Annotated in this window: 39 protein-coding genes and 2 pseudogenes (1 of these 41 running past the window's edge); 20 read left to right on the forward strand and 21 right to left on the reverse strand. The window is 71.6% G+C overall.

All coding sequences use genetic code 11. The annotated features are described in order from the left end of the window. Nucleotides 1-299: 299 nt before the first annotated feature. Complete coding sequence (locus ACFW3D_RS18790) at nt 300-3,638, forward strand: AfsR/SARP family transcriptional regulator (RefSeq protein ID WP_500505276.1); 3,339 nt, start codon at nt 300-302, stop codon at nt 3,636-3,638. Nucleotides 3,639-3,643: 5 nt separating this feature from the next. On the opposite strand, the gene ku is transcribed toward ACFW3D_RS18790, so the two are convergent. Continuing rightward, the gene (gene ku, locus ACFW3D_RS18795) at nt 3,644-4,543 is read right to left on the reverse strand and encodes a non-homologous end joining protein Ku (RefSeq protein WP_500505277.1); all 900 of its coding nucleotides are present in this window, start codon (nt 4,541-4,543) and stop codon (nt 3,644-3,646) included. A gap of 41 nt (nt 4,544-4,584) precedes the next feature. Between ku and ligD the strand changes: the two genes are divergently transcribed. The 3 genes from ligD to ACFW3D_RS18810 all read left to right on the forward strand — a co-directional run bounded on the left by ligD (nt 4,585) and on the right by ACFW3D_RS18810 (nt 8,050). Next, nucleotides 4,585-5,484, forward strand: a complete 900-nt coding sequence (ligD, locus tag ACFW3D_RS18800; protein ID WP_500505278.1) for a non-homologous end-joining DNA ligase — start codon at nt 4,585-4,587, stop codon at nt 5,482-5,484. A 13-nt stretch (nt 5,485-5,497) separates the two neighbouring features. Continuing rightward, nucleotides 5,498-6,373, forward strand: coding sequence for an ATP-dependent DNA ligase (locus ACFW3D_RS18805; protein WP_500505279.1), 876 nt, complete (start codon nt 5,498-5,500; stop codon nt 6,371-6,373). 126 nt (nt 6,374-6,499) lie between these two features. Continuing rightward, complete coding sequence (locus tag ACFW3D_RS18810; protein WP_500505280.1) at nt 6,500-8,050, forward strand: M48 family metallopeptidase; 1,551 nt, start codon at nt 6,500-6,502, stop codon at nt 8,048-8,050. On the opposite strand, the gene ACFW3D_RS18815 is transcribed toward ACFW3D_RS18810, so the two are convergent. Genes ACFW3D_RS18815 through ACFW3D_RS18825 form a run of 3 tightly spaced genes read right to left on the reverse strand, consistent with a single transcriptional unit; the run spans nt 8,041 to nt 10,905 of the window. Beyond that, the gene (locus ACFW3D_RS18815) at nt 8,041-9,096 is read right to left on the reverse strand and encodes a PHP domain-containing protein (protein ID WP_500505281.1); all 1,056 of its coding nucleotides are present in this window, start codon (nt 9,094-9,096) and stop codon (nt 8,041-8,043) included. The two genes, ACFW3D_RS18810 and ACFW3D_RS18815, sit on opposite strands and share 10 nt — an antisense overlap. A gap of 10 nt (nt 9,097-9,106) precedes the next feature. Beyond that, nucleotides 9,107-9,928 (reverse strand): ABC transporter permease, encoded by an 822-nt coding sequence (locus ACFW3D_RS18820; RefSeq protein ID WP_500505282.1) that lies wholly within the window; start codon nt 9,926-9,928, stop codon nt 9,107-9,109. Beyond that, nucleotides 9,925-10,905: an ATP-binding cassette domain-containing protein gene (locus ACFW3D_RS18825; protein WP_500505283.1), complete on the reverse strand. Its 981-nt coding sequence runs from the start codon at nt 10,903-10,905 to the stop codon at nt 9,925-9,927. The genes ACFW3D_RS18820 and ACFW3D_RS18825 overlap by 4 nt, the downstream gene beginning before the upstream one ends. A gap of 301 nt (nt 10,906-11,206) precedes the next feature. On the opposite strand from ACFW3D_RS18825, the gene ACFW3D_RS18830 reads away from it, so the two are divergent. The 3 genes from ACFW3D_RS18830 (at nt 11,207) to ACFW3D_RS18840 (ending at nt 23,404) form a co-directional block, all read left to right on the forward strand. Continuing rightward, nucleotides 11,207-15,499, forward strand: coding sequence for a LamG-like jellyroll fold domain-containing protein (locus tag ACFW3D_RS18830; protein WP_500505284.1), 4,293 nt, complete (start codon nt 11,207-11,209; stop codon nt 15,497-15,499). A gap of 374 nt (nt 15,500-15,873) precedes the next feature. Beyond that, the gene (locus tag ACFW3D_RS18835; protein ID WP_500505285.1) at nt 15,874-22,728 is read left to right on the forward strand and encodes an RHS repeat-associated core domain-containing protein; all 6,855 of its coding nucleotides are present in this window, start codon (nt 15,874-15,876) and stop codon (nt 22,726-22,728) included. Continuing rightward, nucleotides 22,721-23,404, forward strand: coding sequence for a hypothetical protein (locus ACFW3D_RS18840; protein WP_500505286.1), 684 nt, complete (start codon nt 22,721-22,723; stop codon nt 23,402-23,404). Before ACFW3D_RS18835 ends, ACFW3D_RS18840 begins: the two co-directional genes overlap by 8 nt. A 107-nt stretch (nt 23,405-23,511) precedes the next feature. On the opposite strand, the gene ACFW3D_RS18845 is transcribed toward ACFW3D_RS18840, so the two are convergent. The 4 genes from ACFW3D_RS18845 to panB all read right to left on the reverse strand — a co-directional run bounded on the left by ACFW3D_RS18845 (nt 23,512) and on the right by panB (nt 26,440). Beyond that, entirely contained in the window at nt 23,512-24,222 is a 711-nt protein-coding gene (locus ACFW3D_RS18845) for an anti-sigma factor family protein (protein WP_500505287.1), read from the reverse strand. Beyond that, a complete protein-coding gene (locus ACFW3D_RS18850) occupies nt 24,219-24,812 on the reverse strand; it encodes a sigma-70 family RNA polymerase sigma factor (RefSeq protein WP_078619716.1) in 594 nt (197 codons plus the stop codon). Before ACFW3D_RS18850 ends, ACFW3D_RS18845 begins: the two co-directional genes overlap by 4 nt. Further along, nucleotides 24,812-25,357, reverse strand: coding sequence for a hypothetical protein (locus ACFW3D_RS18855; protein ID WP_500505288.1), 546 nt, complete (start codon nt 25,355-25,357; stop codon nt 24,812-24,814). Before ACFW3D_RS18855 ends, ACFW3D_RS18850 begins: the two co-directional genes overlap by 1 nt. A 201-nt stretch (nt 25,358-25,558) precedes the next feature. Next, nucleotides 25,559-26,440 (reverse strand): 3-methyl-2-oxobutanoate hydroxymethyltransferase, encoded by an 882-nt coding sequence (gene panB / locus ACFW3D_RS18860; protein WP_018556940.1) that lies wholly within the window; start codon nt 26,438-26,440, stop codon nt 25,559-25,561. Nucleotides 26,441-26,610: 170 nt separating this feature from the next. Here panB and ACFW3D_RS18865 point away from each other — a divergent pair, with 170 nt between their 5' ends. From ACFW3D_RS18865 to ACFW3D_RS18880, 4 genes are all read left to right on the forward strand, one after another. Beyond that, nucleotides 26,611-28,215 (forward strand): DHA2 family efflux MFS transporter permease subunit, encoded by a 1,605-nt coding sequence (locus ACFW3D_RS18865; RefSeq protein WP_500505289.1) that lies wholly within the window; start codon nt 26,611-26,613, stop codon nt 28,213-28,215. Beyond that, the gene (locus ACFW3D_RS18870; protein ID WP_500505290.1) at nt 28,212-28,856 is read left to right on the forward strand and encodes a TetR/AcrR family transcriptional regulator; all 645 of its coding nucleotides are present in this window, start codon (nt 28,212-28,214) and stop codon (nt 28,854-28,856) included. The genes ACFW3D_RS18865 and ACFW3D_RS18870 overlap by 4 nt, the downstream gene beginning before the upstream one ends. Nucleotides 28,857-29,124: 268 nt before the next feature. Continuing rightward, on the forward strand, nt 29,125-30,045 hold the full coding sequence (locus ACFW3D_RS18875; RefSeq protein WP_500505379.1) for an endonuclease/exonuclease/phosphatase family protein: 921 nt from the start codon (nt 29,125-29,127) through the stop codon (nt 30,043-30,045). Between the two features lie 94 nt (nt 30,046-30,139). Then, nucleotides 30,140-31,366: an MFS transporter gene (locus tag ACFW3D_RS18880; RefSeq protein ID WP_500505291.1), complete on the forward strand. Its 1,227-nt coding sequence runs from the start codon at nt 30,140-30,142 to the stop codon at nt 31,364-31,366. A gap of 929 nt (nt 31,367-32,295) precedes the next feature. Here the strand turns inward: ACFW3D_RS18880 and ACFW3D_RS18885 are convergent. Further along, complete coding sequence (locus ACFW3D_RS18885) at nt 32,296-34,053, reverse strand: NAD+ synthase (protein WP_500505292.1); 1,758 nt, start codon at nt 34,051-34,053, stop codon at nt 32,296-32,298. Nucleotides 34,054-34,323: 270 nt separating this feature from the next. Here ACFW3D_RS18885 and glnA2 point away from each other — a divergent pair, with 270 nt between their 5' ends. Beyond that, nucleotides 34,324-35,685, forward strand: a complete 1,362-nt coding sequence (glnA2, locus tag ACFW3D_RS18890) for a gamma-glutamylpolyamine synthetase GlnA2 (RefSeq protein ID WP_500505293.1) — start codon at nt 34,324-34,326, stop codon at nt 35,683-35,685. 235 nt (nt 35,686-35,920) lie between these two features. Here the strand turns inward: glnA2 and ACFW3D_RS18895 are convergent, their stop codons facing one another. Further along, a complete protein-coding gene (locus ACFW3D_RS18895; protein WP_500505294.1) occupies nt 35,921-36,178 on the reverse strand; it encodes a hypothetical protein in 258 nt (85 codons plus the stop codon). Nucleotides 36,179-36,836: 658 nt separating this feature from the next. Here ACFW3D_RS18895 and ACFW3D_RS18900 point away from each other — a divergent pair. Both ACFW3D_RS18900 and ACFW3D_RS18905 read left to right on the forward strand, forming a co-directional pair. Then, a complete protein-coding gene (locus ACFW3D_RS18900; RefSeq protein ID WP_500505295.1) occupies nt 36,837-37,049 on the forward strand; it encodes a hypothetical protein in 213 nt (70 codons plus the stop codon). A gap of 204 nt (nt 37,050-37,253) precedes the next feature. Further along, on the forward strand, nt 37,254-37,832 hold the full coding sequence (locus ACFW3D_RS18905; RefSeq protein ID WP_500505296.1) for a site-specific integrase: 579 nt from the start codon (nt 37,254-37,256) through the stop codon (nt 37,830-37,832). Between the two features lie 238 nt (nt 37,833-38,070). On the opposite strand, the pseudogene ACFW3D_RS18910 reads toward ACFW3D_RS18905, so the two are convergent. Further along, nucleotides 38,071-38,217: pseudogene (locus ACFW3D_RS18910) on the reverse strand (site-specific integrase); the annotation flags it as partial. A gap of 78 nt (nt 38,218-38,295) precedes the next feature. Between ACFW3D_RS18910 and ACFW3D_RS18915 the strand changes: the two are divergent. Beyond that, nucleotides 38,296-39,462 (forward strand): annotated as a pseudogene (locus ACFW3D_RS18915) (IS3 family transposase). A 253-nt stretch (nt 39,463-39,715) separates the two neighbouring features. Here the strand turns inward: ACFW3D_RS18915 and ACFW3D_RS18920 are convergent. Next, entirely contained in the window at nt 39,716-40,000 is a 285-nt protein-coding gene (locus ACFW3D_RS18920) for a hypothetical protein (protein WP_500505297.1), read from the reverse strand. Between the two features lie 687 nt (nt 40,001-40,687). Continuing rightward, complete coding sequence (locus ACFW3D_RS18925) at nt 40,688-41,899, reverse strand: sensor histidine kinase (RefSeq protein ID WP_500505298.1); 1,212 nt, start codon at nt 41,897-41,899, stop codon at nt 40,688-40,690. Between the two features lie 310 nt (nt 41,900-42,209). On the opposite strand from ACFW3D_RS18925, the gene ACFW3D_RS18930 reads away from it, so the two are divergent. Continuing rightward, entirely contained in the window at nt 42,210-42,905 is a 696-nt protein-coding gene (locus ACFW3D_RS18930; RefSeq protein WP_500505299.1) for a hypothetical protein, read from the forward strand. Between the two features lie 101 nt (nt 42,906-43,006). On the opposite strand, the gene ACFW3D_RS18935 is transcribed toward ACFW3D_RS18930, so the two are convergent. Continuing rightward, on the reverse strand, nt 43,007-43,894 hold the full coding sequence (locus ACFW3D_RS18935; RefSeq protein ID WP_500505300.1) for a LysR family transcriptional regulator: 888 nt from the start codon (nt 43,892-43,894) through the stop codon (nt 43,007-43,009). A 99-nt stretch (nt 43,895-43,993) separates the two neighbouring features. On the opposite strand from ACFW3D_RS18935, the gene ACFW3D_RS18940 reads away from it, so the two are divergent. Beyond that, nucleotides 43,994-44,884, forward strand: a complete 891-nt coding sequence (locus ACFW3D_RS18940) for a PhzF family phenazine biosynthesis isomerase (protein WP_500505301.1) — start codon at nt 43,994-43,996, stop codon at nt 44,882-44,884. Here the strand turns inward: ACFW3D_RS18940 and glpK are convergent. Both glpK and ACFW3D_RS18950 read right to left on the reverse strand, forming a co-directional pair. Further along, a complete protein-coding gene (glpK, locus tag ACFW3D_RS18945) occupies nt 44,862-46,376 on the reverse strand; it encodes a glycerol kinase GlpK (RefSeq protein WP_500505302.1) in 1,515 nt (504 codons plus the stop codon). The genes ACFW3D_RS18940 and glpK overlap by 23 nt on opposite strands. A gap of 107 nt (nt 46,377-46,483) precedes the next feature. Continuing rightward, complete coding sequence (locus ACFW3D_RS18950) at nt 46,484-47,251, reverse strand: IclR family transcriptional regulator (protein WP_500505303.1); 768 nt, start codon at nt 47,249-47,251, stop codon at nt 46,484-46,486. Between the two features lie 181 nt (nt 47,252-47,432). On the opposite strand from ACFW3D_RS18950, the gene ACFW3D_RS18955 reads away from it, so the two are divergent. Then, nucleotides 47,433-47,858 (forward strand): ATP-binding protein, encoded by a 426-nt coding sequence (locus ACFW3D_RS18955; protein WP_500505305.1) that lies wholly within the window; start codon nt 47,433-47,435, stop codon nt 47,856-47,858. Between the two features lie 94 nt (nt 47,859-47,952). Further along, nucleotides 47,953-48,375, forward strand: coding sequence for a TOBE domain-containing protein (locus ACFW3D_RS18960; protein ID WP_500505306.1), 423 nt, complete (start codon nt 47,953-47,955; stop codon nt 48,373-48,375). Between the two features lie 22 nt (nt 48,376-48,397). Here ACFW3D_RS18960 and ACFW3D_RS18965 read toward each other — a convergent pair whose 3' ends face one another. The 4 genes from ACFW3D_RS18965 to ACFW3D_RS18980 all read right to left on the reverse strand — a co-directional run bounded on the left by ACFW3D_RS18965 (nt 48,398) and on the right by ACFW3D_RS18980 (nt 54,094). Continuing rightward, on the reverse strand, nt 48,398-49,417 hold the full coding sequence (locus ACFW3D_RS18965) for a TolB family protein (protein ID WP_500505308.1): 1,020 nt from the start codon (nt 49,415-49,417) through the stop codon (nt 48,398-48,400). 20 nt (nt 49,418-49,437) lie between these two features. Continuing rightward, the gene (locus tag ACFW3D_RS18970) at nt 49,438-50,727 is read right to left on the reverse strand and encodes an MFS transporter (RefSeq protein WP_500505309.1); all 1,290 of its coding nucleotides are present in this window, start codon (nt 50,725-50,727) and stop codon (nt 49,438-49,440) included. Nucleotides 50,728-50,734: 7 nt separating this feature from the next. Further along, nucleotides 50,735-51,634 (reverse strand): alkaline phosphatase family protein, encoded by a 900-nt coding sequence (locus ACFW3D_RS18975; RefSeq protein ID WP_500505311.1) that lies wholly within the window; start codon nt 51,632-51,634, stop codon nt 50,735-50,737. A gap of 189 nt (nt 51,635-51,823) precedes the next feature. Then, complete coding sequence (locus ACFW3D_RS18980) at nt 51,824-54,094, reverse strand: peptidoglycan recognition protein family protein (protein ID WP_500505312.1); 2,271 nt, start codon at nt 54,092-54,094, stop codon at nt 51,824-51,826. A 229-nt stretch (nt 54,095-54,323) separates the two neighbouring features. On the opposite strand from ACFW3D_RS18980, the gene ACFW3D_RS18985 reads away from it, so the two are divergent. Beyond that, nucleotides 54,324-57,284 (forward strand): bifunctional [glutamine synthetase] adenylyltransferase/[glutamine synthetase]-adenylyl-L-tyrosine phosphorylase, encoded by a 2,961-nt coding sequence (locus tag ACFW3D_RS18985; protein WP_500505313.1) that lies wholly within the window; start codon nt 54,324-54,326, stop codon nt 57,282-57,284. Between the two features lie 30 nt (nt 57,285-57,314). Here the strand turns inward: ACFW3D_RS18985 and ACFW3D_RS18990 are convergent, their stop codons facing one another. Continuing rightward, on the reverse strand, nt 57,315-57,671 hold the end of the coding sequence (locus tag ACFW3D_RS18990) for a phosphatase PAP2 family protein (RefSeq protein WP_500505314.1). 486 nt of this gene lie beyond the right edge of the window; only the last 357 of its 843 coding nucleotides appear in the window; its start codon lies off the right edge, out of view; the stop codon is at nt 57,315-57,317.

A 57,671-nucleotide genomic window follows, 5' to 3' on the forward strand; every position in this document is an offset into this window, starting at 1 on the left:
CGCTGACGTGTATTTGTTGTGCGGCAGAGCGGTGCCGAACCCGGATTGCCCGCCATGCACATAAATATGCGGTACAGAATGCCCACCCCGGAGGCGCCGCCCCCGGCCCACCAACGAACCCGGCGAGACCCGCACCAACCGCACCGGGATGGGGGTCCCCCCGGCCGAAGGCTGGGGGAGGGCGGGCGGCGGGGAAACAACCGCACCGCAGCCACGACGGCGCCGCGCACGACACCTGGCCCGCACAGGGACACCGCGGTTCGTAACCCGGGGGCGGACGCGTCGGCGGCTCGGACAGAATGGGGGGCGTGCGTTACGGCATTCTCGGAACGACCCAGGCTCACCGCGAAGACGGCACCGTCGTGCCGCTCGCCGGCACCCGGCTGCGGGCGCTGCTCGCCGCGCTGGCGCTGCGCCCCGGCCGGGTGCGGACCACCGACGCGCTGATCGGCGAGGTGTGGGAGGACGAGCCGCCCGCCGACGCGACGGGGGCGCTGCAGGCGCTGGTGGCCCGGTTGCGCCGGGCGATCGGGCACGAGGCCGTCGGTTCGGTGGACGGCGGCTACCGCCTGGTCGCCGTGCCGGACGCCGTGGACCTGTACCGCTTCGAGCGGCTCGTGGAGGACGGCGGCCGGGCGCTCGCCGACGGCGACGCCGCCAAGGCCGCCGAGGCCCTGGACTCCGCGCTGGCGCTGTGGCGCGGCCCGGTGCTGGCGGACCTCCCGGACCGGGTTTCCGCCGCGCCCCGCTACGACGCGCTGCGGCTGGACGCCCGGCGGCTCCGGATCACCGCCGAGTTGGCGCTCGGTCGCGCCGAGCAGGTGCTGCCGGAGGCCGTCGAGCTGGCCGTGGCCCATCCGCTGAACGAGGCGGTGCAGGTTCTGAGGCTGCGTGCGCTGCGCGAGGCGGGCCGGGGCGCGGACGCGCTGGTGGCGTACGAGGAGGTGCGGCGCGAGCTCGCCGGGACGCTGGGCACCGATCCCGGCCCGGAGCTGCGCGCCCTCCACGCCGAGCTGCTGAATCCTTCCGCCCCCGCCCCCGCGGTGCCGTCCGGGAGCCCGGCGCGGCTCGGCAACGCGCGGGCCCGGCTGACCAGCTTCGTCGGCCGCGAGAGCGACCTGTCCGCGATCGCCGCGGACCTGTCGGCCGCGCGGCTGGTCACCGTCACCGGCCCCGGCGGCACCGGTAAGACCCGCCTGTCGCAGGAGGCCGGGGACCTGGTCGCCGGGCGGTGGCCGGACGGCGTGTGGTTCGCGGAGCTGGCGCCCGTGGAGGACCCGCGCACCGTGGCCGTCGCCGTGGTGAACGCGCTGGGCCTGCGCGAGACGCTGCTGCACGCGGCGTCGGCGACCGAGGCGGCGCTGGCCGCGGAGGCGAAGGGGGCCGCGGCCAAGGACCCGCTGCTGCAGCTCACCGAGTACTGCGCCGAGCGCCGGATGCTGCTGGTGCTGGACAACTGCGAGCACGTGATCGGCGCCGCCGCCGAGCTTGCGGAGCGGCTGCTCGCGCACTGCCCGGGTGTGGTGGTGCTGGCCACCAGCCGTGAGCCGCTGGGCGTCCCGGGCGAGCTGATCCGGCCGCTGGACCCGCTGCCGCGGACACCGGCCCTGCGGCTCCTCGCCGACCGGGGGGCGGCGGCCCGCCCCGGCTTCACGCCGGACGAGGACCCGGAGGCCTGCGCGGAGCTGTGCCGGCGGCTCGACGGACTGCCGCTCGCCATCGAGCTGGCCGCGGCCCGGCTCCGGATGATGACGCCCCGCCAGCTCGCGGACCGGCTCGACGACCGCTTCCGCATCCTGACCGCGGGCAGCCGCACCGTGCTGCCGCGCCAGCAGACGCTGCGCGCGGTGGTCGACTGGAGCTGGGGCCTGCTCAGCGAGGCCGAACGGGTCGTGCTGCGCCGCTTCGCCGTGTTCGCCGGCGGCTGGGACCTGGCCGCCGCCGAGGCGGTGTGCGGCGAGGACGGGGGCGCCGTGGACGCCCGCGACGTGGCCTCCGTACTGGCCTCGCTCGTCGACAAGTCGCTGGTCGTCGCCGACCTCGCCGAGGACGGCGCCCGCTACCGCATGCTGGAGACCATCGGCGAGTACGCGGCCGAACGCCTCGACGAGGCCGGCGAGCGCGACATCGTGGGGCGCCGCCACACCGCCTACTTCCGCGAGTACGTCCGCACCGCCGACCCCGAGCTGCGCGGACCGGGCCAACTGCGCTGCCTGGACCGGCTGGAGCGCGAGCACGAGAACCTGCGGGCGGCGATCCGCCGGGCGGTGGACACCGGGGACGAGCAGGAGGCGCTGTGCCTGGTGCTGGCCTGCAGCTGGTTCTGGGAGATGCGCAACTACCGCAGCGAGATGGGCCACTGGCCCGCCGTGGTGGTCGCGATGAGCCCGGTGGACGCCTTCGCCGAGCCGCTGCGGCTGCCGCCGCTGGAGCGGGGGCCGCTGGAGGACCCGCTGCCGATGACGCCGCAGCAGCTCGCCGAGGCGCGGCGCTGGGTGCGTACCGCCGAGGTGTTCGCGTACATGGGCGAGCGCGACGTGTGGAACGACCCGGGGCTGGTCGGGCTGGGCGAGGCGATCATCGAGGCCTACCCGCCGGAGCTGCCGCAGTCCAGCCTCCGGCCCGGGCTCTTCCGCGTGCTCGGTGCCATGCTGACCGGGCGCTTCGACCGCATGTCCGAGCTCATGGACGACGCGGTGGCGAGCTGCCGGCTGCACGGCCGGGTGTGGGAACTGGCGTTCGCGCTGCAGTTCCGCGCGAAGGTGATGAACGACGTGGAGGACCGGCTCGAGGCCTCCATGGACGACATCCGCGAGGCCCGGGAGCTGTTCGCCAGGGTGGGTGACGACTGGGGCATGGCCGAGGCGCTGGCGGCGGAGGCCGAGGCGACCTCCAACGCCGGCGACTGGGCCCGCGCCGCGGAGAGCTGCCGCGAGGCCATCGAACTCGCCCGCAAGCTCGGCGCGTACCAGCACGTGCCGATCATGACGGTCCGCCTCGGCGACGCCCTCGCCAACGCCGGCGACCTCGTGGAGGGGGAGCGGCTGATCCGCGAGGGGGTGGCGGAGGCCGAGACCTTCCGGCCGGTGGGCGACGACGCGGGCTACTACGGCAAGGTGCTCCTCATCGCCCTGCTCTCACGGCGCGGCGAACTCGACGAGGCCTTCGCGCTGCTCGACGCCCTTCAGGCCGCCCCGCCGCGCGGGATGCCCTCGTTCATCGTCGGGCTCCTCGCCGCGGTCCGCGGCTGGCTCACCGGCATGGCCGGCGACCCGTACGGAGGGCTGCCCCATCTCGCCGAGTCCGTCGCCTACATGGAGGGGCACCCGCTCAGCCCGGTCATCGGTCCGCGCCTGGGTGTGCTCCTCTTCCCGCCGGGCGTCGCGCTCTTCACCGGGATCGCCGGTCTGCGGGACGGCGACGACGTCCGCGGTCCGGCGCGCCGCGCGGCGGTGGTGCTGGGCGCGCACGACGCGCTGCGGCAGACCGCCTGCACCCCGTGGGAGCGGACGAGCCTGGACGAGGACGCGGTGCGGCTGCGCGGGTACCTCGGCGAGGAGGGCTTCGCCGCGGCCTACCGCGAGGGCGAGGGGCTCGTCTTCGCCGAGGCGGTCGAGCTGCTGCGCACGCCCCTCTGACCCGCTCAGCCGGCCTTCTTGCGGGGCGCCGCCTTCTTCGCCGTGGTCTTCTTGGCCGCGGCCTTCTTCGCGGGGGCCTTCTTGGCGGCCGTCTTCTTCGCCGGGGCCTTGCCGGACGCGGTCTTCTTCGCGCCGGTCCTCTCCCCACCGCGGGCGTCGATGCTGGCCTGGAGCGCGGCCATCAGGTCCACCACGTTGTCGGGGGCGGCGGTGACCTCGGCCATCTCCGGGACGGGCTCGCCCTCCAGCCGGGCGGCGACCAACTCGTCCAGCGCGTGCTGGTACTCGTCGTGCATCGACTCCAGGTCGAAGTCCTCGGAAAGGGTGTCCATCAGGCTCTGCGCCATCTTCAGCTCCTGCGGCCGCACGGTGACCTTCTCCGGCGGCGCCAGCCCCTCCGCGGCGCGGACCTCGTCGGGCCAGTACATGGTGTGCAGGACCAGCACGTCCTGGTGGACGCGCAGCAGCGCCAGCGACTCGCGGGTGCGCAGCGCGATCTTGGTGACGGCGGCCTTGCCGCTGCTGCTGAGGGCCTCGCGCAGCAGGACGTACGGCTTGGCCGCGGCGGTCTCCGCGCCGACGTAGTAGGCCCGGGACAGGGACAGCGGGTCGATCTCGTCGGCGTCGACGAAGGCGAGCACGTCGATCAGCTTCTTGCTGGGAAGGGGGAGGGCGGTCAGGTCCTCGTCGGTGAGCACCACCGTGCGGCCGGTCTCGTCCTCGTACCCCTTGGCGATCTCCGCGTAGGGGACCTCCTTGCCCTCCTTCTCGCAGAACCGCTTCATGCGGATGCGGCCGCCGTCCTCGGCGTGCACCTGGTGCAGGGAGACGCCGTGCTCCTCGGTGGCCGCGTAGAGCTTGACGGGAATGGAGACCAGCCCGAAGCCGATCGCACCTTTCCACATGGATCGCATACTTTCGTCCCTTTCCGGGGAGTTTCCAGACTATGCCCGCCCCGTCAGCCCCGCCCGGCCGGCAGACGGTCGAGGTGGACGGCCGCCGCGTGGTCCTCACCCACCTGGACAAGGTCGTCTTCCCGGTCTCCGGACACACCAAGGCACAGTTGCTGCAGTACTACGCGGGCATCGCCCCGGTGCTGGTGCCGCACGCGGCCGGGCGCCTCGCCTCCTTCGTCCGCGCCCCCGAGGGCCCGCACGCCCAGCGCTGGTTCGCCAAACGCCCGCCCGCCGGCACGCCCGACTGGGTGACCACCGCCGGGGAGGCCGACGAGCCGCACATCGTCGTCGACTCCACCCCCGCCCTGGTCGCCCTGGCCAACCTCGGCGCCTGGGAGGTCCATGTCCCGCAGTGGACCGCGGCGGGCGGCCGCGACGCCCACGACCGGCTCGTCCTCGACCTCGACCCCGGTGAGGGCGCCGACCTCGTGCTGTGCTGCCGGGTCGCCGAGCGCCTGCGGCAGATGATGGAGGACGACGGGCTCACCGCCTTCCCCGTCACCTCCGGCAGCAAGGGGCTCCACCTGTACGCGCCGCTGAGGCCCGCCACGGAAGCCGCCGCCACCGGTTACGCCAAGGCGCTCGCCGCGCGCATGCGCGACGAGCACCCCGGCCTCGTCGTCCTCTCCATGACCCGGAGCCTGCGCGCCGGGAAGGTCTTCATCGACTGGTCCCAGAACGCTTCCGCGAAGACCACCGCCTGCCCCTACACCCTGCGGCTGCGCGACCGCCCCGGCGTCGCCGCGCCCGTCACCTGGGACGAGGTCGCCTCCTGCCGGAACGCTCAGGACCTCGCCCTCACCCCCGAGGAGGTCCTGCGGCGCGCCGCCGACCACGGCGACCTGCTGGCCGCCCTGGACGCCGCCGCCGGACGCGGCACCCTGCCGTGACGGGCGCCCTCACGTGACCGATCCGATCCCGCTCCCCGTCCGGGTCGCCCTGGCCCGCCGCGTGGACACCGTCCCCGCGGCCGACGCCCTCGCCGGCGGCTGCGCCTACGAGCCCAAGTTCGACGGCCACCGCATGGTCGTGCTCACCGACCCCGTACGCCTGCAGACCCGCTCCGGCCGGCTCGTGACCGCCACCTTCCCCGAGATCGCCGGGGCCGCCGGGGCGCTGCCGGCCGGCACCGTCCTCGACGGCGAGGTCGTCATCTGGCGGGACGGCCGCGTCGACTTCGGTGCCCTCCAGCGCCGCGCCCTGCGCGGCACCCCCCGCGGCCCCGTCCTGCCCGCCAACTACGCGGCCTTCGACGTGCTCGCCGCCGGCGGCACCGACCTGCGCGGCCGGCCCTACGACGAGCGCCGCGCCGCCCTCGTCGCCCTGCTGGAGCCGCTCGGGCCGCCGCTTCAGGCGGTACCCATGACCACCGACCGCGACGAGGCCGTCCAGTGGTACGCCTCGCTCGCCCCGGCCGGCATCGAGGGCCTCGTCGTCAAGGGCCGCGGCCAGCGCTACCGTCCCGACCGCCGCGACTGGCTCAAGCTGCGGCACGCCGTCCCTCAGGACGCCGAAGCCCTCGGCTTCACCGGCACCCCCCGCGCCCCGCGGGCCCTCGTCCTCGACCTCGGCGACGGCCCCTTCGCCTCCGCGCCCCTCGACGCCCCCCTCCGCGCCCAGCTCGCCGCGCTCCTTGCTCCCCCGTCTCCCGCGCCCGCCGCGACCCTCGACGACGGCACCCCCTACCGTCCGCTGTCCGCCCCCCTCCCCGTCGAGATCCTCCAGGGCGAGGGCCGCCACGCCCTCACCACGGTGCTCCGTCTGCGGCCCGGCGCATGACCGGCGAGGCGGCCACCGCCGGGCCCCGGAAAGGCCGTTGAGCAGCGGTCGGCGCCGCAATAGCATGGCGCGTCGCCGCTCGGCCCGTCGCGCGCGACCCCCCGACCCGAGGAGACCCCTTCCGGCATGCGCGCGTTCCTCCAGGCCGTACGGCTGCTCGTACTGCTGCTCGGCTTCTACGTCATGACCCTCGGCCTGCTCGCGGCGATCGTGGCCGCAGACGTCGTCCTCACCGACGTCGCACTGCGGCAGGTCTACGTGACGTTCCTGTTCCTGGGCATCAGCGTCGCCTTCGCCTCACCTTTGGTGTCGGGCCTTTTCGCCTCCGTACGCGGCGTCAACCGCCTGCGGCCCGACGGGATACGGGTGACCGCGGACGAACAGCCCGAGCTGTGGGCGCGCGTGCGCCGGGTGGCCGGCGCCATGGAGACGGCGGCCCCCGCCGAGCTCTGGCTCGTGGCGGAGCCGGTGGCGGCGGTCTGGCAGAGCTCCTGGGTGCTCGGGCTGGTCCCCGGGCGCCGGCGGATGGTGCTGGGCATCCCGTACCTCATGGGGTTGACGGAGCGTCAGATCGATGCGGTCATCGCCCATGAACTCGGCCACTTCGCCCGGCGTGACACGGTCCTGGCGGGGCTGGCCGCCCGCAACCGCGTCGGTCTGATGCGGGTGCTTGAGCGGTACGCCGAGGACGGCAACGGCATCGGCCACGCGATGGGCTCCATGTTCGCCGGGTACGCCCGTTTCTGCCTGCGGACGACGCAGGCCCAGGCACGTCTCGGGGAACTCGCCGCGGACCGCGCCGGCGCGCGGATCGCCGGACGGGACACCACCGCCGCCGCCCTGCGGCGCATCCCTCTGCTCAACGCCGCGCACACCCGCTACCTGCGGGAGTACGCCGGCATCGGCACCGCGCTCGGTCTGCTCCCCCCGGCCGAGGAGGTGCACTCCGGGTTCGGCGCCTTCCTGGACAGCGGCACCTGGCGGGAGGAGGAGGGGCGGCTGATCGCCGACCCGCCCCGCGAGAAGACCTCGCCCTACGACTCCCACCCCCCGACGCGCGAGCGCGTCGCGGCGATCGAGGCACTGCCCGCGGACGCCGCCGGGACGTTCCCGGGCGAGCCGTCGCCGGCGGGGACCGGCCTCGTCAGGGACCCCGCGGGAACCGGTGCCCGCACCGTGCTGGCGCTCCCCGGGGCCGCCGGGCTGCGGCAACTGCCCTGGCGGGAACTGGCCGCCGCGGTGGGGACGGCGGAGCTCGGCGCCGAGGCGGCACCGGTGCTCCGGGCCGGCCGGGCGGTCCTGCGCAGACCCGCGGACCTCGCGATGCTGCTGGACGCCGTCGATGCCGGGCGGTGGGCGGAGGTCGTCGACTGCATGCCGCGCCCCGGCCACGGCGGCCACATGCTCCTCGACGACTCCCTGCGGGCCCGCGCCCGCGCCGACGCCGCGGACGCGCTGTACTCCCTGGCCCTGACGGCCCTGGTCGGGGACGGCCGGGCCCGGTGGGAACTGGACTGGGAACGCGGCAGGCACCTGGAGTTCGACGAGGGCGTCCAGGGCGCCCTGGACCGGGCCGTGGACAGCGCCGTGTCCCCCGAGGACGGAGCCGGACCGGACACCTCGGGCCTCCGCGTCCTCCTCGGGCTCTCCCTGGACCGGGCACCGTCTCAGCCCTGAGCGGCCGCCGCCGGCACCTCGCGGGTGCGGGTCCAGCGCAGCAGGGCGTCGGCGTCCCAGGTGTTGACCACCCGTTCCGGGGGGACGCCGCACTCCTCGGCGCGGGCGCAACCGAAGATCTGCCAGTCCAGCTGGCCGGGGGCGTGGGCGTCGCTGTCGATGCCGAAGAGCACCCCGGCCTCCACGGCCTTGCGCAGCAGCCGGCGCGGCGGGTCGAGGCGGTCCGGGCGGCTGTTGATCTCCACGGCCACCCCGAAGCGCTCGCAGGCGGCGAAGATCAGGTCCGCGTCGAACTCCGACTCCGGGCGCAGCTTGCCGGACACCAGCCGCCCCGTGCAGTGGCCCAGCACGTCGACCAGCGGATTGCTGATCGCGGAGATCATGCGCCGGGTCATCTCGTCCCGGTCCATGCGCAGTTTGGAGTGGACGGAGGCCACGACCACGTCCAGCCGGTCCAGCAGCTCCGCGTTCTGGTCGAGGGCGCCGTCGGCGAGGATGTCGCACTCGATGCCGGTCAGCAGCCGGAAGGGCGGCGGCAGCCGCTCGTTCAGCTCGGCCACCACCTCCAGCTGCGCCCGCAGCCGCTCGGCGGTCAGCCCGCGGGCGACGGTCAGCCGGGGGGAGTGGTCGGTGAGCACCGCCCACTCGTGGCCCAGTTCCACCGCGGTGCGGGCCATCGCCTCGATCGGGCTGCCGCCGTCGGACCAGTCGGAGTGCAGATGGCAGTCACCGCGAAGGGCGGCCCGCATCAGCCGCCCCGCGTCGCCCTCCGGCCGCGGGACCGCGTCCGCGGCGCCCTCCGCCAGCCGGGTGAGGTAGGCGGGCCGCTCGCCCGCCAGCGCCTCCCGGACGACGGCGGCGGTCTTCGGGCCGAGTCCCCTGACCTCCTCCAGGCCGCCCGGCCGTTCCGCGCGCCGCCGGAGTTCCTCCGGCGGCATCGCGGCGACCGCGGCGGACGCACCGCGGAAGGCACGGACCCGGTACGTCGGGGCGCCGTCCCGCTCCAGCAGGAACGCGATCCGGTCCAGCGCCTCGACGGGGTCCATGCCTCCAGGATCAGGTCTTGTTGCGGAACCTCGCCACCGCCAGCGGCGCGCTGATCACCGTGATGCCCACGGCCCACATCACCGTCATCATCGCCGAGTGCGCGACGGCGCCGCCGTTGATGAGGTTGCGGGAGGCGTCGGCGAGGTTGGACAGCGGGTTGTAGCGGGTGAAGGCCTCCAGCCAGCCCGGCATGGTGGTCGGCTTGGCGAAGATCGAGCTCCCGAACTGCAGCGGCAGGACGACGATCATGGCGAGCCCCTGGACGGACTGGGGGGTCCGGGCGACCAGACCCAGGAGGATGAAGACCCACATCAGCGAGGCACCGAAGGCCAGCGACAGCACCACCGCGCCCAGCAGCCCGAACACGCCGTTGTCGACGTGCAGCCCGAGGATGAAGCCCATGACGAGGAGGATCACCGTGGCGACCAGCGCACGGCCGATCTCCACCACGATCTTCGCGATCAGCACGGAGGAGCGGGCGATCGGCATCGTCCGGAAGCGGTCCATCACCCCGGTCTTGAAGTCCGAGTTGACGCCCGTGCCGACGGCCATGGCGATGTTCATGCCCATCATGGCCATCAGGCCGGGCACCATGTAGTTGACGTACTTCTCCTGGCTGCCCTCGAGCGCGCCGCCGAAGACGTACACGAACAGCAGCGTGAAGACGATCGGCATCAGCAGCGCGTCGAACATCGACTCCGGGTCCTGCCGGATCTGCAGGACGTTGCGGCGCACGAGGGCGCCGATGTGACGCAGGTTGGCGCGCAGCCCGATCCGCGGATCGGCGGTCGCGGCCTTGGCGTTCCCCGCGGGGACGGTGACGGCGGTCATGCCGCGAGCTCCTCTCGGTTCCGGGTGCCGCTGCCGCGCGTGACGGCCAGGAACACCTCGTCCAGGCTGGGCAGATGGGTGTCGATGCCGGCGATGGCGAAGCCGTGCGCGCCGAGCGCGGCCACGACGTCCGTCAGCTGCTCGTCGCTGAGGATCGGCACGTTGAGCACCCCGCCCGCGTAGTCCGCCACGGCCTGCGCGCCCGCGCCGAGCGCCGTCGCCATCGCGTCCAGCTGCCCGGGGTCCACCGGCCGTACCTGCAGCGTCCGGCCGCCGACCTTCGCCTTGAGCTCCTCGACCCGGCCCCCGGCGATCACCCGGCCGCGGTCGATGACCGTCAGCTCGTGCGCGAGCTTCTCGGCCTCCTCCATGTACTGCGTGGTCAGCAGCACGGTCGAGCCGTCCGCGACCATGTTCTGCACCTCGTCCCACACCTCGTTGCGGGTGCGGGGGTCGAGGCCGGTGGTCGGCTCGTCCAGGTACAGCACCGCCGGCCGCCCGATCATCGACGCCGCCAGGTCAAGGCGGCGTCGCATGCCGCCGGAGTACTCCTTGGCCGGCTTGCGGGCGGCGTCCGTCAGCGAGAACCGCTCCAGCAGCTCGTCCGCCCTGCTCCGGGCCTCCCGCCGGGACAGGTCCAGCAGCCGGCCGATCATGTAGAGGTTCTCGCGGCCCGACAGCGACTCGTCCACCGACGCGTACTGCCCGGTCAGCCCGATCACCCGGCGCAGTTGCCGGGGTTGCGAGATCACGTCGTACCCGGCCACCGTCGCCGTGCCGGCGTCCGGCCGGATCAGCGTGGACAGGATCCGCACCAGTGTCGTCTTGCCGGCGCCGTTCGGCCCCAGCACGCCGAGCACGGTCCCCTGCCGCACGTCCAGGTCCACCCCGTCGAGGGCCTTCGTCTCCCCGTAGCGCTTCACGAGTCCCCGCACCCTGACGGCGGTCTCCGCGCTCTTGGCATCCCGTTGTGTCATGCCGCCACGGTCGCGCAGCTCACCGACACGGCGCCGACATATCGCTGACAGCCTCACCGACACGGTCCCGACGCGCGGCGGAGGGTGGTGTGGCACTCGGTGCCAGGGCTGCCGGATCCGGACATGGCCTGTACAGGTCAAGTCAGTCGGCCGGTCCGCCGTTGACGGGCCCGACCTCCGGCGGATTGGATCACGGGGCTGTGAAGATCTTGTGACACCCAGGTGGGGCCTGGGACGGGGGAAGGACGGGGGCGTTTTCGTGCGCAGACACGCCGGTGGCAGAGCTCTGGCACTCGGGGTCGTGACAGCGGTCGTCGTGGGGGTGCTGCAGCCGCTCGCCGTCGGCGGGCCGGCGCCGGCGGCGCCCCGGCCGGCCGGGGCGGCAGCCGCGGGCGGCGGTGCCGCGACCACCGCGCCGACCGAGGAGGCGGCGCTGGCGGAGGCCGATTCGACCGGTAGGAAGGTCGAGGTCACCTCGCTGCGCAACGAGTCGGAGGAGGTGTACGCCACCCCGGACGGAAAGCTGGAGTCGGTGCAGCACCTGCGGCCGGTGCGGGCGCGGGTCGACGGCCGGTGGGCCGACATCGACAACACCCTGGTCCGGGGTGACGGCGGCCGGGTCGCCCCGAAGGCCGCGGCGGTGGGTCTGACGTTCTCCGGCGGTGGCCAGGGCCCGCTGGTGAAGCTGGAGCGGGCCGGGCGCACGCTGGCGTTCGAGTGGCCGGAGGCGCTTCCGGTGCCGGTGCTGGACGCGGACACCGCGACCTACCGTGACGTGCTCCCCGACGTGGACCTGCAGGTGCGTTCGGACACCGACGGCTTCTCGGAGCTGCTGGTGGTGCGCACCGCGGAGGCGGCGAAGAACCCGGCCCTGGCCGAGCTGAAGCTGGGGTTCGACACCTCGGGGCTCACCTTGAGGGAATCGGCCGGGGGCGGCCTCGAGGCGCGGGACGCGAGCGCCGGCGGTGTGGTCTTCCAGGCCCCCAAGCCGATCATGTGGGACTCCGGCACGGGCGCCGCCGCCCCGGCCGCGACGAAACTCGCCTCGGCGTCGGAGGATTCCGCGGCACCGGCCCCCGCCGGAACCTCGGACGAGGGACCCGGCGACGCCGCCAAGGTGGCCCCGATCGGTGTGGACGTGGATGCCGCGGGCGGCGAGCTGCGCCTGACCCCGGACCGGAAGCTGCTGTCCGATCCCAGGACCCGCTTCCCGGTCTACATCGACCCGCAGACCTACACCCCCAAGGCGGGGGAGTGGACGATGGTCTCCAAGTACTGGGCGGACTCGCCGCAGTGGCGCTTCAACGACAAGCCCGACTCGGGCGTCGGCTACTGCGAGTGGGACTACTGCGCGCCGTACGACACCAAGCGCCTGTTCTACAAGTTCCCGACGTCGAAGTTCGCGGGCAAGACGATCATCGAGGCCGATTTCGTCGCGAACGAGACCTGGTCGGCCTCGTGCGACGGCCGGTCGATCGAGCTGTGGCGGACCAAGAGCTTCGGCTCCTCCACCACCTGGAACAGCTCCGCGGACAACTGGCTGGACAAGCTGGACACCCGGGACGTCGCCAAGGGCTTCAGCTCCTCCTGCCCCGGCGGGACCGTGGAGTTCGACGCGACGGCCGGCGTCAAGTACGCGTCCGCGCACAGCGATTCGTACACCTCCTTCGGTCTGCGCGCCGGCAGCGAGTCCGACCGGTACGGCTGGAAGCGCTTCAGCGACGACGCCTACCTGCGGGTGAAGTACAACCGCCCGCCGGCCCAGATCGCGATGTCGCAGCTGTCGATGGACCCGGGCGGGTCCTGCAAGGCGCCGGAGAAGAAGGCGTACGTCCGCTCGCTGCCGAAGGTCACCGCGAACAACGTGACCGACCCCGACCCCGGCGACCGGGTGAGCGTGCAGTTCCAGGCGTCCTGGGACACCGGCGACGGCAAGGGCCGGATCGCGCGCTGGACCTCGCCCAAGACCACCCCGAAGGCGTCCGGTTCGGACTTCTCGATCACGCTCCCGTCGAGCATCCCCAAGAACAAGACGGTGGCCTGGTCGGTGCGCTCGCAGGACTACGACCCCGACGACGGCAAGTACTACAGCTACTCGCCCTGGTCCTGGTCCGGGTCGGCGACCTCCTGCTACTTCGTCTACGACACCGGTGTGCCGGTCGGCCCGTCGATCACCTCGGGCGACTACCCGGCCTCGAACCCCGAGAACCCGGCCGACCCCTGGTACGACGGCGTGGGCAAGTACGCCAACTTCACCTTCGACGTGCCCGACACCGACGTCACCAAGTACTGGTTCGGCATCAACTCCGATCCCACCTCCGACAACGAGCTGATCACCAGCGGCGGCGGCGCCCAGACGACGAAGTTCCGGCCGACCCGTTCGGGCCTGAACTGGGTCACCGCCCAGGCCTTCGACAAGGCCGGCAACCCCAGTGAGATCCGCACCTACCAGTTCAGGGTCTCGGCCGGACAGCCCGCCCGTGCCCAGTGGAGGCTGGACGAGCCCGCCGGGGCCACGCAGGCCGAGGGCATCTCCGGGACCCGCACCATGGACCTCAAGGGCAGCCCGGTGCTGGGTGCCGAGGGCACCGCCGGCACCGCCGCGTCCTTCGACGGAACGGACGACTACCTGCAGTCGGACATCCCGACGGTGGACACCTCGGCCGGATTCTCGGTGTCGGCGTGGGTGAAGCTGTCGCGCATGCCGTCCGGGGCGGCGGTCATCGCCGCCCAGCCGGGCAACCACGCGCCGGGCTTCGAGCTGTACTACTCCAAGACCTACGACCGGTGGGCCTTCAACCAGTACACGGCCGACTCAGCGACGGCGACTCCCGTCCGGGCCATGCAGGCCGCCGCCGGGGGAGTCAGGACCAACGAATGGGTGCACCTCGCGGGCACCTACACCACGGCGGGCGATGAACTCACCCTCTACGTCAACGGAGCGGTCGCGGGCACCATGGCCTACTCCACCCCGTGGGACGCCCGCCGCGGTCTGCAGATCGGCGCGGGATCGTACGACGGGTCACCGGGGTCCTTCTTCCCCGGCACCGTCGACGACGTGCGTCTCTTCGACAAGCCGCTGAGTGTCACGGAGGTCGGCCGGCTGTACAACAAGCAGCCGCTCGGCGCCGGACGCCCGGCCCTGGCGGCGTTCCCGCTGGACGAGCCGGCGCTCCAGGACGACGGCACCGCGACCACGCAGGTGCACGGCCGGGGCGATGTCAAGCCGGCCGTGTTCAAGGGCGGCCTCACCGCCGGCGACATCGGAGCCGACGGCAAGGCCCTGACCCTCGACGGTGCCGACGACTACGCCACCACCGGCGGTCCGATGCTGAACAACCAGCGCAGCTTCTCCGTCGCCGCCTGGGCGAAACTGTCGACGACCAAGCCCACCAAGGCGGCGGTCATCGCCACCCAGGCCGGCACGGTGAGACCGGGCTTCGAGCTGTACTACTCGCCCACGTACGGCTGGACGTTCAACAACTACTCCGCCGACACCGCCGACGGCACCCCGGTGCGCGCCGCGCAGGGTGATCCGGACATGGCACCGGCCGGCGTGTGGACGCAGGTCGTGGGCTCCTACGACGCCGTCACCGACGACCTGCGCCTGTACGTACAGGGCAAGTGGGTGGCCACGACCAAGTGGTCCACGCCCTTCTACGCGGGGGGCCCCGTACAGATCGGTGCCAGCTGGAACAACGGGACGCCGGTCAGCTTCTTTCCCGGCCAGATCGACGACGTCCAGCTGTACGACCGGGCGCTGTCCGCCCCCGAGATCGCCGAGCTGTACAAGGCCCGCCCGCTGGTGAAGGGCCGTTGGAAGCTGGACGCGGCGTCCGGCACCCCCGCGGTGTCCGCCGACGACATGCCGCTGGCTGCCGACCGTCACGCGCTGACCCTCGGCGGCAACGCCAAGGTCGACATCTCCGGCAGCAGCAACTACGTCGGTACCGGTGGCCTGCTGCTCGACGGCGACGGCGACTACGCGGCGACGTCCGTCTCCCCGGTGCACACCAACACCGGCTTCACCATGGGCGCGTGGGTGACCACCGCGGCCCGGCCACAGGAACCGGTCACGGTGATGAGCCAGGCCGGGGCCAACAACAGCGGTTTCGTGGTCCGTTACGTGCCCGACGCTCCCCCCTCGGGCGAGACGGAGTCGGTCGGCGGACGCTGGCAGCTGACGATGGCCGGTGCGGACACCACCACGTCCGCGACCGTCTCCGCCGAGCACAACAACTTCCAGAACAACACCTCCTGGAACCACATCGCCGTCGTCTACGACGCCTTCACCGACCAGATGCGCCTGTACGTGGACGGTGAGCGCAGGCAGACGCTGTGCGCGGACGACGATGACGACGGCACCCCGAACGACCCCTCCTGCACCGAACAGGTCTCCTGGAACTCCCACGTGACCTCCTTCGACGCCACCAAGGGCCTGCAGCTCGGCCGTGTGAAGACCGGCAGCACTACCTGGGGCGAGTACTGGCCCGGCGCGATCGACGACGTCTGGGCCATGGAGGGCGTCGCGACGGACACCCAGATCGCCGCTCTGGCCAACGGGACGGACCTGGCGACCAACCCCGGTCCGTGAGGCACCGCCGTACCGACGCCGTGCGCGGCCGGCCCTCGGACCGCTCCCCTGCGCTGCACAGCGATAGCGGAGCGGTCCGCGCCCGTTCGGGACGAACTCCACGCCCGCGCGACCCGCGGGCGGGAAACCCACGAGAGGAAACAGAACCCGCACGCGGGCCGCGTCGACGACCCGCGCACCCGATACCTCCGTTCGCCCGGTGCGGCCATCCCCACCCGGGCGACGCGCGGATCGCAGCCCTGATCGAGCACATGAGAGGAACCACAGTGAAAACGGGGGCACGGGCCCGCCACAGAATTGCCGTGATCATAGCGGCGACCCTGGTAGGGACCCTGTTGCAAGGGGCGGGGACGCCTCCTGCCCAGGCGGACGACATGCCGGGCGTCCCGGCTTCGGAGAGGGCGCTCACCGGCCACGGCGTGAAGCCGCTGCCGCGTGGGACGGAGAGCGAGCCGAGGGTGCCGGCGAAGGCCCCTCGGCACGCCTGGCCGCGGAGCGGCACGGCGAAGGTCACCCTGGAACCGGAGGCCGAGGCGGTGACCCGGCGCGCCGGCGAGCTGCCGGTCTCGCTCACCACGCCGGCAGCCGAGAACGCCAAGATCGCCAAGATCGCCAAGAACGGCAAGAACGGCAAGAACGCCAAGAAGCCGCCCGCACCGCTGAGCGGTTCCGCGACCGTCAAGGTGCTGGACCGGAAGACCGCGCAGCGGGCCGGCGTCGACGGGATGCTGTTCTCGGTGGGGCGCGATCCGGCGGCCACCGGCGGCACGGTCGGCGTCAGCGTCGACACCTCGGCCTTCGCGCAGAGCTACGGCGGCGCGTACGCCTCGCGCCTGAAGCTGGTGCGGCTGCCCGGGTGCGCCGCGACGACCCCGGAGCTGGCCAGGTGCCGCACCGCCCGGACGATCGACACGCGCACCAGCGGTACCACCCTCACCGCCACGACCACGCTGGGCGCCGAGCCGTCCCTGCTCGCGGCGACGACGGCCGCCGAGGGCGGCACCTCCGGTGAGCACGGCGACTACTCCGCCAGCCAGCTGTCCGCCTCGGCGACCTGGTCGGCGGATCTGAACTCCGGCAGTTTCTCCTGGTCCTACGACATGCCGGTGCCGGGTGTGCCGGGCACGCTCGCGCCGAAGGTGGGCCTGTCGTACTCCTCCTCCGGCATCGACGGCCGGACGTCGGCGACCAACAACCAGTCGTCGTGGGCCGGGGACGGCTTCGCGCTGTGGCCCGGGTCGGTGGAGCGCAGCTACAAGCCGTGTGCCGACGACGACGTGACGAACGCCGACGGCAAGAAGCCCGGCGACCTGTGCTGGGCGTACGACAACGCCACGATCTCCTTCAACGGCCACGCCGGTGAGCTGATCCCGGACGGCACCGACAAGTTCAAGATCAAGGGCGACGACGGCACCAAGGTCGAGCGGGTCTACGGCTCGACCGGCGACGTCCGCTCCAACGGCGCCCGCAACGACGAGTACTGGAAGGTGACCACCACCGACGGCACCCAGTACTTCTTCGGCTACAACCGCCTGCCGGGCTGGGCGTCCGGCAAGGACGCCACCGACTCGACGTGGACCGTCCCGGTCTACGGCGACGACGCCGGCGAGCCCTGCCACCAGTCCGCCTTCGCGGACTCCTGGTGCAACCAGGCGTGGCGCTGGAACCTCGACTACGTCGTCGACGTCCACGGCAACGCGATGGCGTACTACTACAAGAAGGAAACCAACTACTACGCCCGCAACTTCAAGGCCGCCGACGAGACGGCCTACGACCGCGGCGGCTACGTCGACCACATCGACTACGGGCTGCGCAAGGACACCGTCTACACGGCGAAGGCCCTCGCCCGGGTGGACTTCTCCAACAGCGAGCGCTGTCTGCCCGAGGCCGGCGTGACCTGCGACCCGTCGACGATCGACGACAAGAAGTTCTACTGGTACGACACCCCGTGGGACCTGAACTGCAAGTCCGGCGAGGACTGCAACAAGTCGGCGTCGCCGAGCTTCTGGACCCGCAAGAAGCTCGCGTCGGTCACCACGAACGTACTGAAGTCGGACGGCACCTACACACCGGTCGACACCTGGGCGCTGGGCTACCGCTGGGGCATGGCGGACATCGACTACCAGCTGCTGCTGGACTCGATCCAGCACACGGGCAGGTCGGCGACCCCCGAGATCACCCTGCCGAAGGTCACCTTCGGCTACGACCAGCGGGCCAACCGGCTGGACATCGACGGTGACGACACCGCCCCCTTCATCAAGGAGCGGCTGGCGACGGTCGCCGACGAGTCCGGAGGGCAGGTCGACGTCACCTACTCGGCCCCGGCCTGCGACGCCGGCGACCTGCCGACGCCGCAGACCAACACCACCCGCTGCTACCCGGTGTACTTCACCAAGTCCGGTGACGCCGACCCGTCGCTGCAGTGGTTCAACAAGTACGTGGTGGAGGCGGTCACCGAGACCGACCGCACCAACTCCTCCCCCGACCAGGTCACCCGCTACGACTACCTGGACGGGGCGGCCTGGCACTACGCGGACGACGACGGCCTGACCAAGGAGAAGTACAAGACCTGGTCGCAGTGGCGCGGATACGCCCACGTCCGGGTCCGCACCGGCGGCCAGGACCCGGTCGGCATGAAGTCGCAGACCGACCACTGGTTCCTGCGCGGCATAGACGGCGACCGCAAGGGCACCTCCACCAGCGACGGCACCAAGTCCGTGACGGTCTCCGACGACAACGGCGGCACCATCACCGACCACGACTCCGCGGCCGGTTTCGAGTACCGGACGGAGGAGTACAGCGGCCCGGGCGGCAGGGTGCTGGAGAAGACGGTCAGTACTCCCTGGCACCACGAGACGGCCAAGCGGGTGAGGTCCTGGGGCACCACCACCGCCAACCTGACCGGCACCGACTCGACCCGCACCTGGACCTCGCTCGACGACGGGGTCGGCGAGAAGTGGCGGACGACGCTCCAGTCCAACACCTTCGAGAACACCGCCGGCCGGGTCACCCGCAGCGAGGACCTCGGCGACACCTCCACCGCGGACGACGACCAGTGCACCCGCACCACCTACGTCGACAACACCACCGCCTGGATCCTGACCAAGCCGTCGCGGGTGGAGACCGTCGCCGTCAAGTGCGACGCCACGCCCGACCGCAAGACCGACGTCATCTCCGACGCGCGCACCGCGTACGACGGCCAGGGCTACAACGCGGCACCCGCCAAGGGCGATCCCACCAGGGTGGCGGCCCTGAAGTCGCACAACGGCACCACGGCCACGTACCTGGAGTCCGGCACCTCCTACGACACCACCTACGGCCGTCAGCTGACGAGCACGGACATCACCGGCACGGTCTCGGCCACCGAGACCACCGCCCCGGTGCGCACGGACCGGACGGACGGCCGCACCACCACCACGGTCTACACGCCGACGACCGGCTTCGCGACCACGGTGAAGGTCACCACCCCGCCCGCCACGCCGGGCAGCAGCGCGACGGCGCAGACCACGACCACCACCTACGACACCCTGCGCGGCCTGGCCGTCACGGTCCTCGACACCAACAGCAAGCGCACCGACACCGCCTACGACGCGCTGGGACGCAAGCTCAAGATCTGGCTGCCCAACCGCTCCAAGACCAACAACGAGACCCCGAACTACCAGTTCGCCTACACCATCACCGACGGCAAGCCCGTCGCCGTCTCGACCAGGGCCCTGAAGAACGACGGTACCCAGCGGCCCGCCTCGTACGTGTTGTACGACGGCTTCCTGAGGGAGCGCCAGGCGCAGTCGCCCGGCCCCGACGGCGGACGTCTGGTCAACGACACCTTCTACGACGAGCGTGGCCTGGTCGCCAAGGCGTTCGCGCCGTACTACAACACCGCGGCTCCCTCCACCGAACTGCTCAAGCTCGACGACGCGCTGGCGGTGGAGTCCCAGACCTGGAACACCTACGACGGCATGGGCCGGGTCGTGAAGACGCAGCAGGTCGCGGGCAACGGCGACGGCGGCAAGGTGCTGGCCACCACCGGCACCAGCTACGGCGGCGACCGCACCAGTGTCACCCCGCCGGCCGGCGGTACGGCCACCACCACCGTCACCGACGCCAGGGGCCGCACCACCGACCTGCTGCAGTACAAGGCCGCCACGCCCACCGGCGCGGCGGACAGGACCCACTACGACTACGACCCGGCGGACCGGCTCACCGCGGTGACCGACCCGGCCGGCAACCAGTGGACCTACACCTACGACCAGCGTGGCAACACGATCGGCACGCACGACCCCGACAAGGGCGACACCGGCTTCGCCTACGACGACCGCAACCTTCTGATCTCCAGCACCGACGACCGCACGCCCCGGCAGACGATCACCCACGTCTACGACGGTCTCGGCCGTGAGCTGGAGGCCCACGACGGCGACGCGAGCGGCCCGCTGCTGGTCAAGCGCGCCTGGGACCCGTCCGGTGCCGAGGGGCAGCCTGCCTCGGTGACCCGCTACATCGGCGGGGCGAGCGGCGCCGCCTACACCACGACCTACAACATCTACGACACCCTCTACCGGATCAACCGGAGCACCATCACCATCCCGGCGACGACGGAGAACGGCGCTCTGGCCGGTTCCTACCAGTCGAACGTCAAGTACAACCTCGACGGCACCGTCCAGTCGTCGAGCTACCCGGCGGCAGGGTCCCTCGCCGCCGATGTCATGACCCCCACGTACGACGACATGCTGCGGCCGGTCACCCTCTCCGGCACCGGCGGCGTCACCTACATCACCGACACCGCCTACAGCTTCACGGGCAAGCCGCTGCAGTACACCTACCAGAGCGGCGGCAAGAAGACCCAGGTCACCAACACCTACCAGTGGGGCACCCAGCGCCTGGACAACTCGCGGGTCGACCGCGAGGGCGTGCCGGGCGTCGACAAGTCCTCCACCTACGGGTACGACGAAGCCGGCAACATCACCGCGATCAGCGACGTCTCCCGCGACGGCACCGACAACCAGTGCTTCCGGTACGACCACCTCGACCGCCTCACCGAGGCCTGGGCGCAGGGCACCACGGGTTGTGCCGCGACTCCCGGTTCCCTGCTCGGCGGGCCGGCTCCCTACTGGCTGTCGTACACCTACGACGTCACCGGCAACCGTCGCACCGAGACCCTGCACGACCCGACCGGCGACGCGGCCAAGGACACCAGGCGGACCTACTCCTATCCCGACCCCAAGGCGCCGCAGCCGCACACCCTCACCCAGGTCAGCACCGAGGGTCCCAGCGGGCAGGCGGTCGACTCGTACACCTACGACGGGACCGGCAACACCCACACCCGCACCGTCGGAGGTGACCAGCAGACCCTGGACTGGGACGCCGAAGCCCACCTGGCGAAGGTCACCGAGGGCACCAAGACCACCTCGTACGTCTACGACCCCGACGGCAACCGCCTGATCCGGCGCACCGACAGCGAGACCACCCTCTACCTCGGCGCGACGGAGATCAGCCTCGCCAAGGGCTCCGGCACCCCCAAGGCCACCCGCTACTACGACCTCGGCGGCGGCAACCAGGCCATCCGCACCGACGACGGCAAGCTCTCCTTCCTCCTCGGCGACCACCACGGCACCTCCGAACTCGACGTCAGCGCCGCCGACCTGTCCATGCAGCAGCGACGCTCCACCCCGTTCGGCGCCGCACGGGGCAAGGCACCGTCCTCCTGGCCCGGCCAGAAGGGCTTCGTCGGCGGCACCGAGGACGCCACGACGGGCCTCACCCACCTCGGCGCACGTGAGTACGATCCGGACACCGGCCGCTTCGTGAGCCTCGACCCGGTCGTGAACTCGGCCGACCCGCAGCAGATGAACGGGTACAGCTACACCGAGAACAACCCGGTCACGTTCAGCGACCCGACCGGCCGCACCAAGTGCGACGCCAACCCCGAACTCTGCGGGAAGAAGGACAACTCCTGCGACGCGGCCTGCGTCAAGAAGAACATCAAGAGGGTCAACGAGGCCAACAGGAAGACCGAGGAGTACTTCCGCAAGAAGCGGCAGAAGGAGCAGAAGGAGGCGTACGACTACTTCTTCACGCCCAACCAGTGCCAGATGAATCCCTACACGCCCATCTACACCCCGCTCGCCATGAGTTGCTTCACGCAGGCGGAGATCGACGCGAGCAGGGAGCTCGACAAGCAGTTCCTCTCCGCGCTTGGTGACATGACCATCATCGAACCCGCGTTCCAGTGCATGGTCAACAACAACCGGGACAAGTGCGACGTCCTCGGTGAGGCCATGTCCCAGCCGTACGGCTTGGGGGAGATCGGTGTCATCGCCCGGGGATCGTCACGGATGGCCCGCATGCTGCTCCGGCTCGAGCGGGCGGTGTGCAGCTTCACCCCGACGACCAAGGTGCTGATGAAGAACGGGCGCACCAAGGAGATCGCCAAGATCGAGCCGGGTGACGAGGTCGAGGCCGCCGACGCCGGGACCGGGCGGCACAAGGGGTCCCGCAAGGTCACCGCGCGGCTCGTCCACCGCGATCGCGATCTCGTCGACCTGAGCGTTCGCGACGCCAAGGGGCGGACGGCGGTCATCCACGCCACGGCCAACCATCCCTTCTGGGACGACACCGTGCGTGCCTGGGTCGAGGCCGGCGCCCTGGTGCCGGGCCATGCCCTGACCACCGACGGAAACGGCCGGGTCGCCCTCACCGGGGTGACGGCGGTGCTCGGTGCGGCCGACATGTACAACCTCACCGTCGAGGAGCTGCACTCGTTCTACGTGCTCGCCGGTGCCACGCCGGTGCTGGTGCACAACTGCAACCTCGCCCTCGGCTGGCGCACCCAGGGAACCGCGGAGTGGGCGGAGGGCAAGGGCTTCCTCCACATGATGGCGAACCCCAACGACGGGTGGAAGGCACCCGTGCAGCGCATGATCGGCGACCCCAACGTCACCGGTATCCATGTCAACATGACGGGATGGAAGACCGATTTCGACGGAGCGGTGAAGAAGGGCCTCGCGGAGGACGGGGCGACGAATCTGGAGATGAGCTGGATCGCCAGAGCGGTGGCCAACGGCCAGCGTTCCTGGGACTCCGTGCACTTCTACAAGATGAACGGCAACGGGGACATCGTCGAGATCTCCCGGCCACCGGAGCCCGACTGGTCCAGGTTCGGCGATCTCGCACCGGTCAGGAGTCCGATGACCACGTGCAATTGCCCGGGATCGGTTCCCTGGGATGAGTAGCGGCAGGCCCTCGAAGGGCTCGTGGGTCCCGGCGGTGCACTACCCCGACCTCGACACGTCCGACGGCCTCGCCGAAGCGCTCAAGCGCGGCGCCTCCGGTCTCGGCCTGGGGCTGGAGGGGTTCGTCGAGGGATTCGGCCGGGCCGTGCTGGCCACCGACCGCGGAACGGTGTCGGTGTACGTCGGAGCCGAGCAGAGGTTCTTCGGCATCGACATCCACGAGGCCGACATCGAATGGGCGTCGGGAGCGACCGACGACCTCGGCCGTGCCCTCCGGGCGGTCGCCGCCTGGCAGGGCGGCGCGGCTCTCGACGACTACGTGGCGGAATTCCCGTTCATGAAGGCGGGGACGCTGGCCCACGCGTTCATGGAGGGGAGGGTGGCCGAGGCCTGCTGGGAGGAGCTGCTGGCCTCGGAGTACCCCACGGGAGGCCAGCGGCTGCTGGTCCGGCTCGCGCCCTTCGGTGAGCTGCGCAGGTTCTATCCGGAGATCAGCTACGGCGAGCTCCGCTTCACCGAGCCGCCGCCTCACCAGGGCGACCGGGTGATCCGCGTCGAGGGCGACGGGAAGGAGTTCCGGGTGCGGGAGTCCGGTCCGGAGGGATCCCGGGAGTACGTCCTGGACGCCCTCGGCGAGGTGGCCCGCCACGTCGCCGGTTTCTTCGACGCCGGCTGAGCGAAAGGGCCCCACCGGACGCAGTTCCGGTGGGGCCCCGGCACGAGAACGGCTGAGGGGGACGCGTATCGCGCGTCCCCCTCAGCCGTTTCGGTGCCCCGCGGGGCTCAGGTGGTGACCGACACCAGCCGCTGTCCCTGCGACGTGACGACGTCGAAGCGGGAGATGTCGTCCGGCTGCATGCCCGCCGACCCGTCCAGCGTGAGCGGGTTGGGCTGGTCGGAGGTGCCGTAGCCGGCCGTCGGGACGCTCCAGGTGCCGACCGTCTGCTGGGAGCCGTCCTTGCCGACGACGACCAGGCGGCAGGTCAGCGGGCCCTGGACGCCGGCCAGGGTGAGGCCGACCTCGCTGCCCCACTTCTTCTCGTTGACACCGACCGTCGCCTTGACGCCGGTGGAGTTGTCGGTGCCCTTGAACTGCTCCGCGTAGACCCTGGCCTGGGTGCCCTCCGAGCCGCCGGTGGCGAGCACCGCGACGGTGGGGGCCGCCACGATCAGCGCCACCGAGGCGGCGAGCGCGAACATCCTGCGCCGGGCGCGGGTCTTGCGCTCGTCGGAGACCTTGCCGAGGAGCCGTCCGAGCACCTTGTCGCCGCTGGGCGGGACGGGCGCGCCGGCGCCCGCGGGGGCGAGTTCGGCGAGCACCGGCACCAGGCCGCTCAGCTCGTCGAGCTGCTGCCCGCACTGGTGGCAGATGGCGAGGTGCTCCTCGAAGCGCGCCATGTCGGCGTCGTCGAGCACACCGAGGACATAGGCCCCGACGTCGACGTGCGGGTCGTGGGGAGTACCTGCCCCGGAGCCGTAACCGTAGACCGTCACGAGGTGGTCACACCCCTTTCCTCAAGAGCGATTTTCAGGGAGCGGAGGGCGTAGAAGACGCGGGAGCGCACGGTGCCGGGCGGTACCCCCAGCGCCGCCGCGGCCTCGTTGACCGTCCGGCCCTTGAAGTACGTTTCGATCAGCACCTGGCGGTGGGCCTCGGTGAGATCATCCAGTGCGTCGGAGATCGTCATCAGCCTCAGGGAGCGTTCGAGTTCGTCCTCGGCCGGGAGCTGGTCGAGGGCGGCCGGGGAGGCCTCCGGGGGCCGTGCCTGACGGCTGCGGTGGCCGTCGATCACGATCCGCCGTGCGACCGTCACCAACCACGGCCGCAGGGAACGGGCCCCGGGGTCGAGCCGGGACGCACTCTTCCACGCGCGCAGGAGGGTCTCCTGCACGACGTCCTCGGCCAGGTAGCGGTCACCGCCGACCAGCCGAAGAACGTATGCGAAGAGCGCGCCCGCGTGTTCGCGGTAGAGCGCCCGCATGAGGTCCTCTTCGGGGACCCCACCTGAGCGATGGTCGGCCACGAGCGCATCCTGCCCTACTGATCGCCGGGGGTCGAGTCCTCTCAATGCCTGCTGTCCCATCAGTACCCGTCTGACCCGTTCTCGGTGGAGGCGCTCTTCGGCTGCGCGGGCGCTCCGGCCTTCGCACCGTCCGGGGTGGCCGCATACCAGGAGCTGTCGGCGCCCTGGCCCTTGGTGTCGCCCGGGTTCTCGTCGCCCGTGAAGTGGTAGAGCGGCATTCCGTTGAGCGTGAGCTGCAGGGTGCCGTCGGGACGCTTGACGCTGCCGACCAGGTTCTGGTCGACGCCCTGCACCTGCGTGTCCGAGACCGCGGCGGCCGGCTGCCACCGGGTCACGCACTCGCCGGTGCAGTTCGAGGTCGGCGGGTTGGGCCTGTCCTTCTCGAAGCGGTACAGCACCCAGCCCTTCTCGTCGGTGACGAGCTTGCCGAGCTGGGCGTTGTCGACGGTCCGGAGGCCGGGCGCCGGTGCGGGCTGCGAGGCCTGGATCGCACCCACCGGGGGGCTGGCATTGTCGACGCCCGCGTTGCAGGCGGTGGCGACGATCAGCGCGGCGGAGGCGAATGCCCCCGCCCCCACTGATCGGCGCAACTTCGGAACGTTCATGCCAAGGCCCCCGGCATTGTCTCGTCGGTGCTCCGCCCCTGGTGGGCGGTTGCCAACTCATACGGGGCCGGGGGCCGGTGTGCTCAACGTCCTCAGAAAAAACTTCCGCCCCGGGGAGGGGGTTCCCGGGGCGGAAGCCGGCGGTGGGTCTCACCGCCTCGGGGGGAAGTCGCGCGTACCGCCGCGACGGGTCCTCAGGGGTCAGTGGAAGCTGTGCTCCGGGGCCGGGTAGGCGCCGCCCACGACGTCCTCGGCGAAGGCCTTCGCCGCACCGCCGAGGGTCTCGCGCAGGGCCGCGTACTGCTTGACGAAGCGCGGCACCCGGCCGCCGGTCATCCCGGCGAAGTCCGTCCAGACCAGCACCTGGGCGTCGCACTCCACGCCCGCGCCGATGCCGACCGTCGGGATGTGCAGGATGCGGGTGACCTCCGCGGCCAGCTCGGCGGGGACCAGCTCCAGCACGACGGCGAAGGCGCCGGCGTTCTGCACGGCCTTCGCGTCGCGCAGCAGCTGCTGGGCGGCCTCCTCGCCGCGGCCCTGGACGGGGTAGCCGCCGAAGGCGTTGACCGACTGCGGGGTGAGGCCGATGTGGGCCATCACGGGGATGCCGGCCTGGACCAGCAGCTCGATCTGCTGGGCGGAGCGCTCGCCGCCCTCCAGCTTCACGGCGCCCACCCCGGCCTCCTTGACCAGCCGGGTCGCGCTGCGCAGCGCCTGCGTCGGGCCCTCCTGGTACGAGCCGAACGGCAGGTCGCCGATGACCATCGCGCGCTTGGTGCCGCGCACGACGGCGGCGGACAGCATCGTCATCTCGTCCAGCGTGACCGGGACGGTGCTCTCGTAGCCGAGGTGACAGTTGCCCATCGAGTCGCCGACCAGCAGCACGGGGATGCCGGCCTCGTCGAAGACCGAGGCGGTCATGGCGTCGTAGGCGGTGAGCATGGGCCACTTCTCGCCGCGCTCCTTGGCGGCGGCGATGTCCCGGACGGTGATCCGCCGTGTCCCCTTGCCGCCGTACAGCGCCTTGCTGCTGTCGGGAGCGGGCTGGGCGGGCGTCTGGGCAGCCGGAACGGCATGCGTCATTGCAACGGCTCCTTGTGTCATCTCGAGGCGCCCTGACGGCGTCCCCGGACTGCTTCCATGCTGACACGCACCGCCGTCCGCGCAAAGGGGGGCGTGCGCCACTCCCCCTTTTGCCGAGGTTTTACAATACGAGACGGTCCCGTATCGGAAATCGGGTCTACGTTGGCCCCATGCCCGCCGACACAGTGCAGCCGCCGAGCCTCAGCGTCCCGGAGGCGGTCTACCGCCGCCGCTGGGGGATCCTGACCGTCCTGCTGTTCAGCCTCCTCGTGGTGGTCCTGGACAACTCCATCCTCAACGTCGCGATGAAGACGATCGCCGAACCCGCCCCGACCGGCCTGGGCGCCACCCAGAGCCAGCTGGAGTGGGCGATCAACTCCTACACGCTGGTCTTCGCCGGCCTGCTGTTCACCGCGGGCCTGCTCGGCGACCGCCTCGGCCGCAAGAAGGTGCTGCTCTTCGGCATGGCCGTCTTCGGTATCGGATCGGTGCTCTCCGCCTTCGCGGGCTCCTCGGGCGAGCTGATCGCCTTCCGCGCGGTCATGGGCTTCGGCGGCGCCTTCGTGATGCCCGCCACGCTCGCCATCATCATCAACGTCTTCGAGCGCGAGGAGCAGCCCAAGGCGATCGGCATCTGGACCGGTGCGGTGGGCCTGGCGATAGCCATCGGCCCGGTCACCGGCGGACTCCTGCTCGACCACTTCTGGTGGGGCTCGGTCTTCCTGGTGAACGTGCCGATCATCGCCGTCGCCCTGGTCGCGATGGTGCTCATCGTCCCGGACTCCCGCGACCCGCGGCCGGGCCGCCTCGACCCCTTCGGGGTACTGCTCTCCATCGTCGGCCTGGTGCTGCTGGTGTACGGCATCATCAAGGGCGGCCAGCTCGCGGACTTCACCGCCCCCACGCCCCTGGCGACGATCATCGGCGGCCTCGTGGTCCTCGGCGCCTTCGTCTGGCACGAGGCCCGCAGCAGCCACCCGGCCTTCGACGTCTCCTACTTCCGCAACCCGACCTTCTCGGCCTCGGTCTCCGCGATCGGCCTGGTCTTCTTCGCGCTCATGGGCGTGACCTTCTTCATGGTCTTCTACACCCAGAGCGTGCGCGGCTACAGCGCCCTGGACTCCGGTCTGCTGCTGCTCCCGCTCGCCGTCGCCCAGCTCGTCTTCGCGCCGCGCGCCCGGCTGGTCGTCGACCGCATCGGCGCCCGCGCCACCTGCGCCGCCGGGCTCGCGCTGATAGCGCTCAGCTTCCTCGGCTTCCAGCTGCTCGACGCCGACACCCCGATCTGGCAGCTGGAGGTGCTGTTCTTCCTCATGGGCACGGCCATGGCCCACGTGATGCCGCCCGCGACCGTCGCCATCATGTCCTCCCTGCCGCGCGAGAAGGCCGGCTCCGGCTCCGCCGTCAACAACACCTTCCGGCAGGTCGGCGGCGCGCTCGGCGTTGCGGTCCTGGGCTCGCTGATGTCGACGGTCTACCGTGACGGCATCGCGGACCACCTGACCGGCCTCCCCGCCGGGGTGCAGCACCAGGCCGGCGAGTCCATCGAGGCCACGCGCGCCGTGGCCGAGGGAATGGGCCCGGCGGGCAAGGCGCTGATCGCCCCCGCCACGGACGCCTTCCTCGACGCCATGCACGTCACCGCCTACGTCGCGAGCGGTGTCGCGCTGCTCGGCATGCTCGTCGTCCTCTTCTTCCTGCCCGGCAGGACCGCCGGGGCCCGCCCCGCCGGCGGCGAGGAACGCGAGGCCAGCCCGGTGGGGGCGGAGCGGTGACCGGCATCCGCGCGGCGGCGGAACCGGACGCCGGCACGGCACCCGGGCCCTCCCTGCGCGTCCCGCGCGGCCGTCCGCGCAACGCCGCCGCCGACACCGCGATCATCGAGGCCGTCCTCAGCCTGCTGGAGGAGGGCGCCACGATCGGGGAACTGTCGATGGAGCGCATCGCCCGCGCCGCCGGGGTCGGCAAGGCCACCGTCTACCGGCGCTGGGCGGGCAAGAACGCGCTGATGCTCGACGTCATGAAGTCCGTCGACGAGCAGACCCCGCGGCTCGCCGGACGGTCGGTCCGCGACGACCTGGTGACCTGCGTCGAGTTCATACGGCGCAGGGCCCTGGTCAAGCGCTCCTCCGCCCTGCTGCGCAACGTCATCGCCCAGGCCCAGACCGAGCCGGAACTGTGGGCCGCCTACCACGACACCGTCATCGCGGCCCGGCGCGCGCAGGTCCAGGAGGTCCTCCTGCGCGGCGTCCGCACCGGCGAACTCCGCGACGACATCGACCCGGAGCTCCTCGGCGACCTCTTCATCGGCCCGATGCTGTCCCGTTCGATGCTGCGCCCCGACGCGACGCTGCCGGAGGGGCTGTCCGAGCTGATCGTCGACTCGGTGCTGCAGGGTGTCCGCGCCGGGCGCTGAACCGGCGTGGGGGCGGGAGGGAATGTCCGGGTTCTGTCACAGGGCCCCCTTTCCGCCGGGCGGCCGGGAACCTGTCGCCCGGCGAGTCCCGTCCTCCCGGCGTCGATCCCCTATGGTCGACTGAGCACCTGGCAAGACAGTGAGGACTCCTCCCATGGCGCAGGCGTATGACGCGGACGTGACCACCGACAGCGGTGACAAGCCGCAGGTTTCGGGTGCGAACGGACGTTTCGGACGCTTCCGGCGGTACTGGGTGTTCGGCCACGGCATGTGGCGGCGCGGGATCATCACGGCCGTACTGGCCCTCGCCGTCACGGTGGTGATGGCCTTTCACGGAGCGGTGCCCAACCGGGTCGGGAACCTGGGCAGTCTGCTGGAGACCTTCCTGCCGTGGCTCGGACTCGTCGTGCCGGTGCTGCTGGTGGTCGGCCTGCTGCGGCGCTCCGCGACCGCGTTGATCGCCCTCCTGCTGCCGGTCGTGGTGTGGCTGCACTTCTTCGGCGGGCTCCTCACGGACAAGCACACCGGCGGCGGCGACCTCACCGTGGTGACCCACAACGTCAACGCCGACAACCCCGACCCCGCGCGCACCGCCCAGGCCCTCGTCGGCTCCGGGGCCGACCTCGTCGCGCTGGAGGAGATCCCCGCCGGGAAGGTCTCCGTCTACGAGTCGGGACTCAAGACCCGCTACCCGTACCACGCCAGGCTGGGCACCGTCGGGCTGTGGAGCAGGTACCCGCTCAGCCAGGTGCGGCCGGTGGACATCCGGCTCGGCTGGGTCCGCGCGCTGCGCGCCACCGCCGCCACGCCGCACGGGAAGGTCGCGGTCTACGTCGCCCATCTGCCCTCGGTGCGGGTCAAGTTCAACGCGGGCTTCACCGCCGGCGAGCGCGACCGCAGCGCCGACGCGCTCGGCGAGGCCGTCGCGGACGAGAAGGTGCCCGACGTGATCCTCATGGGCGACCTCAACGGCACGATGAACGACCGCGCGCTCGCCAACATCACCTCCCAGATGCGCTCCACGCAGGGTGCCGCCGGCGACGGCTTCGGCTTCAGCTGGCCCGCCGGCTTCCCGACCGCCCGCATCGACCAGATCCTCGTCAGGGGCGCGGAGCCGACCGACTCCTGGGTGCTGCCCGCCACGGGCAGTGACCACCGGCCGGTGGCGGCGAAGGTAGCACTCCCGTAACGAGTTCTTCGCCCACGGGAAGAACGGGCCGGGCAGACTTTGTTCCGCAGTTAAACTTATAGCTGCTCCCGACCCTGCCCCGGAAAGGTCTGACATGCCTCTCGCCCTGCTCGCACTGGCGATCAGCGCATTCGGCATCGGTACGACGGAGTTCGTGATGATGGGCCTGCTGCCCGACGTCGCGGACGACCTGCACACCTCCATCCCGACCGCCGGTTACCTCGTCTCCGGCTACGCCCTCGGCGTCGTCATCGGCGCCCCCCTCCTCGCCGCGGTCACCACACGGATGCCGCGCAAGGCCCTGCTCCTCTCCCTCATGGGCCTGTTCACCGTCGGCAACACCCTCTCCGCCCTCGCCCCCGGCTTCGGCTGGCTGCTCGCCGGCCGTGTGCTGTCCGGGCTCCCGCACGGCGCCTTCTTCGGCGTCGGCGCGGTCGTCGCCGCGGGCATGGTCGACCCCGCGCGCAAGGCCCGCGCCGTCTCCCTGATGATCGCCGGGCTCACCGTCGCGAACATCGTGGGCGTCCCCGCCGCCACCCTCCTCGGCCAGCACCTCGGCTGGCGCGCCACCTTCCTCACCGTCGGCGTCATCGGCCTCGCCGCCATCGCCGGCATCGCCCTGCTCGTCCCGCGTATCCCCCTCGCCCCGGGCGGCGGCCTGCGCCGGGAACTGTCGGCCTTCCGCAGCGGGCAGGTCTGGCTGGCGCTGGGCACCACGATCTTCGGCTTCGCCGCGGTCTTCGCGGTCTACAGCTACGTCACGCCCATGCTCACGGAGGTCGCCGGGTTCGGGGAGGGCAGCGTCACGCTCGTCCTCGCCCTCTTCGGCGTCGGCGCGACGATCGGCAACCTCCTCGGCGGACGCCTCGCCGACCGCGCCCTGCGGCCCGCCCTGCTCGGCGGGCTCGGCGCGCTCGCGGTCGTCCTGCTGCTGTTCACGGTCAGCGCGCACGCCCGCTGGAGCGCGGCCCTCACGGTCGTCCTGCTCGGGATCGCGGCGTTCGCGACGGGGTCGCCCATGATGATGCTCGTCATGGACAAGGCCCGGCACGCGCCCGCGCTGGCCTCCGCGGCGAACCAGGCCGCGTTCAACCTGGCCAACGCGGGGGGTGCCTGGCTCGGCGGGGTCGTGCTGGCCCGCGGTCTCGGGTACGGGGCCCCGGCGGTGGCGGGTGCGGGGCTGGCGGTCGTGGGACTCGGGATCGCGGCCCTCGCGGCGCTCTTCGAACGGCGCGCGACGGGGAGCGCGGGGGCGGCGTCCTCGTCCCGGGTCGTCGTGGCGTCCGACCCCGTGGTGCGGTCCGCGGAGCGGGTGGGCTGACGGGGGCCGCCGTCGTCGGTCCTGGAGGAGACGGTGGCGGTACCGGCCCTGCGGGCCCTACCGGCTGGTTCCGCTGTCGTCGGCTGTCCCGCCGTCTCGCTCCCTGCGGTCGCAAGGATGCGGGCTGCAGAGGGGAGGGTGGGGGCGGCCCACGTCGCCGCTGTGCGGGTTGGTGCTTGGCGGGGTTCCGGCTCCGGAGCGGTTCGCGTGTCCAGCGGTGCGGGTCTCATCGCCGTCCGCAGGTGCAGATGGCCGCTTCCGCGCCTTCGGTGCGTGGTGGGCGCGCCCGCCGTGACCGGCGTCTGCGGGTGATCCGGGGTGCTGTCGAGCGGGCCATGGGGCATCGGGCTCTGTTCCGCCGAGAATGTTCGGTGGAAGCGGGCCCGGTCTTTGAGCCGGGGGAGATCGGGCTCTGTTTCGCCGAGTATGTCGGTGGAAGCGAGCCCGATCTCGGGAGACCACTCTTCGGGCCCCTTGCCTGTCGGGAAACCACCCGCAGACGCCGGTTACGGCGGGCGCGCCACCCGCGAACCGTGGGCGTCGCAACCACCCGTCTGCACCCGCGGACGGCGACGAGACCGGAACCCACGGACAACGGGCTCCGCTCCGGAGCCTGAACCCCGGCAACGCACCTACCCGCACACCGCCGAGAAAGCGCCCCCCACCTTTCCCTCCCGCAGCCCGCCGCTTTGCGCCCGAAGGGCGCGAGACGAACCCGCACCCGACCACGGGTGTCATCGCCCCCGGCGCCGCCCCGAACCAGGGCTCGACCCCCGGTCGGGCAGGCCCGCACCGAGGGCGCCGGATGGGGGTCCCCGGCCGGAGGCTGGGGGTGGGCGGGGGAGAAACTCCAGCGGCGCGCACACAGCGACGGGCGGCAAGGGGTACCCGGACGCCCCCGCACGACACCCCGGACCGCTAGCGCAGCGTCACGCGTGCTCGCGCCAGCGGTTCGTGATGGGAAGCCTGCGGTCCTTGCCGAACCCCTTCGCGGAGATCTTCGTCCCCGGCGGGTACTGCCTGCGCTTGTACTCCGCCGTGTCCACCATCCGCAGCACCTTCGCCACCAGCTCCCCCTCGAACCCGGCGGCGATGATCGCGTCGCGCCCCTTGTCCTGGTCGACGTACATCGCCAGCACCCGGTCCAGGACGTCGTAGTCCGGCAGGGAGTCCGTGTCGACCTGGCCGGGCCGCAGCTCCGCGCTCGGCGGCTTGGAGATGGAGTTCTCGGGGATCGGCGGGGTCTGGCCCCGCTCCGCCGCGGCCTCGTTGCGCCACTTCGCGAGGCGGAAGACGGTCGTCTTGTAGACGTCCTTGATGGGCCCGTACGCGCCGACCGAGTCGCCGTACAGCGTGGAGTAGCCGACCGCGAGCTCGCTCTTGTTGCCCGGGGCCAGGACGATGTGCCCCTCCTGGTTGGAGATGGCCATCAGCGTCGTGCCGCGCAGGCGGGACTGGAGGTTCTCCTCCGCCAGCCCGGTCAGCTCCAGGGAGGCCATGTAGGAGTCGAACATCGGGCCGATCGGCACGGTGCGGAAGTTCAGCCCGGTACGCCGGGCCAGCTCGGCGGCGTCGTCCTTGGAGTGGTCGGAGGAGTACCGCGAGGGCATGGAGACGCCGTACACGTTGGCGGCCCCGACGGCGTCGCAGGCGATGGCCGCGACGAGGGCGGAGTCGATGCCGCCGGAGAGGCCGATCAGCACGGAGCGGAAGCCGTTCTTGGCGACGTACGCCCGCAGGCCGACGACGAGCGCCGTGTAGACCTCCTCGTCGTCGCCCAGCCGCGGGGCCTCGCCGCCGCGCACCTCGGGCTCGTACGCGGGAAGCGGCTCGGCGGAGAGGGTGACGTGCTCGATCTCCAGGCCGTCGTCGGCGATGCCGCCCGGCACCTTCGTGGTGTCCGCGGCCGGGAGGTCGAGGTCGACCAGGACGCAGCCCTCCTCGAACTGCGGGGCCCGCGCGATCACCTCGCCGTCCTCGGAGACGACGATGGAGTCGCCGTCGAAGACGAGCTCGTCCTGCCCGCCGATCATGGCGAGGTAGGCGAGGGTGCAGCCCGCCTCCTGGGCGCGCTTGCGCACCAGGTCGAGGCGGGTGTCGTCCTTGGCGACCTCGTAAGGGGAGGCGTTGACGGAGAGCAGCAGGCCGGCGCCGGCGGTGCGGGCGGCGGGCACGCGGCCGCCGTCCTGCCACAGGTCCTCGCAGATGGCGAGGGCGACGTCGACCCCGTGCACCCGGATCACCGGGAGGGTGTCGCCGGGCACGAAGTAGCGGAACTCGTCGAAGACGCCGTAGTTCGGCAGGTGGTGCTTGGCGAACTTGAGCACGACCTTCCCGCCGTGCAGCACGGCCGCGGCGTTGCGCGGCGAGCCGGCGGGCTGGCCGTAGCGGGGCTGGGCCTTCTCGCTGCGGTCGAGGTAGCCGACGACCACCGGCAGCTCCCCGAAGCCCTCGGCCGCCAGGCGCTCGGCGAGCGCCTCCAGGGCGGCACGGCTGGCTTCGACGAAGGAGGAGCGCAGGGCGAGGTCCTCCACGGGGTACCCGGTCAGCGCCATCTCCGGGAAGGCCACGAGATGGGCTCCCTGTTCGGCCGCGTGCCGGGTCCAGCGCACTACCGACTCCGCGTTTCCGGCGAGGTCGCCGACGGTGGAGTCGATCTGATTCAGGGCGAGGCGAAGTTGAGGCACGCCGCCCAGTGTAATCGTCAAATCGACGCGATGTCGTGGGTGACGCCTGTGGGGTCGCGCACTCGGACCCGGAAGCCGTGACGGACGGGCCTTTCCGGGGTCGTCCCCCTGTGTCAAGATCGCAAGGGTGCATCACAATGGTGGCGAGGGGTGTCCGGCGGTCCCGGCCGCCGCCGAAACAGGCCGGTAACCCCGCGGCGTGATACTGGTCTGGCCCTCGCTCGAGCCGGCACGGACAACAGGCCCCATGACCTGTGAGGTTGGATAGCTATGGATAAGCAGCAGGAGTTCGTGCTCCGCACCCTCGAAGAGCGCGACATCCGATTCGTGCGGCTGTGGTTCACCGACGTGCTGGGTTACCTCAAGTCGGTCGCCGTGGCGCCGGCCGAGCTGGAGCAGGCCTTCGACGAGGGCATCGGCTTCGACGGGTCCGCGATCGAGGGCTTCGCCCGGGTGTACGAGTCGGACATGATCGCCAAGCCCGACCCCGGCACCTTCCAGATCCTGCCGTGGCGCGCCGAGGCCCCCGGCACGGCCCGGATGTTCTGCGACATCCTCATGCCGGACGGCTCCCCGTCGTACGCCGACCCCCGCTTCGTCCTCAAGCGGTCCCTGGCCAAGGCCTCCGACCTCGGGTTCACCTTCTACACGCACCCGGAGATCGAGTTCTTCCTGCTGAAGAACCTGCCGCTGGACGGCACCGTGCCGGTGCCCGCCGACAACTCCGGCTACTTCGACCACACCCCGCAGAACGTGGGCCAGGACTTCCGCCGCCAGGCCATCACGATGCTGGAGTCGATGGGCATCTCGGTGGAGTTCTCCCACCACGAGGGCGCGCCCGGCCAGCAGGAGATCGACCTGCGGTACGCGGACGCGTTGTCCACCGCCGACAACATCATGACGTTCCGGCTGGTCATGAAGCAGGTCGCGCTGGAGCAGGGCGTGAACGCCACGTTCATGCCCAAGCCGTTCAGCCAGCACCCCGGCTCCGGCATGCACACGCACCTCTCCCTCTTCGAGGGCGACCGCAACGCCTTCCACGAGTCCGGGGCCGAGTACCAGCTGTCGAAGGTCGGCCGCTCCTTCATCGCGGGCCTGCTCCGGCACGCGGACGAGATCTCCGCGGTCACCAACCAGTGGGTCAACTCGTACAAGCGCATCTGGGGCGGCGCCAACCGCACCGCGGGCGCCGGCGGCGAGGCCCCCTCGTACATCTGCTGGGGCCACAACAACCGGTCCGCGCTCATCCGCGTCCCGATGTACAAGCCCGGCAAGACCGGCTCCACCCGGGTCGAGGTCCGCTCCATCGACTCCGGGGCCAACCCGTACCTCACCTACGCCGTCCTCCTGGCCGCGGGCCTCAAGGGCATCGAGGAGGGCTACGAGCTCCCGCCCGGCGCCGACGACGACGTCTGGGCCCTCTCCGACGGCGAGCGCCGCGCGCTCGGCATCCAGCCCCTCCCGCAGAACCTGGGCGAGGCCATCTCCCTCATGGAGCGCAGCGAGCTGGTTGCCGAGACGCTGGGGGAGCACGTCTTCGACTTCTTCCTGCGCAACAAGAAGCAGGAGTGGGAGGAGTACCGGAGCGAGGTCACGGCGTTCGAGCTCCGCAAGAACCTCCCGAACCTGTAGGCGCAGGTCAACGGGGTTCCCCCGCGTGACGACGATCCGGGCCGGCGGCGCGATGCTGTCGGCCCGGGGTCGTTTCAACTCACCTGGGCCGTCTGTCGGCCGTCCGAGGATGAAGGCGGCGACTGGCGCGTGTGCCGGTGGGCCGGTGTCGGAGACTGCGGCATCGGGGCCACCGGGACGACCAGCCGCTCGTCCGAGGCCGGAGGATCCAGAACGTGGAGCCCGGATCCTTGAGTCACCACAGCCGGATCATCTCCTGATCACTGGAGTCGAGAACGACGTAGTCGGACTCTCCGGGATAGGGAAGCCAGACCGAGATCCCATTCGACCAGTGATAGATCTCGACCAAGGATGCCAGGGCGGAGTCGAACCTCACGGTGATGAAATCGCCCGTGGTGATCTCGAAAACTACGCCAATAGGCTCAAAGGTGACTCGTGCGGGTTCATCGGCCGCAGCGAGTTTGATGTCCATCATCGATTGCACAGCAGTCATCGCAGCTCCAACCCAAAGCCTCTCCACGCCGACCTCATAGTCATGGATGGCCGCGCTCGCAGGTACCCTCAGCCCTGGTTGCCGGCGGGGTGAGGCAGAAGGGCGGGGCTGGCGTGCTGGGGCGGGCTGTTGCTTCCATTTCCTGGGGCGTCATCGCCCTCATTTTCCTGGGCGTCACGGCCTATACGGTTGCGCTCGGCGCACTGGGATTGGGCTTGGCTGGGAAGCCAGAGAGCATCCGCATCGTGGCATGCGACGAGAAATTTGAATGGCGAGCCGGTAGCCACGTCGAGTGCACTGGGGACCTGGTGCAGCCGGAAACTGCTGCCCGGTCGCCCCAGGTGAGGGTGCGCTTGAGGGGCCGACCCGGGCAGGTGGTCGAGGTGGTCAAAGACCCAGTGGGTACATGGATTCCAGTCGAAGCCGGTCCCACCGCATGGGCCAAAAGGTTGCTCGTGAGCTTGCTTCCGCTGGCACCCACAGCACTCTGCTGCTGGTTGGCTGTGCGTGCAGCGAGAACATCAGAGAGCTACGGCAACCGGCCCGCGCGCACGGGCGGCCGCTCGAAAGGGAACGCATGACCAAGTGTGGAAGCGGCGAGATCTGGCGAGACGGGCAGTGTGAGCTGACAGGAGCTACAGCGGCTTACACATACGTCGTGATGCTGCTGCTCGGGGCGGGCGCGATCGCCGCGGGAATCTACCTTCGACGACGAGTCGAGCAGGCTCCAACGGCTCCTGTCGTACGAGGGCCAGACAGACATGGCCGCCGGAAGACTGACAAGATCATCGCTAATGTTGCCCCCTACTTTTTGATCTTCTGGGGGAGCGCCTTCGTGCTGGGTGCCGCCGTCACTCTGATCGACCGGTGATCCTTGCAGCGCGCGGAGCCCGTGCCACTCTCGTGCCAGAACGGGCGGGGAGTCAGGGGGAATCGCGGTACGCAGGGGGAAGCGCCGTCGACTCCGCCCCAGGCTGGGAACCTACAGGTCAGACTGTGATCGCCCCACCTCGCTCCTAAAGCGGTGGTCGGCCCCAATGACACAGGTCATGATGACGTCACCCGCATCTGACCCATGCTGAGCGGCGATCGTGATCCGTTAGGAGATGTCGTGATTGGGCCTGACCTCACCGCGACTGCTGCCCTCTCCGATGCCCTGCGTGTTGTACTGGCGGCGATCTCGCCGACGATCCCCGGCTATCGCGGTGCCGCCCTGCTCTTGCTCGGCCACACCTGTGATGCCACGGTGCGCGAACTCGTCTCACTCGACATCGCCGACGTGACCGCGACACGCGAAGGCCTGGCGCTGAAGATCCGCCGCCAGGATGGGGAGCGAGAGGACCTGATTTCACTGTCGCGGCAGCGCGTTGACCCCACGAACTGCGCGGTAGCAGCAACTCGCAGACTGCTCGACAGCTTGCACGCAGCAGGCCGCACCGACGGACCGCTGTTCGTGCGGACCGACGGGTACGCATGGGTGCCAAGGAGCGCGACACAAGGCAAGCGCGCGGCCTACGACCCGACCGGTCGACTCTCGGCTGGTGCCGCCGCGAACATCGTCATCCGTAGTAGCCGGGCAGCCGGCATCGAGTTCAACTGTGACTGGACCAAGGACAGTCTGCGCCTGTGCTTCTCCACCGCCACTGGTCCGTAAGTTCTACTGAGTGTCCAACTGCGCTACAACGGCCCCGCTCGTGGGCACACAACCACGGACACTCGCGGACGGTCCGCCCAGGTCACAAGCGGTTCGGCCGCAGGTCACAAGGTCGCTCCCATTGCTTTGGGACGAAGAGGCCGCGGGTTCAAATCCCGCCACCCCGACTCCGAAAAATGCAGTCAGGGCCGGGTTCCCAGTGGGGAGACCGGCCCTGCGTGCTGTTGAGTGTCCACGGCTTCGGATCGCGCTTGAAGATGCCGTCCATCGCGACCGCCCCTGTCTGGATCACGGGGCGGATCGGCTTCCGGCAGACCTCCTCAGTGACCGCCGTCCCCGAGTGGCCGACCGATCGCGAGATCTCCTCCAACGGAACCCCGCGGTCCGGAGGAGCGGGTCTGCTGCACGATCGGGTGACATCTGAACTGGCTTGCCTTGTGGGGCGGGTGGGAAGGATGTCGCTGTGCCCAAGCCCTATCCGGAAGAGTTCCGCCAAGACGTCGTGCGAGTCGCGAGGAACCGCGGCCCGGGGGTGACAGTCGAGCAGGTGGCCACCGACTTCGGGGTCCACCCGATGACGTTGTGGAAATGGATGCGCCGGGCGGACATCGACGACGGGGCCAAGCCCGGGGTGACCAGCCAGGAGAGCGCGGAACTACGGGAAGCGCGTCGGCGGATCAAGCTGCTGGAGCAGGAGAACGAGGTCCTGCGCCGGGCCGCGGCCTACCTGTCGCAGGCTCATCTGCCGGGAAAAGGATCTACCCGCTCGTGAAAGAGCTGGCCGCGGACGGGATGCCCGTCACGGTGACGTGCCGGGTGCTCAAGCTCGCCAGACAGCCCTACTACCGCTGGCTCGACAAGCCGGTGACCGACACCGTGCTGGAGGAGGCTCATCGCGCGAACGCGCTGTTCGACGCCCACCGCGAGGATCCCGAGTTCGGCTACCGCTTCCTGGCCGACCAAGCCCGCAGCTCGGGGGCCGCGATGGCCGACCGGACCGCATGGCGGATCTGCCGGGACAACCACTGGTGGAGCGTGTTCGGCAAGAAGCGCGGAAGGATCAAGAAGGCCGGCCCGCCGGTGCACGACGACCTCGCTCGTCCGCCGCAACTTCACCGCTGACGCTCCGAACCGCCTGTGGCTCGCCGACATCACCGAACACGCCACCGGCGACGGCAAGCTGTACCTCTGCGCGATCAAGGACGCCTTCAGCAACAGGATCGTGGGCTACTCCATCGACGTGCGGATGAAGTCCCGCCTGGCCGTGACCGCCCTGGACAACGCCGTGGCCCGGCGCGAACACGTCGACGGATGCATCCTGCACAGCGATCGCGGATCGCAGTTCCGGTCCCGGAAATTCGTCCGGGCACTCGACCGTCACCGGATTGCCGGATCGATAGGCAGAGTCGGGGCAGCCGGCGACAACGCGGCCATGGAGTCCTTCTTCAGCCTGCTGCAGAAGAACGTCCTCGACCGCCGGACCTGGGCCACCCGTGAAGAACTGCGGATCGCGATCGTGACCTGGATCGAGCGGACCTACCACCGCCGCCGCAGACAAGCAGCACTCGGCCGGCTGACCCCCGTCGAATTCGAAACCGTCATGACCCCACCGGCCCTCCAGGCCGCGTGACCGAACCTGTCACCCGAACCTGCATCAGACCCGCCGCCGTTCGCAGGGATGGGGATCAGCCCGGCAGCGGCGAGTGCAGGCCATGGGTGAGCCTCGAAGACCGGGGCCCACATCGGTCTACTGCGGGCAGGCCAGGAGCCAGCCCGATTCGCGGCCAGCGTACGGGCCCTGATCTCTCGCCCCATGGCAGGCCTCTCCGGCCAGCCTCGTCGATAGTCCTGGCCTCGAATGGCTGCTGGGCGTATCAAGCCACTTAACCGAGGGTGAGCAGTGCGATGCAGGCCAGAGCGATGACCGAGCCAGTAACTACCCAAACGATCGCGAGAAGCCGAGTGAGCCGCACTTCGTAGCCGCGCACCCGAGCCAGCGAGTCGGACCTCGTCCCGAGTTGGCGTTCGTGCTGCTTCTCGACCCGGTTGCGAGCCCAGACAGAACCCCGCTCGGAGAGAAAGAAGACGCCGAGGCAGAGGAACACCAGGCTGACGACGAGCATGAAAGTGGGCACAAAGGACGCTGGACCGGCCGCAGTTGTGATCACACAGTGATCGTGGCGTGCGAGGGTGCCCGGGTCAATCCTTGAGGTTCAGCACTTCTGAGTGGCCGGCCACGAACGGTGGCTCGCTGTAGAGCAGCCACGTGATCGGATGTGCAGACCTCAGCGACCGTCGTGCCGACAGTTCCCATCGAGGGGAGCAGGCGTGCCAGAGTCGTGCCACGTGAGGCGGTGCCGAACGGGGAGCCACGGGGAACAGCAGTGACGGAACGGCGTTGCCGCAGGTCAGCGTCCGCCCAGGTGAAGCACGGTCCGCAGCCTCAGTCTTCCAAACTGGGGTAATTGAGCGCTGTGAGGCGAGCAAGAACCTCCCGAACCTGTAGTCGCAGGTCAGCGGGGTTCCCCGAGGGCGATGCGATCCGGGCCGGCGGCTCGATGCTTGCGGCCCGGCAATCGACGGCTTCACCGTAGGTGATGCCGTCGGCCTGATGCCCTGCTTCCGGGCCACCGACCACCCCATCCACAGCGAGCCGGCCATAGCGCCCGCCCGCCGTCCCGGTGGTCCTGCGGCGCCCTCATCGACGCCGCGGGCCTGAAGGCCGGTGGCACGGTGCTCATCCCGGCCCCCTCCAGCGGCGTCGGGCCGGACGCGGTCCAGCTCGCCCGATCGTCGGTGTGCGGGGTGGGCGCCGACGCTTCACGCAAGGCTGAGTTCCCCGGCCGGCCGGCGCGTCACGCCGGCAGCGTGACACGCATGACGAGGCCACCTCCCGCGCGGGGTTCCGCGACGATGCGGCCTCTGTGGGCGCGTGCGACGGAGCGTGCGATCGAGAGGCCGAGGCCGACGCCCTTGTCGCTCCCCGTGCGCTCCTGGCGGAGGCGCCGGAACGGCTCGAAGAGGTTGTCGATCTCGTACTCCGGGACTACGGGGCCGGTGTTGGAGACCACCAGGACCGCCTGCCCGTTCCGGGTCCCGGTGGTGACCTCCACCCAGCCGTCCTCGCGGACGTTGTGCCGGACGGCGTTCTGAACGAGGTTCAGCGCGATGCGCTCCAGCAGGACCCCGCTGCCCTGGACCACGGCCGTGCCCAGTGTGCTGCGCAGCGCCACGCCCTTGGCGGCGGCCTCGCTGCGGGTCTGTTCCAGCGCCTGGGCGGCCGCCTCCGCGAGGTCGACCGGCTTGCGGTCGACGATCTCGTTGTCGCTGCGGGCGAGCAGCAGCAGGCCTTCCACCAGTTGTTCGCTGCGCTCGTTGGTGGCCAGCAGGGTTTTGCCCATCTGCTGCAGATCCAGGGAGGCGTCGGGATCGGCGAGCTGGACCTCCAGCATCGTGCGCGTGATCGCCAGGGGAGTTCTCAGTTCGTGCGAGGCGTTGGAGACGAAGCGGCGCTGGGCGTCGAAGGACCGCTCCAGGCGTTCCAGCATCTCGTCGAAAGTGTCGGCCAGCTCCTTCAGTTCGTCGTCCGGCCCGTCCATCTTGATCCGCCGCGAGAGATCGGATCCGGCCACCACATGGCGGGCGGCCCGGGTGATCTGGCCCAGCGGCGAGAGCACGCGTCCCGCCGTTGCGTAACCGAAGGCCAGGGCGATGATGCTCAGGCCGAGCAGGGCGAAGAGGGAGCGGCGCAGCAAGTCGTCCAGGGCCAGCTCACGCTGCCGGTGCATGCATTCGCCCAGTACGGCGTTCGCCTGCGCGGCCGACTGCCCCGATTCGAGGCCGGGGCACATGTTGCTGGTGAGCTGAACGGTGCTGCCCGGCAGAAGCGTGAAGAGAGGTTCGCCGCCGCGCTGAAGTGCTTGGACGCTGAGCGCGTACATGATCGACAGCAGGAGGACGCCGGCGATCGTGAACATCCCGCCGTACAGCAGCGCTAGCCGTATTCGGATCGTCGGGCGCAGCGGCAGGGAGAGGGTTCCCCCGTCCCCCGGGGCTCGGTTGGTCATGGGGTTCCCTGTCTTCCCCGGGAGGAGGGGAGGGGGTGCGTGGGCGCGGGCCGGACGCAGCGAGGCACGTTGCTCCTTGACGGCTGTTGATCCAACGTCGACATGGTGCACGTGACGGCATGTGTCCTCCGTAAGGCCGGGCGGCCGGGGCCTCCGTGACGTATCTGCGCGTCGGGCCCCCGGACCGACCGCGTACGTTGTCTTCCGAACCGGCCGCGCGGGTCCGGTCGCCGCGCCCCGAACCGACCCGGGCGGGCAGAGTGGTGCCGCCTGCCCGGAGCGACGCGGACACATCGGATTGGGGCGGGTCATGAGGAACTGGGACTTCCGGGCGTGGCAGGCGGCACTGGGCGCCCTGGACTCTCGGGCGGCGGCCTTGGTGGGCCTGGCGGCCGCCGAGCGCATATCGGGGTGCCTTGCCGATGGGCGCTTCCAGCGCCACGGCGGCTCGACCGCCGCGGTGGTGAGGGACCTGCTCGACGAATGCTGGGCCGGCATCCTGGGCGGTGACGGGGCGGCATCGACGCGGACAAGCCTGCCGGCGGAGCAACTGGCCCGGGAAACCGAGCGCTACACGGACCTCTCGCTCCGCGAACTGTTCCACTCCTACGAACCGTTCGGCGTCGACGAGGACGAGACCCCCGATGACGAAGCCGTGGACGGCGTCGACGAGTTCCTGGAGGAGGCGGAGCCCGAGGGGGCGGTGGCGATGCATCTCGACGCGCTCATGGCGGTCGAGGAGGCGGTCGTCGCCTGCGACGGCGGGCCCTGGGACGGAGCCCTGCGCTGCCTGCAGATCACCGCCATGGCCGCGGACCGGTATGAGCCCGGGCTGCCGGGACCGGGTCTGGAGACGCAGCGCCAGGCGGAAGACCTCGCGCTGGTCCGGGCGGCTGGGAGCGCCGGACTGCGGCATCTGGCCACGGAACTGCGGACCCGCGCCCGGGCGGACGCGTCGGGATGGCAGCGGGCGACGGAACGACTCGACCTCCTGCACGACGACTGAGGCCCCGGGTCAGGGTGGCCCGTCCGGCCCGTGGGCACAGCGCTCCGGGTGACGGCGCCCCCGGGCGGGAGGTACACCGTTCTTCGGGGTCCGTCCCTCCGCTACCGCGAGAAGTGCTCGGCCAGCGCGTCGAGGACGGCCCGGATCGCCGGGGAGGTCCATCGTCCGCGGCGGCGGACGAGGTGGACGGGCACGTCGGGGAGGTGGGGCCCGGGGACGGCGGTGAGGACGCCGTCGCGCAGGGCGGTGCGGACGGTGGCGCGGGGGAGGACGCCGAGGCCGAGGCCCGCGGCGACGCAATTGCGGGCGGCCTCGCTGCTGCCGAGCCGGGTCAGCCGCGGCCGGGCGCCGGGGACGCCGAGGAGTTCGCGGGCGACGCGGTCGCTGTACGAGCAGCCCTCCTCGTGGAGGAAGAAGGTCTCCCGGGCGAGTTCCTCCCAGGTGACCGGCCGGCCCGGTGCGGCCAGCGGGTGGTCGGGGGCGGCGATGAGGACCAGCGGTTCGACGGCGAGCCGGCGGGCCGTCATGTCGGGCAGGGCGACCTGGTCCTCCAGCAGCAGGGCGGCGTCGAGCCGGCCGGCCCGCAGCCCCTCCACCGCCGAGTCGGTGCCCGCCGGGTGGAGGTGGACGTCGATGCCGGGGTGCGTACGGCGCAGGGCGGCGACGATCCGGGGCACATGGGTCGAGCAGAGCGTGTCACCGGCGCCCAGGACGACGGTCCCGCCGGAGCGGGCGTCCCCGGCCGCCGTGCCGCGCAGGCGCGTCTCCGCTTCGAGGACGTCCTCGGCCTCCGTCATCAGCCGCCGCCCGGCGCCGGTGAGCCGCGCGCCGCGCGGCATGCGGTCGAAGAGCCGTACGCCCAGCTCCTTCTCCAGGGACTTGATCTGCGCCGTCACGGTGGACTGCGACAGGTGCAGCTCGGCGGCCGCGCCGGTGAAGTTCCCCGTCCTCGCCAGGGTGAGGAAGGTGGTGAGCAGTCGGGTGTCCACGGCTCGACCGTAGTCCCCGCCGCGCGATCGGACACATCAATCGTTGTGATGGAGAACCATCGTTTCCGTCGATGAATCAGGTGTGACAGCGTGGACGGCATGACAACCGGAACCGGTACCGACGTGCTGCGCTACACCGCCTTCAGCTCCGACCCCGCGGGCGGCAATCCGGCCGGCGTCGTCCTCGACGCCTCGGACCTCGACGAGCCGCGCATGCTCGCCCTCGCCGCCGAGGTCGGCTACTCCGAGACGGCGTTCGTCACGGCCGCGGACCCCGCCCGCCGGCGGTTCACCCTGCGCTACTTCAGCCCCCTCGCGGAGGTCGACTTCTGCGGGCACGCGACCGTCGCGACGGCCGTCGCGCTGGCGGAGCGCATCGGCCCCGGCGAGCTGGTCTTCGACACCCCTGCGGGGGAGATCCCGGTGCTCACGGCCGCGGACGGCGAGGGGGCGCTGCACGCCACGCTCACCAGCGTGCCGACGCGGTCCCGTCCGGCCGCGGACGCCGAACTGGACGCGGCGCTCGCCGCGCTGGGCTGGGAGCGGGGCGAGCTGGACCCGGCGCTGCCGCCGCACGTGGCCTTCGGAGGGGTCCACCACCTGGTGCTCGCCGCCGCCGACCGGGCCCGGCTGGCGGACCTGGCGTACGACTTCGACGCTCTCGCCGCGGTGATGCGCCGCCACGGGTGGACCACGGTGCACCTGGTCTGGCGCGAGGCCCTGCACCGCTTCCACGCCCGCGACCCCTTCCCGGTGGGCGGGGTCGTCGAGGACCCGGCGACCGGCGCGGCCGCGGCGGCCTTCGGCGGCTACCTGCGGGAGCTCGGCCTGGTGCCGGAGGCGGCCCGGGTGGTGGTGCGGCAGGGCGAGGACATGGGCCGCCCGAGCGAGCTGCTGGTGGCCGTCGATCCGCGGGACCCCAGGGTGCGGGTGACCGGCCGGGCGGTGCCGCTGCCCGCGCCGCCGGTCACGGGGCCCCGGGCTGTCTGATCCAGCCGATGGAACGCTCGACGGCGCGCTGCCAGTTCTCGTACTCGGCCTCGCGGCGCCCGGGGTCCATGTCGGGCAGCCACTGCCCGGCGCGGTGCCAGTTGTTCCGCAGCACCTTCAGGTCCGGCCAGTAGCCGGAGGCGAGGCCGGCGGCGTAGGCGGCGCCCAGGGACACCGTCTCGGCGACCATGGGGCGGACCACGGGGACGTCGAGGACGTCGGCGATGAACTGCATGAGCAGGTTGTCCGCGGTCATGCCGCCGTCGACCTTGAGCTCCTTCAGCCCGAGCTGGGAGTCGGCGTTCATGGCGTCGACGACCTCGCGGGTCTGCCAGCCGGTGGCCTCCAGGACGGCCCGGGCGAGGTGCCCCTTGGTGATGTACGAGGTGAGGCCGACGATGACCCCGCGGGCGTCGCTGCGCCAGTGCGGGGCGAAGAGACCGGAGAAGGCGGGCACGATGTAGCAGCCGCCGTTGTCCTCGACGGTGCGGGCGAGGGTCTCGATCTCCGGAGCGCTGTTGATCAGCCCGAGGCGGTCGCGGAACCACTGCACCAGCGAGCCGGTCACGGCGATCGAGCCCTCCAGGGCGTAGACCGCCGGCTGGTCGTCGATCTTGTACGCGACCGTGGAGAGCAGCCCGTGCCGCGACCTGATCATCTTGGAACCGGTGTTGAGCAGCAGGAAGCTGCCGGTCCCGTAGGTGCACTTCGCCTCGCCGGGGGAGAAGCAGGTCTGGCCGAAGAGCGCCGCCTGCTGGTCGCCCAGGGCGGCGGTGATGCGGACCCCGGGCAGGACGGTCCGGGCCGCGCCGTAGTTCTCGGCGGAGGCGTGGATCTCCGGCAGCATCGCACGGGGGACGCCGAAGAAGTCCAGCAGCTCCTGGTCCCAGGTCAGCGAGCGGATGTTCATCAGCATGGTGCGGCTGGCGTTGGTGGCGTCGGTGATGTGCAGGCCGCCCTCGGCCCCGCCCGTCAGGTTCCAGATCAGCCAGGTCTCCATCGTCCCGAAGAGCAGTTCGCCGTCGCGGGCGCGCTGCTCGAGCCCGGGCACCTCGTCGAAGAGCCAGCGGATCCGCGGCGCGGAGAAGTAGGTGGAGGGCGGCAGGCAGCAGCGTTCGAGGAAGAAGCCGTCGCCGGGGTCCTTGCGCAGCCGCTCGACGAGGGGCGCGGTACGGGTGTCCTGCCAGACGATGGCCCGGCCCAGCGGTACGCCCGTTCGCGGGTCCCACAGCACGGTCGTCTCCCGCTGGTTGGCGATGCCGATCGCGGCGACCTCTTCCGGCGCTATCTCGGCGGAGGAGAGCGCCTGCGGCACGATGCGCTCGAGGTTGCGCCAGATCTCCAGGGCGTCGTGCTCGACCCAGCCGGGCCTGGGGAAGTGCTGCTGGTGCTCGCGCTGGGCGACCGACACCAGGCGGCCCCGGTGGTCGAAGAGGATGCATCGGGTGGAGGTGGTGCCCTGGTCGATGGACAACACATACCGTTCAACCATGATCGGGGCCTGCTTTCCGATGCTTTCCGATGCTCTCCGGTGCTTCAGCCGTGTTCACCGTGTTCGTGGTGTGCGCCGATTCCTTCGTGCCGGTGCGCGGGCGGGCCTCACCAGCGGGCGGCGCCGAGGTCTCTGGAGATCGCCCTTGCCGCCTCGCGGAGCAGCGTGACCAGCGACGCCAGGGGGCGGCCCTTGGTGTCGCAGATCCTCTCGACCGGGCCGGACAGGCCGATCGCGCCGACGACGAGGCCGCCCGAGCCGCGGATCGGGGCCGAGACCCCGGCCTCGCCCATCGACATCTCCTGCACCTCCGCCGCCCAGCCCTGCTCGCGGACCTCGGCGAGGGCCCGGGTCAGGTCCTCCGGGACCACCAGGGTGTGCCGGGTGTACGCCTCCAGTTCCTCCTTCAGCAGCGGCTCCAGCGGTGCCGCCCCGTACGCCAGCAGGATCTTGCCGAGCGACGAGGCGTGCAGCGGCAGCAGCGCGCCGACGTCCAGGGTCTGCAGGCTGTCGTCCGGCCGGAAGACGTGGTGGACGACGAGTACCTGGCCCTCCAGCGGGGTGCCGAGGCGTACCGCCTCGCCGCTGCGGGCGGCCAGCGCGTCGGCCCAGTTGATCGACCGGGACCGCAGTTCGTTGACGTCCAGGTAGCTGGTGCCCAGGTGCAGCAGGGCCGCCCCGAGCTGGTACTTCCCGGTCGCCGGGTCCTGCTCGACGAAGTCCACGTGCTGGAGGGTGCGCAGGATGCCGTGGGCCGTGCCCTTCGCCAGGCCGAGCGAGGCGGCCACTTCGCCCAGCCCGAGCCGGCGGGGACCGCCGGCCAGGAGCCTGAGGATCGCCGCCGCCCGTTCGATGGACTGGAGCGGGCCGGCCATACGTCGATGCTATCCCCGGCGACGACGATGGGCATCAGCGCATTTCCGCAGGTCGTTCGGCCTGCGAGGGCGGCGTTCGATAATGACGACCCCGATTCATTGACCGGCGATGTCCCGTCTCGGAAGCTTTCGTCCAGGTCCGGGAGTCCACCCGGCGGGACTCCCCTGGGAGGAGGACACCATGGCGGCAGAGCCCGAGACGATGCCGCAGCGCGAGGACGTGCACGTCTGCGCGCTGTCGCACATCCCCGGTGCCCTGTCCGTGGTGCGCCGGCGGGTACGGGGCGTGCTGGCGGAGTGGGAACTGTGCCCGGAGCTCGCCGAGGACGCGCTGCTGGTGATATCGGAGCTGACCACGAACGCGATCGTGCACGCCGACGGCCCCGCCTCCCTGCGCATCTGCTGGACGGAGGTCGACGGGCGCAGCGCCCTGCGCATCGAGGTGACCGACTCCGGCCCGTCGGTCCGACCGTGCATGCCGGGGGGATCGACCGACCCCGACGAGCACGGCCGGGGCCTCGGCATCGTCAACGCCCTTTCGACCCGCCACGGCATCCGTGCCGACTGCGCCGGATTCACCCGCTGGGCGGACCTGGTCACCGCCTGAGGCGCCGCCGGCGGGGCAGGACCGCCGCCCGTGCCCGGGGCGGGCGGCGGGTCGTTCCGCGCGGCGCGCCGGAGCCGGGCTTACGGTGCCGCTCATGGCACTGACCATTCGCAACCAGATCGACGGCAAGGTCGCCTCGGTGGTCCCGGGCGAGGTGATGGCCGTGGTCACCGTCCGCCTCGACGGCGGGGGACCGGACTTCACGGCGGCCGTGACGGCCGAGGCCGTGCGGGAACTCGGCATCATCCCCGGCGGCGGGGTGACCGTGCTGATCAAGGCGACGGAGGTCTCCCTCGCCACGGCCCCGGTGCATGGCATCAGCATCCGCAACCGGATCCCCGGGACCGTCACCGCCGTGACGCCCGGCGAGGCCATGGCGACCGTGCGGATCGCCTTCGGGGGCGGCCGCGAGCTGACCGCCGTGATCACCCGGGAGGCCCTCGACGAGCTCGGCGTCGCCGAGGGCGCCGAGGTCGTCGCGCTGGTCAAGGCGACCGACGTGTCGCTGGCGACCTGAGCGCACGAGGGACCTCCACGCCCTACCCGAGGTACGCCGGGGCCAGGGCCGCCGTCATCATGCGGCGGGCCGAGCCGGTGCCGTCGGCGGGCACCGTCCACAGGTCCGCGCCGAAGTCCCCGGCGAGGGCGTAGACGAGCGTGTGGTCGTCGCGCCAGACGACCTGGTCGTCGACACTGCGCCGCTCGGCGAGCGGGGTCTCGCGCATGGTGGCCAGGTCCAGGACGTACAGCCGCCACGGCGCGTCGGGGGAGAGGCCCGCGACGCGCTTCTTGAAGACGAGCCGGGTGCCGTCGGGCGAGAGCGAGGGGCACTCGACGTTGCTGCGCAGCGTCCGGACGGAGCGGGCCGTGATGTCGCCGCGGACGAGGTAGGTACGGCCGGCGGTGCCGAGGGTGGCGTAGAAGTGGGTGTCGTCGGAGAAGGTCACGCCCCAGAAGTTGACGTCGGCGGCGTGGTAGGGCCGGCCGTCCTTGGTGATCCGGAAGTCCTCGAGGTTCTTCACCAGGGCCCAGGTACGGGTGTCCAGGACGGATGTGCGGGTGGAGAAGTTCGTGCCCGCGTAGGAGTCGCCCCCGACGAACACCGTCCAGGCGACCATGCGCCCGCTGGGCGAGACCCGGGCCCGGGTCGGGATGCCCGCGAGGGGGAAGCTGCGCAGCTCGCGCAGCCGGGCGTCCAGCACGACGGCGCGGTAGCTGTCCTGGACGGCGCCCTTGACCGACTGCAGGCAGATCCCGGTGCCCGCGGCGGCGTAGAAGCGCAGGCACTTGACGTCGGATGCGGTGCGCGCGGCCCCGGGGCTGCCGGCCGGGACGGTGGCCAGTTCGTCCCGGTGCGGGCCCCACGCCATGTTGCGGAACACCATGCGGGGCGCGTCCGGGGCCAGCGTCACCGTTCCGGCCGTGACTGCGGGTCCGCCGGCCTGCGGGCGGTCCTTCTCCGCCGCGCGGTCGGCGGCGCGCAGTACGGACACGGCGGCGACGGCGGCCAGCGCCGCCACGGCGGCGAGCAGCACGAACAGACGGCTGCGGGTGTTCATGGGGGGCCTTTCCTCGGTGGTCACGTGCTCTGCGCCGGACGCAGGTACGCGGCGCAGGCCGCGCACGCCGTCAGCGCCAGCACGGCGGTGGTGAGGGCCGTGCGGTCGCCCCAGGCCGTCCAGGCCGCGCCGAAGGCGAGGGAGGCGGCGAAGCGGGCCGTGGCCTGCCCGGTCTGGACGAGGGCGAGTCCGGCACCGCGCAGCTCGTCGGGTACGGCGGTGGACGCGGCGGCCATCAGCACCCCGTCGGTGGCGGCGTAGAAGGCGCCGTGCAGCAGCAGGACGGCGTACACCGGGCCGTGCGCGAGCAGCAGCCCGTACGCGGCGAGCAGGGCGACGTGCCCCGCCAGGAACATCCGCCAGCGGCCCATGCGGTCGGCCAGCCGCCCCAGCGGCATCGCGAGCAGCAGGAAGGACGCAGCGGTGCCCAGGGGGAGCAGCGCGAACCAGCGGTCGGGCACGCCGAGACGGTGCTGGAGCAGCAGGTAGACGAAGGAGTCGCTGACCGTCGACAGGCCCAGCAGCGTCGCGCAGACCGTCAGCCGCCGCACGTCCCGGCGGCGCAGCAGCGCCAGGGAGGCCCGCAGCGTGGGCCTGGGGGAGTCCGCGGACGCGGGAACGTCTGACGCGGACGCGGACGCGGAGGCGGAGGCGGACGCGGGAGCCGCGCCGCGGCCGCCCGGCACGAAGAGCAGCAGCACCAGCACGCCCACGGCGGCCACGCAGGAGCTCACCGTGAAGACGGCGTCGTACCCCTCGGCGGCCTGCCGCAGGATGAGGAACGCCACCAGCGGCCCCAGCAGCGCCCCGGCGGTGTCCATGGCGCGGTGCACGCCGAAGGCCCGCCCGCGCGTCTCCGGCGCGGACGACAGCGAGATCAGCGCGTCCCGCGGTGCGGTGCGCAGCCCCTTGCCGGTGCGGTCGACCGCGAGGACGGCACCGATCAGGGGCAGGCTGTGGACCAGGAGCAGCGCGGGCTTGCACAGGGCCGACAGGCCGTAACCGACGGCCGCGACGGCCTTGTGCCGGCCACCGCCCCGGTCGGCGAGGTGGCCGCCGACCAGCCGCACCAGCGCGCTGAAGCCGTTGTAGACGCCGTCGAGCAGGCCGAAGCCGAGCGGGGAGAGTCCGAGCCCGGCGACCAGGTAGAGGGGGAGCACGGCGGTGACCATCTCCGACGAGACGTCGGTGATCAGGCTGACGGTGCCCAGGACGAGGACGGTGGGGGCGACGGCGGTGGCCCGGGGCCCGGGACGCGACGCGTCCCGGACCCCGGTGCCGGCTCCGCCGCGGCTGTCCGCGACGTACACGCCGGCCTCAGCTCGCCCAGATGCCGGTGATGTCCGAGGCGGAGGCGGCGTTGCCCGCGTGCGTGCTCAGACCCGCCAGGTCCTCCAGCGTGCGGAGCATGTTGTAGTGGTTGTAGGTCGTCGCGGACGACGAACCGGCCTTGACCGGCTGGCCGTACAGCACGGTCGGGATCTTGTTGCCGCTCAGCCGGTTGTCCTCGTCGAAGGTGACGACGAGCAGGCTGTTGTGGGTCTTCGCCCAGGTCGCGTACGCGCCCAGCTTGTTCTTCAGCCAGGTGTCACCGGTGGAGACCGAGCAGTCGTGCATGTCGCTGCACAGGTTCGGCACCACGAAGGAGACCTTCGGCAGGGTGGTGAAGTCCGTCGGGAACTGCGCGAAGGTCTTCGCCGTCGACGTCGGGACGTTCTTGAAGGCGAACCACGGGTTGTGCTTGCGCGCGTAGTCGCCGCTGCTGCAGGTGGTGGAACCCTGGCTGGGCAGCGTCTCGTTGTAGCTTGCCCAGCTCTTGCCCGCGGCGATCAGCTCCGAGGCGAGGTTGGCGGCCGAGCTGAAGCCCGGGGTGTAGCAGCCGTCGTCGGTGACGCCCTGGTTGCCGCCCGAGAAGATCTGCAGGTAGTTGGGCTGGCTCGGGTGCGTGACGCCGTACGACTGCGTCAGGTTGGCGCCGCCGGCCTTCAGCGTGTTGTTGATGTAGGGGGCGCTGGAGTTTCCGATGACCTGGTTGTAGGCGTGGTTCTCGAGCATCACCACGACCACGTGGTCGGGGCTCGGCACGTTGCCGGCCGCGTGGGCGGTCTCGGACCCGCCGAGCCCGGCCCACAGGCCGAGGGAGGCGGCGGCGACGCCGAGGACGGAAGTGAGGGCGGTGACGGTGCGACGGGGACGGGGCAGGGACCAGCCGGACACGGCGGACCTCCGTAAAGGGGGGACGGGGAATGGCGCCGCGCCAGGTTAGGAGGGGGCCGGGGACGCCCGAAGCACCGCCGAAGTGAAGGTCCGGGGAACGGTCCGTACGTTCTGGATCTTGAGGTCAAGTGCAGGTAAAAGGGCCCGGGGAGCGCAACTCGCGCTCCCCGGGCCCTTGCTGTCAGGACGTCACTTGACGTACGTGATGCCGTCCGTGGTGATCGCCGGGCGGCCGGAGGTGCCGACGACGACGATCTTCAGCGTGTGCTTGGCGCTGGTGCTCCAGGACTTGGACCAGATCGTCTGCCGGTAGGCGGTGGTGGAGGACTTGAGGTCCACCGTGGCCGTCTTGACCCCGTCGACGTAGACGTACACCTGGCCGGAGGTCGAGGCCCGGGACACCACCCAGCCGACCGAGCGGCCGGTGAACGTCCAGGTCAGGCTGGCGTTCTTCGAGGACGAGGTGTAGGACTTCCCGCCGAGGTAGCTGGTGGAGCTCTTCGTCGACCACGTACCGCTCTTGGTCGCCGAGGTCTCCTGCAGGATCGCCGCCGTGCGGCTCACCGAGGCGGTGGTGTAGTTGCCGGCCGCGTCGGTGGCCTTCAGGCCGTACGTGACCGCGGTGTTCGCCTTGCCCGTGGTGCTCCACGACGTGGTGGTCGGACCGAAGGTGGCCGTGCTGGGGGCGGTCGCCGCGACGCTCTTGAGCGCGCCGCTGTCGGAGGCCTTCCAGCTCACGGAGACCGGCACGGAGGTGCTGGACACCGTGGCGTTGCGGATCTTCACCTCGGGCGCGGTGGTGAACGACGGCTTGGTCGTGTCGCCGACCACGGTGTACGAGCTCGCCGACGTCGCCGTCTTGTTGCTCATGTGCACCGCCCGCACGGTCACGGTGTGCTTGCCCGCGGCGACCGTGATCGGCGCGGAGGTGGCGGTGGCCTTGGCGGTGGCCGCGACCTTGCCGTCCACGAGCACCTCGAACCGCTTCAGGACGGCCGTCGGGGTGCTCTCCTTCCAGGCCACCGTCGCCGTGCCCTTGGTGTAGTACGAGGTCCCGGAGAGCGTGGCGCCGGTGACGCCGTTCAGCGTCGGCGCGGCCACGCCGGAGGAGTAGGAGCGGATCGTGGGCACCTTGGCGTACAGGTCGGTGCCGGGGCACTCGGTGGCGAACCCGTCGCGGTGGCCGGAGATCGGGTAGAACGCCTTGCCGTTGACGGTCTGGGTCTTCGTGCCGGGGTTGGGGGCGATGTTCTTCAGGCCCAGCTTCCAGGTGGCGAGGGCGGTGACCGAGCCCAGCATCTGGGAGGTCATCGGCGTGGCCTTGGAGACGTACTTGTCGGTCTGGAAGTAGCCGATGACCGCGATGCCCGCCGTGCCGGTGTTGTAGCCCTCGGTCTGGGCGCCCACCACGGGACGGTCCACACCGCCGTAGCGGCCCTCGTAGATCGTGCCGCACTTGTCGACGAGGAAGTTGTAGCCGATGTCCCGCCAGGTCTGGCTGACGTGGTACGCGTAGATCTGCCGGATGATGCTCGGCGAGTCGGTGCAGCTGTAGTCACCGCTGTGCGTCGTGGCGTTGTACGTCGCGGTGTGGTGCACGAAGACCACCTGCACCCCGTTGGGCGCGTAGTCCGGCTCCGTCTGCTCGCGGAGCTTCTCGTCGGCGCCCCAGCCCGCGCGCGTGACGATGGGCGGCTTGGGCACGGTCGAGGTGGGCGGCGCGGACGTCGTCGGGGAGCTCGTCGCGGGCGGGCTGCTGCTCGCCGGGGCGGAACTGGCCGGCGCGGAGGTGACCGGGGTGCTCGGCGCGGTGGTCGACGGCTCCGTCGTGGCCGGCGTGGTCGGCGTGGTCGTCTCGGACGGCGACGACGTCTCCGTGGGGTCCGCGCTCGGCGACGCGGTGTCCTCGGCGTCGGCGGCGAACGCGGCGGGCGCCATCGCCACGTCGACGGTGCTCTTCTTGTCGCTCTCGCCGACGAGGGCGAGCTTCATCCCCTTCGGGATGCCGGCCGCGCCCTTGCCGGACCGCACGCGGACCTGCACGCCGTCCGACCAGCCCACCCACAGCGGAGGCGTGCCGCCACGCCCCGCGGACTCGGTGCCGGCGTCCGGCGCGTCGTCGTTGTGCGTCTCGATCCCGAACCAGTCGGACCACGTACCGGTCTTCTGCGTCCGGACCCGCAACTGCACCGTGCCGTCCAGCTCCGCCTTGGGGTCGTCCCACGTCACGCCGACCGTGCCGAAGGCGTCCGTGCGCTGCTGGGGCAGCTCCCGCTCGCCCCCGGTGCCCTTCAGCGCCAGCGAGTCCACCTTGGTGCGCACCGGCCCCTTGGAGGCGGCCGACGAGGCGGTCCCCTCCGGGCCGCTCGCCACGGAGGCGGCGGTCACGACACCGGCCCCTCCGAGTACGACCGCCCCGACCGCGAGCCACGCACGCCCGCGCAGACGTATTCGTCGCATGTTCTCTTCCCCCGCCCCGTCCCACCCCTGGGTAGCCGTGGGTACCGTTGGTTGACTTTTTAAACCTCAGAAACAGCAAGCGCTTTATACCAGAGGCGCCGGACCGCCCTCACCTCGCCGGACAATCAGCGCCAAAGCGGCATACCGCCAGGTAACAGAGCCGGGGCCGGGCGGATACTCTCTCTAGGGCGGATCGGGCCGGCCGGGAGCACCGGGAAAGGCAGGCGGCGTGCTGGAAGGGCGACGGGACACCAGGTTCGGGCGGCTGCTGCGGCACGGCTTCAGCGACGCCGTGGCCGCCGAGGCGCTGCTGGGCGGCGAGCAGCTCGCCCCGGTCCGCAGCGATCCGGTCCTGCTTGACGCGCTGGGCGCCACCGCGGACCCCGACCAGGCGCTCGCCTCCCTCGTACGGCTCGTCGAGGCCCTCGACCCGGGGGAACGGCGCACCCTCCTCGACACGCTCACCACGGCCAAGCCGCTGCGCGACCGGCTGCTCGGGGTGCTGGGCGCCTCCGCGGCCCTGGCCGACCACCTGGCCCGGCATCCGCGCGACTGGCACGCCCTGGTCACCTACGAGCATGCCGACCTGCACCCGGGGACCACGGAGTTCGAACGGGGGCTGGCCGGGGCCGACGACCCCGAGTCGCTGCGCGTCGCCTACCGGCGCTGCATGCTGGGCATCGCAGCCCGGGACGTGTGCGGCACCAGCGACCTGGTGCAGACCGCCGCGGAGCTCGCCGACCTGGCCACCGCGACGTTGCGCGCGGCCCTGGCCATGGCCGAGGCGGAGGCGCCGGGCGACACCGCGCTGTGCCGGCTCGCGGTGATCGGCATGGGCAAGTGCGGCGGCCACGAGCTCAACTACATCTCCGACGTCGACGTCATCTTCGTGGCCGAGGCCCGTCCCGACGCCGAGGAGGCCAAGGCCCTGCAGGCCGCCACCCGGCTGGCCTCGCGCATGATGCGGATCTGCTCCGACACCACCGTCGAGGGCAGCATCTGGCAGGTCGACGCCAACCTGCGCCCCGAGGGCCGGCGCGGCCCGCTGGTGCGCACCCTCTCCAGCCATCTGGCCTACTACAAGCGCTGGGCCAAGACCTGGGAGTTCCAGGCGCTGCTCAAGGCCCGCCCGGTCGCGGGCGATCCGGCGCTCGGCCAGGAGTACGTCGAGGCGCTGTCGCCCATGGTGTGGCAGGCCGCCGAGCGCGACCACTTCGTCCAGGACGTCCAGGAGATGCGGCGCCGGGTCGTGGAGAACATCCCCGTCGCGCACGTCGACCGCGAGCTGAAGCTCGGCCCCGGCGGCCTGCGGGACGTGGAGTTCGCGGTGCAGCTGCTGCAGCTGGTGCACGGCCGCACCGACCCGTCGCTGCGCAGCGGCACCACCCTGACCGCGCTGTCCCAGCTCGCCGCCGGCGGTTACGTGGGGCGCGCGGACGCGGCGGCACTCGACACCTCGTACCGCTTCCTGCGAACGATGGAGCACCGCATCCAGCTGCACAAGCTGCGCCGCACCCACCTGGTGCCGGAGGACGTGGCCGACCTGCGGCGGCTCGGCCGCTCCCTGGGCTTCCGCGCAGACCCGGTGACGGAGCTGCAGCGGGAGTGGCGGCGGCACGCCCGGGAGGTGCGCCGCCTCCACGAGAAGCTGTTCTACCGGCCGCTGCTCGACGCGGTCGCCCAGCTCGCCCCCGGCGAGGTGGGCCTGTCCACGGACGCGGCCAAGCAGCGTCTGGAGGCACTCGGCTACGCCGACCCCGCGGCCGCCCTGCGCCACCTGGAGGCGCTGGCCTCGGGGGTCAGCCGCAAGGCGGCCATCCAGCGGACCCTGCTGCCGGTGCTGCTCGGCTGGTTCGCCGACTCCGCGGACCCCGACGCGGGCCTGCTGAACTTCCGCAAGGTCAGTGACGCCCTGGGCCGTACTCCCTGGTACCTGCGGCTGCTGAGGGACGAGGGCGCCGCCGCCGTCAACCTCGCGCGGGTGCTGTCCTCCGGGCGGCTCGCCCCCGACCTGCTCATGCGGGCCCCCGAGGCGGTCGCCCTGCTCGCGGACGACGAGGGGCTGCAGCCGCGCACCCGCGGTGCCCTGGACCAGGAGGTGCTGGCCGCGGTCCACCGCGCGGACTCCGCCGAGCAGGCCGTCGCCGCGGTCCGCGGAGTGCGCCGTCGCGAGCTGTTCCGCACCGCCGCCGCGGACCTGGTCGGAGTCCACCGCGACGACCCCGACGCCATCGGAGCCGCCCTCACCGACCTCAACGCCGCCGCCGTCACCGGGGCCCTCCAGGCCGCGGTGAACGCCGTCGAGGTGGCGGACGGGGAGCCCCTGCCGACCCGGTTCTCCGTCATCGGCATGGGCCGCTTCGGCGGACGCGAACTGGGCTACGGATCCGACGCGGACGTCCTGTTCGTCCACGAGCCGCACGAGGGCGCCGACGAGCACCGGGCCGCCAAGGCCGCGCTGAAGGTCGCCAACGAGCTGCGCCGGCTGCTGCAGATCCCCACCACCGACCCGCCGCTGCTGATCGACGCCGACCTGCGGCCCGAGGGCAAGAGCGGACCGCTGGTGCGCACGCTCGGCTCGTACGCCGCCTACTACCGGCGCTGGTCGCTGGTCTGGGAGAGCCACGCCCTGCTCCGCGCCGACCCGGTCGCCGGGGACGAGGACCTGGGTGCCCGCTTCATCGGCCTCGTCGACCCGCTGCGCTACCCGGCCGACGGGCTGCCGGAGGAGGCGGTCCGGGAGATCCGGCGGCTCAAGGCCCGCATGGAGTCCGAGCGTCTGCCGCGTGGCGCGGACCCGACGACCCACGCCAAGCTGGGGCGGGGCGGGCTCAGCGACGTCGAGTGGACCGTGCAGCTGCTGCAGTTGCAGCACGGGGCGGAGTTCCCCGGGCTGCGGACCACCCGTACCCGGCCGGCGCTGGCCGCGGCCGCGGCGGCGGGACTGGTCCCCGCCGAGGACGCCGAGGTCCTGGACGCCGCCTGGATCCTGGCGAGCCGGATGCGCAACGCCGTCATGCTCGTCCGGGCCCGCGCCGGCGACACCTTCCCCGGCGACGGCAAGGAACTCGCCGCGGTCGGGCGCTACCTCGGCTACGAGCCGGGGCACGTGGGCGACATGGTCGAGGAGTACCGCCGGGCCACGCGCCGCGCCCGCGCGGTGGTCGAGCGCCTCTTCTACGGCACGTAACCCGGGTACTGGCCCGCGCCCGCCGCCCGCCTACGCCGTGGCGACCCGCACCTGGCGCGGCAACCGGTAGGCGAGGCCGCCGTAGACGGCCCAGGAGGCGGCGAAGCCGACGCCGAGGCAGAGGGTGCCGCCGGCGGCGTCCAGCCAGAAGTGGTTGGCGGTGGAGACGATGACGAGCAGGGTGACGACCGGGTAGAGCACGCCCAGCACCCGCACCCAGGCCCGCCGCGCGAGCATGGCCACGGTGATGCCGCACCACAGCGACCAGCCGATGTGCATCGAGGGCATGGCCGCGTACTGGTTGGAGACGTGCGCCAGGTCGCCCGACGCCATCGACCCCCAGGTGTGGTGGATCTTCACGGTGTCGATGAACCCGCCGCCCTCCAT

Origin of the sequence: Streptomyces sp. NPDC058864 (genome assembly GCF_042742985.1) — a bacterium.
Lineage (GTDB): Bacteria > Actinomycetota > Actinomycetes > Streptomycetales > Streptomycetaceae > Actinacidiphila.

Coding starts and splice junctions, on each gene's coding strand:
- ACFW3D_RS18835 (WP_500505285.1), top strand. CDS start 15,874: ATGCCGGGCGTCCCGGCTTCGGAGAGGGCGCTCACCGGCCACGGCGTG.
- ACFW3D_RS18825 (WP_500505283.1), bottom strand. CDS start 10,905: ATGACACAACGGGATGCCAAGAGCGCGGAGACCGCCGTCAGGGTGCGG.
- ACFW3D_RS18895 (WP_500505294.1), bottom strand. CDS start 36,178: ATGACTGCTGTGCAATCGATGATGGACATCAAACTCGCTGCGGCCGAT.
- ACFW3D_RS18925 (WP_500505298.1), bottom strand. CDS start 41,899: ATGACCAACCGAGCCCCGGGGGACGGGGGAACCCTCTCCCTGCCGCTG.
- ACFW3D_RS18865 (WP_500505289.1), top strand. CDS start 26,611: ATGCCCGCCGACACAGTGCAGCCGCCGAGCCTCAGCGTCCCGGAGGCG.
- glpK (WP_500505302.1), bottom strand. CDS start 46,376: ATGGTTGAACGGTATGTGTTGTCCATCGACCAGGGCACCACCTCCACC.
- ACFW3D_RS18955 (WP_500505305.1), top strand. CDS start 47,433: ATGGCGGCAGAGCCCGAGACGATGCCGCAGCGCGAGGACGTGCACGTC.
- ACFW3D_RS18950 (WP_500505303.1), bottom strand. CDS start 47,251: ATGGCCGGCCCGCTCCAGTCCATCGAACGGGCGGCGGCGATCCTCAGG.
- ACFW3D_RS18790 (WP_500505276.1), top strand. CDS start 300: ATGGGGGGCGTGCGTTACGGCATTCTCGGAACGACCCAGGCTCACCGC.
- ACFW3D_RS18905 (WP_500505296.1), top strand. CDS start 37,254: ATGCTGAGCGGCGATCGTGATCCGTTAGGAGATGTCGTGATTGGGCCT.
- ACFW3D_RS18840 (WP_500505286.1), top strand. CDS start 22,721: ATGAGTAGCGGCAGGCCCTCGAAGGGCTCGTGGGTCCCGGCGGTGCAC.
- ACFW3D_RS18880 (WP_500505291.1), top strand. CDS start 30,140: ATGCCTCTCGCCCTGCTCGCACTGGCGATCAGCGCATTCGGCATCGGT.
- ACFW3D_RS18855 (WP_500505288.1), bottom strand. CDS start 25,357: ATGAACGTTCCGAAGTTGCGCCGATCAGTGGGGGCGGGGGCATTCGCC.
- ACFW3D_RS18815 (WP_500505281.1), bottom strand. CDS start 9,096: ATGGACCCCGTCGAGGCGCTGGACCGGATCGCGTTCCTGCTGGAGCGG.
- ACFW3D_RS18965 (WP_500505308.1), bottom strand. CDS start 49,417: ATGAACACCCGCAGCCGTCTGTTCGTGCTGCTCGCCGCCGTGGCGGCG.
- ACFW3D_RS18960 (WP_500505306.1), top strand. CDS start 47,953: ATGGCACTGACCATTCGCAACCAGATCGACGGCAAGGTCGCCTCGGTG.
- ACFW3D_RS18940 (WP_500505301.1), top strand. CDS start 43,994: ATGACAACCGGAACCGGTACCGACGTGCTGCGCTACACCGCCTTCAGC.
- ACFW3D_RS18850 (WP_078619716.1), bottom strand. CDS start 24,812: ATGGGACAGCAGGCATTGAGAGGACTCGACCCCCGGCGATCAGTAGGG.
- ligD (WP_500505278.1), top strand. CDS start 4,585: ATGCCCGCCCCGTCAGCCCCGCCCGGCCGGCAGACGGTCGAGGTGGAC.
- glnA2 (WP_500505293.1), top strand. CDS start 34,324: ATGGATAAGCAGCAGGAGTTCGTGCTCCGCACCCTCGAAGAGCGCGAC.
- ku (WP_500505277.1), bottom strand. CDS start 4,543: ATGTGGAAAGGTGCGATCGGCTTCGGGCTGGTCTCCATTCCCGTCAAG.
- ACFW3D_RS18930 (WP_500505299.1), top strand. CDS start 42,210: ATGAGGAACTGGGACTTCCGGGCGTGGCAGGCGGCACTGGGCGCCCTG.
- panB (WP_018556940.1), bottom strand. CDS start 26,440: ATGACGCATGCCGTTCCGGCTGCCCAGACGCCCGCCCAGCCCGCTCCC.
- ACFW3D_RS18820 (WP_500505282.1), bottom strand. CDS start 9,928: ATGACCGCCGTCACCGTCCCCGCGGGGAACGCCAAGGCCGCGACCGCC.
- ACFW3D_RS18875 (WP_500505379.1), top strand. CDS start 29,125: ATGTGGCGGCGCGGGATCATCACGGCCGTACTGGCCCTCGCCGTCACG.
- ACFW3D_RS18810 (WP_500505280.1), top strand. CDS start 6,500: ATGCGCGCGTTCCTCCAGGCCGTACGGCTGCTCGTACTGCTGCTCGGC.
- ACFW3D_RS18980 (WP_500505312.1), bottom strand. CDS start 54,094: ATGCGACGAATACGTCTGCGCGGGCGTGCGTGGCTCGCGGTCGGGGCG.